Source organism: Reyranella sp., from assembly GCF_965279465.1.
Lineage (GTDB): Bacteria > Pseudomonadota > Alphaproteobacteria > Reyranellales > Reyranellaceae > Reyranella.
Genome location: NZ_OZ257242.1, coordinates 3,852,182 through 3,908,538, shown reverse-complemented (window position 1 = coordinate 3,908,538; position 56,357 = coordinate 3,852,182). Strand labels below are relative to the sequence as shown.

The following is a 56,357-nucleotide window of genomic DNA, read 5'->3' as shown; positions in this document are numbered from 1 at the left end:
GTCTCTCCCAACAGCGCGACGGAATGCCGGCCCTACACCGAGTCTTCCAGCGTGCACAAACTTACATGGCGTGATCGCCGCAAACACGCGCAGGCTTGATCTGACTCGCATTTCTTGGACCGCTTCCCGCAGGTCCGATCCGGCCATCTGGAGCGCTGGTACGGACCACCTCGGCCTGAAGCGCCCAATCCGGAACCGACTCTCTCCCCTTGCGCCGGCCGCCCCGACTCCTGATATAACCGCCTCGAGGGGCCGGTGTGGGCGGAGCAGTCGCCAACCCGGTCAGATCCGGAAGGAAGCAGCCGTAACGAATTCGCTTCGGGTCATGCCGGTCTCTCACCTGTCGCCAGGCGTGCGCCGCCGCCGGGGGCGCGGGCAGCCCGGGCGCGACGACCGCCGGGCCTGAAGGGGCCACGGCGCACAGCTACGGGTCGGGGGTGCCATGCCGGAAGCCAAGGAATCGCTTCCCTACCGGGTCCTCGCCCGCAAGTACCGCCCCGTCGATTTCACCACCCTGGTCGGCCAGGAAGCCATGGTGCGCACCCTGCGCAACGCCATCGCGACCGGCCGCATCGCCCACGCCTTCATGCTCACCGGCGTGCGCGGCGTCGGCAAGACGACCACCGCCCGCATCATCTCGCGCGCCCTCAACTGCATCGGACCGGACGGAACGGGCGGACCGACCGTCGATCCCTGCGGCGTCTGCGAGCATTGCGTGTCGATCCAGGAGGATCGCGACGTCGATGTGATCGAGATGGATGCCGCCTCGCGCACCGGCGTCGCCGACGCGCGCGAGCTGATCGAGGGCGTGCGCTACCGGCCGGTCTCGGCGCGCTACAAGGTCTATATCATCGACGAAGTGCACATGCTGTCGACGGCGGCCTTCAACGCGCTGCTGAAGACACTCGAAGAGCCGCCGCCGCACGTGAAGTTCGTGTTCGCCACCACCGAGATCCGCAAGGTGCCTGTCACGGTGCTGAGCCGCTGTCAGCGTTTCGACCTGAAGCGCGTGCCGCAGGACGTGCTGGTCGCGCATTTCGGCAGGATCGCCGAGCTGGAGAAAGTCGAGATCTCGCCCGAAGCGCTGGCGCTGGTCGCCCGTGCCGCCGACGGCTCGGTGCGCGACGGGCTGTCGATGCTCGACCAGGCGATCGCCCATGGCGGCGGCGTGGTCGATGCCGCGCAGGTGCGCGACATGCTGGGCCTGGCCGACCGCAGCCGCGTGCTGGACCTGTTCGAGAGGACCATGCGCGGCGACGCCGCGGCGGTCGTCGCAGGGCTGGGCGAGATGCACGATGCCGGCGCCGATCCGGTCGTGATCCTGCAGGACCTGCTCGAGCTCACCCACTGGGTGACACGCCTGAAGGTCGCCCCCGAGGCCGGTGCCGGCAACGCCGACAGCGAGCGGGCGCAGGGCCTCGCCATGGCCGGCAAGCTGTCGATGGCCTCGCTGACACGGGCCTGGTCGATGCTGATGAAAGGCCTGCAGGAGACGCTCAACGCGCCCTCGCCCGTGCGCGCCGCCGAGATGGCGCTGATCCGCCTCTGCTACGCCGCCGACCTGCCTTCGCCGTCCGATGCGCTGAAGGCGCTGCAGAACGGCGGCACGCCGGCAGCGGCGCCGTCCGCCGCTTCCGCGCCGCGTGGCGGTGGAGGCAGCGGTGGCGTGGTGGCCCGTCTCGCCCCGCAACCGGCGTCGGCCATAGCGGCCCAGCCGGCCGAGGCCGAGCCGCTGCCCAATCCCCGGAGCTTTACCGAGGTCGTTGCCCTGTTCGAGGCCCGGCGCGAGCCGCGGATGGTCAACGCCCTGATGCATCACGTGCACGAGGTGCGCTGCGAGCCGGGCCTGATCGAGTTCCGGCCCGAGCCGTCGGCACCGACCGACCTCGCCCCGCGGCTGAGCGAGCTGCTCGGCAAATGGACCGGCCGGCGCTGGATCGCCTCGGTGTCGAGCGCCGAGGGCAAGCCGACCCTGTCGCAGCAGAAGACGGCCAATGCCGACACGCTGCGCAGCAAGGCCGAAGCCGATCCGCTGGTGCAGGCCATATTGAAGACATTCCCCGGCGCCAGGCTGGAGGCGGTGCGGCGCAAGGGCGAGGACGCGTCCCTGGTTGCCGGTCTTCACGGCGTCCCCCCAGAGGAACCACCCCCGGCCGAGGAGTACCCGGCCGACGACGACATACCGGAAAGCGAGTACTGATGTTCGACAAGCTCAAGGACCTCGGCGGCCTGATGCAGCAGGCCCAGCAGATGCAGCAGAAGGTGAAGGAGCTGCAGGACCAGCTCGAACGGCTGGAGATCGTCGGCAGCTCGGGCGCCGGCCTGGTCAAGATCACCGTCAACGGCCGCAACGAGACCCGCCGGGTCGAGATCGACGCCTCGCTGTTCAAGCCCGAGGACAAGGGCGTGGTCGAGGACCTGATCGTGGCCGCCGCCAACGACGCGCGCGGCAAGGTCGAGGAGACCGTGCAGGAGCAGATGAAGTCGATCACCGGCGGCCTGCCGCTGCCCCCCGGCTTCAAGCTGTGATCTCCGGGAGCACGGCACTCCCGTGCCGCTCATGCTCTTCCGAACCGCGAGCATCCTGCTCGCTCATGATCATGAGCGAGCAGGATGCTCGCGGTCCGGAAGAGCATGAGCATGAAAAGAGCGGCATCGGAGTGCCGCTCTCCCGGCGATGAACGGACCCGAGATCGAGCGGCTGATCCAGTTGCTGGGCCGGCTGCCGGGGCTGGGACCGCGCTCGGCCCGCCGCGTGGCGCTGCATCTCCTGAAGAAGCGCGAGGTGCTGATGCAACCGCTCAGCACGGCGCTGGCCGACGCGGCGCGCGCGATCCGGCCGTGCTCGACCTGCGGCAACCTCGACACGATCGACCCCTGCTCGATCTGCGCCGACCCGCGTCGCGATGCCGGGCTGCTTTGCGTCGTCGAGGATATCGGCGACCTGTGGGCGATGGAGCGCGGCAGGATATTCTCCGGCCTCTATCACGTGCTGGGCGGCACCCTGTCGGCGCTCGACGGCATCGGGCCGGACGAGCTCAACATCGGCAGCCTGTTGCGCCGCGTGAAGAACGGCCCGGTGCGCGAGGTCATCGTCGCGACCAACGCCACCGTAGACGGCCAGACCACGGCGCACTACCTCGCCGACCGCCTGGCCGATTGCGGGGTGCCGGTGACGCGGCTGGCGCATGGCGTGCCGGTCGGCGGCGAGCTCGACTGGCTGGACGACGGCACGCTGGCCACCGCGCTCAAGGCGCGGCGCGCCCTCTGACGCGGAAGCCATGAGCGGCGACACGCTCGCGGCGCTGGCCGTGGCGCTGGGCGCCAGCTGGGCGAGCGGCCTCAATCCCTACGCCGCGGTGCTCGTCATGGGCGGCGCGCAGATGCTGGGGCTGGTGAGCTTGCCGCACGACCTGCAGGTGCTGGGCTCGCCCTGGGTGCTTGCTGCAGGAGCCGTGCTGTTCGCGCTCAATTTCCTCGCCGACAAGATCCCGCTGGTCGACAGCCTGAACGACGTGCTGCACACGTTCGTGCGCATCCCGGCCGGGGCGCTGCTGGCGTTCGGTGCGGCCGACCAGCTCGGACCGGAAGTCGCGACCATCGCCGGACTGATCGGCGGCACCCTGGCGGCGGGCAGCCACATCGCCAAGACCGGCACACGCGCGTTGATCAACAGCTCCCCCGAGCCGTTCAGCAACATCGCGGCCTCCTTCACCGAGGACAGCCTGGTGATCGGCGGGCTCATCCTGGCACTCGCTCATCCGATCACTTTTTTGTGCCTGCTGGCCCTCTTCGTGGGGACGCTGATCTGGCTACTACCAAAGCTCGTGCGTCTGGCGCTGATGCCGTTCCGCCGCCTGGCGCGCTGGCGGCAGGAGCCCTGAAGAAAACTTCCATTCGGTTGCGGTCGCGCTACACTCCTCGGGCATCATGTTCATCCGTCAGAACATCCAGACCCTGCGATTCTTCCGCACCACGCCGGCGATGCGCTGTCCGTATCTGCCGCACCGGCTGGAGACAAAGCTCGTCACCGAGCTGAGCGGTCCCGACGCGATCTCCCAGCACGACACGCTGACCGACGCGGGCTTCAGGCGCTCGCACCATTTCGTCTACAAGCCCCTGTGCGACGGCTGCCGGGCCTGTGTGCCGGTCCGTATCCGGGTGCGCGACTTCGATCCCAACCGCGTCCAGCGGCGGATCATGAAGCGCAACGAGCATGTCCATGCCACCGAAGTCCAGGCGCTGGCGACCGGCGAGCAATATTCGCTGTTTTCACGCTATGTGATGGCACGCCATCGCGACGGCGACATGGCCGACATGGATTTCGACGACTATCGCGCCATGGTCGAGGAGAGCCCGGTCGACACCGCGATCATCGAGTTCCGCGACGATTCCGCCGACGGGAATCTGGTCGGCGCCTGCCTCGTCGACTGGCTCTCGAGCGGCGTGTCGGCGGTCTACAGCTACTTCGATCCGCAGGATCCGCGGCGCGGGCTCGGCACCTACATGATCCTGTGGCTCGCCGAGGCGGCAGCCCGGCGCGGCCTGCCCTACGTCTATCTCGGCTACTGGATCGCCGATTCCAGCAAGATGGCCTACAAGCGCGCCTTCCGGCCGCTGGAGTTCTTCGGTGCCGAGGGGTGGACAGAACTGCCCACGACCTAGGCAATGCCCGTCCTGGGGCGACTTGCCGCTAGCGTGATTTCGCGGCACGGGCTATGACGGCCTGCCTTTGCGCGGGACGGGGCAAGCGACAACAACAACTCGCAATGGGGAGAGGGGATTGGGCCTTCTGCTGAAACTCAGCGCGTTCATCGACGCCGTGAACGAGAAGATCGGCGGCGTCTGTAACTGGCTGGTGCTGCTCGCCTGCATCGTCAGCGGTGGCAACGCCATGATACGTTATGCCTACGACTCGAGCTCCAACGCCTGGCTCGAACTGCAGTGGTACATGTTCGCCATCATCGTGATGTTCGGCGCCGCCTACACTCTGAAGCGCAACGAGCATGTCCGGGTCGACTTGTTCTACATGACGCTTAGCCGCCGCGGCCAGCTCTGGGTCGACATCCTGGGCACCATCGTCTTCCTGATCCCGACCTGCACCATCCTGGCCTGGCTCAGCTGGCCGTTCTTCATGCAGGCCTTCAACGTCAGCGAGCACTCCTCGAACGCCGGCGGCCTGCTGCGTTGGCCGATCAAGCTGGTGCTCCCTGTCGGCTTCGTGCTGGTCGCCCTGCAAGGACTGTCCGAACTCATCAAGCGCGTGGCCTTCCTGAACGACATTCCGGTCGAAAGCCTCGAAGCCCATTACGAGAGGCCGACCCAATGATCATACCTCTGGAGTGGATGCCACCGCTCATGTTCGCCGGGCTGGTGGTCTTCATGATCATCGGCTACCCGGTGGCCTTCTCGCTTGCCGCCGTCGGCTTCTTCTTCGGCTTCCTGTCGATCGACTTCGGCTACTTCACCATGCCGTTCATGCAGGCCATTCCCGGTCGCGTGTTCGGGTCCATCCTCAGCAACGAGCTGCTCCTCGCCATTCCGTTCTTCACCTTCATGGGCGCCATCCTGGAGAAATGCGGGCTGGCCGAGGACATGCTGGAATCGATGGGCCAGCTGTTCGGCCCGATCAAGGGCGGTCTGGGCTACTCGACCATCATCGTCGGTTTCATCCTGGGCGCCATCACCGGCACCGTCGCCGCGCAGGTCATCGCCATGGCGCTGATCACCCTGCCGGTGATGATGCGTTACAAGTACGACATGCGCTACGCTACGGGCGTGCTGGCGGCCTCGGGCACCATCACCCAGCTGGTGCCGCCGTCGCTGGTGCTGGTCGTGCTGGCCGACCAGCTCGGCCGCTCGGTCGGCGACATGTATCTCGGCGCCTGGGGCCCGTCCCTGCTTCAGATCGCACTGTTCGCAGCCTACACCTTCTACCTGACGCTGGTGAAACCTGCGGCACTTCCGCCGGTGGCGCGCACGCTTTTCGGCAAGGCCCTGCTGGTCAAGTGCGCCTGGGGCATCATCCCCGCCGCCGTCCTGATCTTCCTCGTGCTCGGCACCATCATGATGGGCCTGGCGACCCCGACCGAGGCAGGCGCCATGGGCACGATCGGCGCCATCGTGCTCGCCGTGGTGCGCAACGCGCCGCTCACCCGCTTCGACAAGGGTATGTTCGCCGCCGGCTGCGCCGCGGCCATCGCCGGCGCGCTGATCGGCATCGTCGCGTTCAAGTCGATCCCCTTCAAGATCGCCTTCACCATCATGTTCGCCGCGATCATCTGGCTGTGCTGGCGGGCGTGGCAGGTCAAGGACCTGCGCGAGCTGATCGTGCAGGCTTTCCAGGCGACGATGCGCATCACCGCGATGGTGGCCTTCATCCTGGTCGGTGCGACCTGCTTCTCGATCACCTTCCAGGGCGTCGACGGCAACCGCTGGGTCGAGCACCTGATGTCGAACCTGCCGGGCGGCGTCTGGGGCTTCCTGATCGTCGTCAACCTGTTCGTGTTCTTCCTGGCGTTCTTCCTGGATTTCTTCGAGATCGCCTTCATCATCGTTCCGATGCTGGCGCCGGTCGCGCAGAAAATTCTTGCACCCGTGGTCGGCGCCGACGCGGCGCTGATCTGGTTCGGCATCATGCTCTGCGTGAACATGCAGACCTCGTTCATGCATCCACCCTTCGGCTTCGCGCTGTTCTACCTGCGCAGCGTGGCACCGAAGGAAGTGAAGAGCAGCGACATCTACTGGGGCGCAATCCCCTGGGTGGTGCTGCAGCTCATCATGGTGGCGATCGTTATCGCCGTGCCGCAGTCGGTGACCTACTTCCTGGACAAGCCGTCCGACGTCGACCCCAGCAAGGTAAAGATCGAGATCCAGGCCCCGCCCAGCGAGGACGCCGCACCGCCGGTGTTCAAGTAAGTCTCATATTCCTCTCCCTCGCTATTGGGGGGGAGCGTATGAAAAGAAAAAGCCCCGCCGGGTCTCCCCGGCGGGGCTTTTGCGTGAAGGGCTATCGCGATTACCGGCCCTGGGCCGACATCGAGAAGTTGAAGTTGTCGAAGGTGTTCTCGGCAACGCGGAACCACAGGTTCTCGTCGCTGCGGAAAGCCTTCAGGCTATCGAAGATCTTCTTGAACTTCGGATCCTTGGCCGAGAGCTCATCGTAGAATTTGTAGGCCTCGTTGAAGCACGGCTCGAGCACGCTGCGCGGGAACGGCCGCAGCTCGGTGCCAGCCGCCACCAGGCGGCGCAGCGCCGCCGGGTTGCCGGCGTCGTACTTCGGCACCATCCACGACGTGACGAGGCCGGCCGCAGTCTCGACCATCGCCTGGTACTGCTTGGGCAGCTTCGCCCAGGCGTCGTTGTTGATATAGAGCGAGCCGCCCGAGCAACCCTCCCACCAGCCGGGGTAGTAGTAGTACTTGGCGACCTTGTTGAAGCCGAGCTTCTCGTCGTCGTAAGGGCCGACCCATTCGCAGGCGTCGATCGTGCCCTTCTCGAGCGCCGGATAGATGTCGCCGCCGGCGATCTGCTGCGGCACCACGCCGAGGCGCTCGAGAATCAGGCCCGCGAAGCCGCCGACGCGGAACTTCAGGCCCTTCATGTCGTCCATCGACTTGATTTCCTTGCGGAACCAGCCGCCCATCTGGGCGCCCGTACCGCCGAAGGTGAAGGACCGGAAGTTGTAGTCCTTGTAGAACTCGTTGATCAGCTCATGGCCGCCGCCGAAAGTCAGCCAGGCATAGAGCTGGCGCTGGTTGAACGAGAACGGCAGGCCGGTCTCGAACACGAAGTTCGGATGCTTTCCGAAGTAGTAGTAGGCGGCGGTCTGGCCGGCCTCGACCGTGCCGTTCTGCACGGCGTCCGCGACCTGCAGGCCCGGGACGATTTCGCCGGCCGCAAAGGCACGCACCTCGAACTTGCCGTCGCTCATCTCGCTAACGACCTTCGCGAAAAGCTCCGAGCCGCCGTACAGGGTATCGAGCGACTTCGGGAAGCTCGACGTCAGGCGCCACTTCACGGACGGCATGCTCTGGGCGATCGCCGGAGCCGCCACCGTTGAGGCAGCCGCAACGCCCGCCGCGCCGACACCCGCCGTTTTGATGAATTTCCTACGCTGCATAAAAACGTTCCTCCCAAATGGGGAATTACTGACTCCCCTTACACATCGTGAGACTGACATGCGAAATGAACTTTGAAAAGCATGCCGCCGACAAAAAGGCACAGAAAACCCCGCCGAAGCGGGGTTTTCGCGAGGTCGTGACCAGACCTAGAGCTTGTCGGATGCCGACATGCGAGCCATGAAAGTGTCGAAGGTGCCTTCGCAGACCCGGAACCACAGGATCTCCTCGTTCCGGAAAGGCCGCCAGTTTTCATAGATCTTCTTGAACTTGGGGCTCTTCGTCGAGAGTTCGGCGTAAAGCTCGGTCGAGGCATGGAACGCCGCCTCCATCACCGAGTTCGGGAACGGCATCAGCTTTGTGCCGCCGGTCACCAGCTCGCGCAGGGCCTTCGGGTTCTGCGCGTCATACTTGGAGAGCATCCAGGCCTGGGCGTAGGCCGACGCCGCCTCGATCACCGCCTGATAGGACTTGGGCAGCTCGTTCCACTTGTTGAGACCGATCATGGCCGTGGTTTGCGGCCCGCCCTCCCACCAGCCCGGGTAGTAGTAATACGGCGCGATCTTGTTGAAGCCGAGCTTCTGGTCGTCGTAGGGACCGACCCATTCCGCGGCATCGATCGTGCCCTTCTCCAGCGCCGGATAGATATCGCCGCCAGCGATCTGCTGGGCCACCGCGCCCAGCTTGTTGCACACCTGGCCCGCGATGCCGGCGATGCGGAACTTCAGGCCCTTCAAGTCATCGAGCCCTTTGATCTCCTTTCGGAACCAGCCGCCCATCTGCGCGCCGGTGTTGCCGCACGGCAGGTTGTAGACGTTGTAGTCCTTGTAAAGATCGTTCAGCAGTTGCCGTCCGCCGCCCCACCTGATCCACGCTTCCTGCTGGCGCGCGTTCGTGCCGAAAGGCAGAGCCGTGTCGATGGCAAGGGCCGGATCCTTGCCGACGTAATACGTGCCGGCGGAATGGCCCATCTCGACGGTGCCGTTCTGGACCGCGTCGAGGACCTGAAGCCCTGGCACGATCTCGCCGGCGGCGAAGACACGGACCTGGAACTTGTGATCGGTCATGTCGTCGATGTACTTCGCGAAGACCTCGCCCGCGCCGTACAGCGTGTCCAGCGACTTCGGAAAGCTGGATGCCAGGCGCCATTTCAGCTCCGGCATCGATTGGGCGATGGCCGGCGCGGCAATCGTGCTCACAGACACAACTCCGCCGGCGCCAAGCACGGCGGTACGCAGGAATTTGCGGCGTTGCATGATGTTCCTCCCAGGAACGTTTTTTGTTTGCCGAATGGAGATTCCACTCAGCGGAATTAAACTGCCATCAACCGGGAGGATTGGCAAAGTCCCAGCCAGCAAAAAACCCCGCCGAAGCGGGGTGTGCTGCGATATGTGCCGATCACTTCACGGTCTGGGCGGCAGTGAAGGCAAAGTGGACGCAGGTCGACTCGGCGACGTGGAACCAGGGGAACTGTCCGTCGCGAGCGTCCGCTCGCTCTGGATCATGAGCGAGCGGGACGCTCGGCTTCCGGAAGCATGAGGCGCCACGGGGTGGCGCGGTCTCAGCTTCAGATCTTGTTGGCTGCCGACTGGCGCGCCATGAAGTTGTCGAAAGTGTTCTCCGCGACGCGGCCCCACAGGACGCCGTCCTTGCGGAATGCAACCTGAGACTCGTAGATCTTTTTGAAGTTCTCATTCTTGGCCGTGATGTCGGCATAGACCGCATTGGCTGCATTGAACGAGGCCTCGAGGATCGGCTGCGAGAACGGCTGCAGCTTGGCGCCGCTGGCGATCAGGATGCGCAGCGCCTTCGGGTTGTCGGCATCGTACTTCGCCGCCGTCCAGTTGTTCACCTCCGCGCAGGCCATGCGCAGGATCGCCTGATAGTTCTTCGGCAACGCCTCCCACTTTTCGAGGCCGATCATGGTGTGGAGCTCAGCGTTCCCTTCCCACCAGCCGGGGTAGTAGTAGAACGGAGCGACCTTCACGAAGCCAAGCTTCTGGTCGTCATAAGGGCCGACCCATTCGGCGGCATCGACGGTGCCCTTCTCCAGCGCCGGATAGATGTCGCCGCCGGCGATCTGCTGCGGCACGACGCCGAGCTTGGCCATGACGTCACCGGCCAGGCCTGCGATGCGCATCTTGAGGCCCTTGAGGTCCTCGACGGTGTGGATCTCCTTGCGGAACCAGCCGCCCATCTGCGCCGTCGTGTTGCCGGTCGCGATGCCGTAGACCTTGTAGCTCTTGTAGAAGTCGTTGATCAGCTGCTCGCCGCCGCCTTGGGTGATCCACGCATTCATCTGGCGCGTGTTGAACATGAACGGCACGACCGTGCAAAGCGCGAAGGTGGGGTCCTTGCCGAAGAAGTAGTACGAGGCGGTGTGACCCATCTCGACGGTGCCGTTCTGCACCGCATCGAGGACCTGCAGGCCCGGGACGATCTCGCCGGCCGCGAAGGTGCGGATCTGGAACTTGTTGTCAGTCGCCTCGGCCACGATCTTGGCCAGCCGCTCCGCGCCGCCATAGAGCGTATCGAGCGACTTGGGGAAGCTCGAGGTCATGCGCCAGTTGAGCTCGGGGGCAGACTGGGCGATGGCAGGAGCCGCCACGACGCCGGCGGTCGCCACGGTGGCGGCGCCGACACCGGCGGTGCGGATGAATTTGCGACGTTGCATGAAAAAACTCCGGAAGATCTGAGGCGATTGCACGGCTTATGACACGCGATCTGAAGGGGCAGAAGCTTCAACGCATGAGCAAGAGGCCGAGCGCCAATGCGCCCACTGCAATGCGATACCAGGCGAACACGCCGAAACCGTGGCGGCTGACGAACCGCACGAAGGGCTTCACGACCACGAGGGCCGACAGGAAGGCCGTGCCGAAGCCGATCGCGATCAGTCCGCCGCCGTGCCAGTCCAGCGTCGACCAGTTCTTGAAGAGGTCGTAGACAGTGGCCCCGAGCATGGTCGGAATGGCGAGGAAGAAGGAGAACTCGGCCGATGTCGCGCGGTCCACGCGAATGACCCGTGCGCCCATGATGGTGGCGCCGGAACGCGAGACGCCGGGGATCATGGCGAGGCACTGGCAAAGGCCGATGAACAGCGCGGTCTTCCAGTCGATGTCATCGACCGACTTCACGCGCGGCCGCTGCGCGTAGCGCTCGATGATCAGGATGACGATGCCGCCGACGATGAGGGAAACCGCCACGACGATCGGCTTTTCGAGCAGCGCCTTGATGTACTTGTGCAGGGCGACGCCGATCACCGCCGCCGGCAGGAAGGCGATGATGATGGCCAGCGCAAAGCGCATCGACACCGGATCGCGACGGATCACGCCGCCGATCGTGGCGAGGATCTTCGCGTAGTAGATCGCGCAGACGGCGAGGATTGCGCCAAGCTGGATCACGATCTCGAAGACCTTGCCCGGCGGCCCCTCGAAATTCAGCAGCTCCTCGGCAAGGATGATGTGGCCGGTCGAGGAGACCGGGAGGAACTCGGTGAGTCCCTCGACGATACCGATGACGATGGTCTTCAGGAGCAGCGCGAGATCCATCGATCAGTCCTTGAATCGCTTGGCCCGGGGCCATCCCTTTTCGGGCATCCGCCCCGCCTGGGCGCGCTCGCCACGCCAGAACTTGAGCTCGCTCGCCGGGATCACGCGGTTGGCCCACGGCAGCCCGTCGCCGAGCCTGAAGGCCTGCGCGTCGGACAGGCGATCGCCCTTGGATTTCTGCAGTGTCACGCCGCGGCCGCGCGCCATCTCCGGCACCTGCTCCATCGGAAAGATCAGGAGCTTGCGGCCTTCGCTCAGGGCCGCGATCGAGTCGGCATCCTCCGTCACGACGGCGAAGGCCTGCGCCACTTCCTTGTCTGCGAGATTCAGGACCTGCTTGCCGTTCTTGGTCTGCGCCATGACCTCGTCCTCGGGGACGATGAAGCCGCGGCCCGCATCGGATGCTACCAGGAACCTGCGGCCGCCCTTGAACACGGCGAGCGCCACGATGTCGTGCTCGTTGGCGAGCTCGATCATCAGTCGCACCGGCTCGCCATGCCCCCGCGCGCTCGGCAACCGGTCGCATCCCACCGTGTAGAAGCGCCCGTTGGTGCCGAACAAGAGCACCTTGTCGGTCGACTGGGCGTGCAGCGTGAAACGCGCCTCGTCGCCTTCCTTGTACTTGAGCTCGGCCGCCTGCTTGTCGTCGAGATGACCCTTGGCGGCGCGGATCCAGCCCTTGGCCGAGAGAATCACCGTGACCGGTTCGCGCTCGACGAAATCCTCGATCGCATGCTCGATCTCGGCCGGCGCGTCGGCGAGCTCGGTGCGGCGTTTGCCGAGTTTGGTCTTCCCGCCGAACTTCGTCTTTGTCTCCTGGATCTGCTCGGCGATCTTGCCCCACTGGAGCTTTTCCTCCTTGAGCAGCGCCTTGAGGTCCTTTCGCTCGGCCGTGAGCTTCTTGTGCTCGCCTTTGATCTCGAACTCTTCCAGCCGACGCAACGCGCGCAGCCGCATGTTCAGGATCGCCTCGGCCTGGGTGTCGGTCAGTCCGAACGTCCTGATCATCACGGGTTTGGGCTCGTCTTCCTCGCGGATGATCTTGATCAGCTCGTCGATGTTCAGATAGGCGATCAGGAAGCCGTCGAGGATCTCGAGCCGCCGCTCGATCGCCTCGAGCCGGAACGTCGAGCGCCGGATCAGCACCTCGCGACGATGATCGAGGAACGACTGCAGCGCCTCGCGCAGATCCATCACCCGCGGTGTGTTGTTCCGGTCCAGCACGTTGAGGTTCAGCGGGAAGCGGATCTCGAGGTCGGTCAGCTTGAAGAGCTGCTCCATCAAGAGCTCGGCCGGCACCTGGCCGGTGCGCGGCTCGAGCACGATGCGCACGTCGTCGGCCGATTCGTCGCGCACGTCCTCGAGGATCGGCAGCTTCTTGGCGTTGATGATCTCCGCGATGCGTTCGATCAGCTTGCCCTTCTGCACCTGGTACGGGATCTCGGTGACGATGATCCGGTACTGGCCGCGCGGCAGCTCCTCCTTCTCCCAGCGCGCCCGCAGGCGGAAGGCGCCGCGGCCCGTCCTGTAGGACTCGACGATCGACTCACGGGGCTCGACCAGCAGGCCGCCGGTCGGGAAATCCGGCCCCTTCACCAAATCGACCAGCGTCTCGATGCGGGCGTTCGGCGTCCTGATCAGATGCAGCAACGCGTCGCACAGCTCGCCCGCATTGTGCGGCGGGATCGAGCACGCCATGCCGACGGCAATGCCTGCCGCGCCATTGGCCAGCAGGTTGGGAAAGCCGCCGGGCAGGACGACCGGCTCCTCGGTCGAGCCGTCGTAGTTGGGCCGGAAATCGACGGCGTTCTCGTCGATGCCGTCGAGCAGCGCCTCGGCGACGGCCGTGAGGCGCGCTTCGGTATAGCGCATGGCGGCGGGGTTATCGCCGTCGATATTGCCGAAATTGCCCTGCCCCTCGATCAGCGGGTAGCGAGCGGAGAACTCCTGGGCGAGGCGGACCAGGGCGTCGTAGATCGACTGGTCGCCGTGCGGGTGATACTGGCCGATCACGTCGCCGACCACGCGGGCGCTCTTCTTGAACGCGCTGTTGGGATCGAGGCGGAGCTGGCGCATCGCATACATCAGGCGGCGATGGACCGGCTTCAGGCCGTCCCGCACATCGGGCAGCGAGCGCGCCATGATGGTGGACAGCGCATAGGACAGGTAGCGCTCCTGGAGCGCCTGCCCGAATTGCACCGGCTTCACGGCCGCGAGCGGAACGACATTGGTGGTGCGTTTGGCCATCGACTGTGACGTGAGGGGGTGAACGGTCGCGATTCGCGCCGCGACCCTGAATGTTGTTATTGGCGGCTGAGCGCTTCCATAAATCTCGCTCGCGCGGCAGGCAAGGGCTTGTTGTGAGGCCAGAAGACGTGCCGTTCGAGGAAATAGCCCGTCAGATCGAGGCCCAGCCGCAGCTCCGCCTCGTCGGCCGGAAGGCCTCCGGTGGACAGGAAGGGCGGCAGGACGATCAACCTGTCGCGATAGGGTTCAGCGGCCGTGCGAGACACCGCCCGGCCACTCTTGGGGGAGACGAAGGCCAGGTCCTCCGTCGCGCCGGTCACCGCGCACTTGTCGAGGTCGAGCCCGAAGCCCAGCTCCTGCAGGACGCCCAGCTCCAGCCGGACATAGATCATCGGCCAGCCCGGATGGCCGATGGCGTTCAGCAGGGCGTGGAAGCCGTCGAAGATGGCGGCGTGCGGCTCGCGGTCGGGCAGTGCCGCGTCGATCAGAGCACAGGCTGCTGACAGACCGGCCAGCTCGACGGCGTCGTCCATCACCCGGGCGGCGTGAGCCTCGCGCAATTCGCCGGTGAAGTGGCCGAGCTGATCCAGCTGCCTGGCACGCCAGGCGACCTCGACGACGTTGCCCGGCTGCCAGGTCGGCCGCGACCTGCGTGAGATGCCGCCGGCGATGAAGCCGGCGTGGCGGCCGTGCTGGCGTGTCAGCAGCGTCGTCACCAGCCCGGTCTCGCCGTGCGGCCGGCTCGACAGCACGATGCCGCGATCACTCCACTCCATGCACGCGGATATGACGTGTTTCGACGAGTCGCGCCATGCTCCGATACGGTCCCTCCCCGCGCTTCGCGCAGGAAGGAAAGGAGTCATGACTTCGGATCGTAATCCAAACCGATGGCCCGGTAGTGCGAGGGGTCTTCGGCCCAGCGCTCGCTCACCTTCACGTGCAGGAAGAGATGCACCGGCCGCTCGAGCATCTGGCTGAGCTCGTGCCGCGCGCGGGCGCCGATCTGCTTGATGCGCGCGCCGCCCTTGCCGAGGAAGATCGCGCGCTGGCCGTCGCGCTGGACGTGGATGATCTGCTCGATGCGGACGCTGCCGTCCTTGCGCTCTTCCCACTTCTCGGTCTCGACCGCGGCCTCGTAGGGCAGCTCCTGGTGAAGCTGCAGGAAGACCTGCTCGCGCGTCACCTCGGCTGCCAGCAGGCGCAGCGGCAGGTCGGCGGCCTGGTCCTCGGGATAGAGGAACGGGCTGACCGGCAGGCGCTCGGCGCAGGCGGTGAGAACGTCGGCGATGCCGTCCTGCTTCAGCGCGCTCACCATGAAGGTATGCTCGAACGGCAGCAGCGCGTTGAGCTCGGCGGTCAGCGCCAGCAGCGCCTCGCGCGGCACCAGGTCGATCTTGTTCAGGATCAGGAAGCGCGGCGCCTTGCTCTCCTTCAGCCGCTCGACGATGGCGCGGGTTTCCTGGCCGATGCCACGCTCGGCGTCGACCATCAGCCCAACCACGTCGGCGTCCTCCGCGCCCTGCCAGGCGGCGGCGACCATGGCGCGCTCCAGCCGCCGCTTGGCGATGCGGAAAATTCCCGGCGTGTCGACCAGCACGACCTGCGCACGGCCGCCGTCCGGCAGGTCGGTCATGGCGATGCCGATCACCCGCATGCGGGTGGTCTGCACCTTGGGCGAGACGATGCTGACCTTCGAGCCGACCAACGCATTGACCAAGGTCGACTTGCCCGCATTGGGGGCGCCGACGATGGCGACGAAGCCGGCGCGCGTTGTGGGCGCGTTCATGGTGTGGGGGCGTTCATGATGATCCCAGCCGCTCGATCAGCGCGGCCGCCGCCAGGCGCTCGGCCTCGCGCTTGCTGCCGGCGCGGCCGCGGCCGGGCTCGTGGCCCTTGATCGAGACATCGACGACGAAGACCGGCGCGTGCGCCGGTCCCTCGCGATCGACCTCGCGATAGTCGGGCAGCGGCAGGCGGCGCGCCTGGGCCCATTCCTGCAGCGCAGTCTTGGCGTCCCGCGGGGCCGCGAGGGTATCGCTCAGCCGCTCGCCCCACAGCCGCTCGACGCAGGCCGCCGCCGTGGCGAAGCCGGCATCGAGGAAGATGGCGCCCAGCACGGCTTCGAGCGCATCGGCCAGGATGGTCGGCCGGACGGCGCCGCTCTGCGCCTCCGAGTCGCCCAGCCGCATATCCTGCCCGAGATCGATGGACTGGGCGATCTCGGCCAGGGTCTGCGCCTGCACCAGCGCGCTGTAGCGGCGCGCCAGGTCGCCCTCGCGCTCGCGCGGGAAGCGGCGCAGCAGCAGATCGGCCATGGCAAGCGACAGCACACGGTCGCCGAGGAATTCGAGCCGTTCGTTGCCGTGCGGGAAGGCGGCCTTGAGGTCGGGCTGGCGGTCCAGCGCGCTGCGATGGGTCAGCGCCTCGGTGAGGAGCTCGGGGCGCGCGAAGGTGTGGTCCAGCCTCAGTGCCCCGGCCTCAGTGGATTGCCATGAAGAAGCGGCCGATCCGGCTGCCGACCGCCTGCGGCCATTTCCACGGCTCGTACCAGTTCGCCGCCGAGGGATCGTGCGAGAAGAAGATGAACTCCGCGCGGCCGACCAGATTCTCCGCCGGCACGTACCAGCCGAGCTCGGCGCGTGGCCCGGTGGCGCCGTTCGCATGACGCACCGAGAGCGGGGTGCGACTGTCGGCAGAATCGTCACGATTGTCGCCCATCATGAAGAAGCTGTCGGCCGGGACGAGAAATTCCGGCGTGTTGTCCGACGGGCGATTGTCGGACGATTCGAGGATCTCGTGACTGCGGCGGTTGGGCAGGACCTCGTTGTAGAGCGTGCCGAGGTTGTAGCTACCGCCCTGCGTGTACTCGCCGATCCGCGTGCGCTCGACCGGCTTGCCGTTGATCTGGAGGATGCCGTCGATCACCTGGATGCGATCACCCGGCAGGCCGACGATGCGCTTGATGTAGTCGGTCCGGTTCATGCCCTGGCCCTGGTCGCCGGGATACTTGAATACCGCCACGTCGCCGCGCTCGGGCATGCGGCCGAAGATGCGGCCCGAGAAGAAGCCCAGCGAAAAAGGGAAGGAGTGCTTGCTGAAACCGTACGAATATTTCGACACGAACAGATAGTCGCCGACCAGCAAGGTCGGGATCATCGAGCCGGACGGGATATTGAAGGGTTCGATCACGAACGTGCGCACAGTGACTGCAATTAGCACGGCATAGACCACCGTCCGGACGGTTTCCGCCCAGCCGCCGGCCTTTTCCTGTCCCCGCTTGCGACGTTCAACCACGTCTGTCATCGCCGTACCAGTTTGCAAGAGCCGCGTGTGTAGCAGGGCAGACTACCAATGTCTTCCGCCGCTGCGATGCATGGAACACGTGCATTCTGCTCATTTCACGGCCAAGCCCATGCGACCAAAGCGCTCGAATCCCGACCAAACGACGAAGATGGCGGGTCCAACATCGCCAGTACAGCGCCAACGGTCCGGCGGCGGCGCGCGCTCGCTCACGGCGCGGGAACGCCGGAAATGATGACGATGGCCTGGGCCAGCGGATATTCGTCCGTCAGGGTGAGGTCGATCTGCGGCGCGAAGCCCGCCGGCGTGATCTCCTGCAGGCGGGCGAGCGCCCCCCCGGTCAGGGCCATGCTCGGCTTGCCGCTGCGCAGGTTGACCACGCCCATGTCGCGCCAGAACACACCGCGCCGAAGGCCGGTGCCGAGTGCCTTGGAACAGGCCTCCTTGGCCGCGAAGCGCTTGGCGTAGCTCGCCGCCCGCGTCGCCCGGCCTTCGGAGCGCTTCTGCTCGACCTCGGTAAAGACGCGCTGCACGAAACGGTCGCCGAAGCGCTCCAGCGATTTCTCGATGCGGCGGATATCGCAGAGATCGTTGCCGATGCCCAGGATCACGCGGCGGCCCCGCCGGCACGTGCGGCATCCATGAGCCGCCGCATCTCGCGGATCGCCGCGTCGAGACCGACGAAGATCGCCTCGCCGACCAGGAAGTGGCCGATGTTGAGCTCGCGGACCTCCGGGATCGCTGCGACCGGCCCGACGTCGGCGTAGCTCAGGCCATGGCCCATGTGACATTCCAGCCCGAGCCTGGCGCACAGGGCGGCACCCTTTTGCAGGCGGGCGAGCTCGGCCTGCTGAGCCTCCCCCTCCAGCTCGCAATAGCGGCCGGTGTGCAATTCGACGACCGGGGCGCCCAGGGTCACCGCCGCCTCGAGCTGGCGCGGGTCGGCCTCGATGAACAGCGATACACGGATGCCGGCATCGCGCAGCCGGGCGACCATGGGCTTCAGGTGGTTGTGCTGGCCCGCGGCATCGAGCCCGCCTTCGGTGGTCCGCTCCTCGCGCTTCTCCGGCACGATGCAGGCCGCGTGCGGGCGATGCTTCAGCGCGATGCCGACCATTTCCGCGGTCGCCGCCATCTCGAAGTTGAGCGGGATCTTCAGCTCGCGCATCAGCCCGTCGATGTCGGCATCGACGATGTGGCGGCGGTCCTCGCGCAGATGCGCGGTGATGCCGTCGGCCCCGGCCGCCGCCGCGATCGCGGCGGCGCGCAGCGGATCGGGCAGGCGCCCGCCGCGCGCATTGCGGACGGTGGCGACGTGATCGATGTTCACGCCGAGACGCAGGGGCTGGGACATTGCAGGGCCTTGTGACTTTGGAGAGCTAGTTGCGCGCGCGTTCGACGGCGTTGATCGCGGGCGTGGCGCGCAGCGCCGCGGTGATGTCGGCAAGGTGCTTCACGTCGGCGACCTCGACGTCGATCACCATGTCGAAGAAGTCCATCGAGCGGTTGACGATGCGCAGGTTGGAGATGTTGCCCTCGTGCCGGGCGATCACCGTGGAGAGGCTCGACAGGCTGCCCGGCTGGTTGGCGACCGTAATCTTGAGGCGGCCGGTATAGGCCGCGCTGCCGTCGCCCACCGCCTCCCAGCCGACGTCGATCCAGCGCTCGGGCGTGTCGGAGAAGCTCTCGAGCGTGGTGCAGTCGATGGTGTGGATGGTGACGCCCTTGCCGGTGGTGATGATGCCGACGATACGGTCGCCCGGCAGCGGATGGCAGCAGCGGGCGAAATGCACCGCCATGCCGGGGATCAGCCCGGTGATGGCGATCTGGCCGTTCTCCTTGCCGGCGGCCGGATCGCGCGGCTTGGCCTTGCCGCGCGGGCGCCCGATCGGCACGACATCGGCGCCGCCGCCCTGCTTGCGCTGCTGCTTGAGGCCTGGATAGACGGCCATCAGCACCTCGCGCGACCCGATCAGTCCGGCGCCGACATTGGCGACCAGGTCGTCGGTGCTGGCCTGCTTGAAGTTCGCCTTCACGCCGTCGAGGCCCTTCTCGGTGACCTCGTAGCCCTCCTCGTGGAACGTCTTCTCGAGCAGCGAGCGGCCGAGCTGCAGGTACTGCTCGCGCTGCCGCACGCGGATGAAGCGGCGGATCGCGGCCCGGGCCTTGCCGGTGACGGCGAAGCGCTCCCAGGTCGGCGACGGCGTCTGCGCCTTGGAGGTCACGATCTCGATCTGGTCGCCGTTGGCGAGCTGGGTGCGCAGCGGCAGCATGCGGCCGTTGATCTTGGCGCCGACGCAGGTGTCGCCGACCTGGCTGTGGACCGCGTAGGCAAAGTCGATGGGAGTCGCGCCGCGCGGCAGCGAGATCAGCTTGCCCTTGGGCGTGAAGCAGAACACCTGGTCCTGGAACATCTCGAGCTTGGTGTGCTCGAGGAAATCCTCGGCGTTCGACGATTTGTCGAGGATATCGATCAGGCTGCGCAGCCAAGCATATTGCGGCGCGTCGGTCGATGGCCCGCCCTGCTTGTAGACCCAGTGGGCCGCCACGCCGCGCTCGGCCTGCTCCTGCATCTCGGCGGTACGGATCTGGATCTCGATGCGCTGGCCGTGCGGTCCGATCACGCCGGTATGCAGCGAGCGGTAGCCGTTCGGCTTGGGCACCGAGATGTAGTCCTTGAAGCGCTGCGGCAGCACCTGGTAGCGGCCGTGCAGCAGCCCGAGGGCTTGATAGCATTGCGCGATATCGGCGACGATGATGCGGAACGCCATGATGTCGGCGAGCTGCTCGAACGAGACGTTCTTGCGCTGCATCTTGCGCCAGATCGAATAGGGCGTCTTCTCCCGGCCCGAGACCTGCGCGACGAGCCCGCCCTCCTTGAGGGTCGCCGCCAGCTCGACCTCGATCTGCGGCACGATCTGCTCGCCCTTCTCCTTCAGGTAGCCAAGCCGCGCCAGCACGGAAGCGCGGCCGTCGGGATTGAGCTCGCCGAACGCCAATTCCTCGAGCTCGCGCTTGACCTTCTCCATGCCGATGCGCGAGGCGAGCGGCGCATAGAGGTCCATCGTCTCGCGCGCGATACGCCTGCGCCTGGCCGGCTCCTTGATGTGATGCAGTGTGCGCATGTTGTGCAGCCGGTCGGCCAGCTTGACCAGCAGGACGCGGATGTCGGTCGACATGGCGAGCACCAGCTTGCGCAGGTTCTCGGCCTCCTTGGTGGTCTCCGACTGGACCTCGAGCCGCGACAGCTTGGTGACGCCATCGACCAGCTTGGCGACCTCGTCGCCGAACAACCGGGCCAGCTCGTCGCGCGTGGCGTCGGTGTCCTCCAGCGTGTCGTGCAGCAGGCCGGTCACGATGGACGAGGTGTCGAGCCGCATCTCGGCCAGGATGCCCGCGACCTCGACCGGATGGGAGAAATAGGGATCGCCCGAGGCGCGCAGCTGGGTGCCGTGCTTCTTCAGGCCATAGACATAGGCGCGATTCAGCACGTCCTCGTCCGCATCCGGATCGTAGGAATGCACGCGCTCGACGAGTTCAAACTGACGAATCATGGCAATCGTCGATTATATGGGGACGATTGCCCTCGCTCCACGCTCAATGCGCGAATGGCAGGCCCCAGCGGAACTAGGGCAGCGCGACGAGCCCTGTCAGCCGATGTCGTCTTCCTCGGCCATCGGCAGGGCCTTGGGCTGGGCCGCTTCAGCGCCGCCCTGCGCCAGAGCCGCCGCCAGCTCCTGCTCGAGCTCGGCCATCTCGTTGACCTCCTCGGGCTTGTCGATGTCGGCGTGCTTCTGCATGCCCGAGATCAGCTTGTCCTTGAGGACGGCCTGGTCGAGCTTGACCTCGGCGATCTCGCGCAGCGCCACGACCGGGTTCTTGTCGCGGTCGCGGTCGATCATGATCTGGCCGCCGCCCGAGATGTCGCGTGCGCGCTGGGCAGCGTACATGACCAGCTCGAAACGGTTGGGCACCTGCAGGATGCAGTCTTCGACGGTAACGCGGGCCATGGAGACCTCTGAATTTCGGAGAAGCGCGGGTTATACGCGGCTGGGGGCAAAAGACAAGACTTCCCGGCGAGCGCCGGGGCGCGGCAAACCGGGGTGCCGTTTAACTTTCTGGATCAACGGCTTGACCCGGATTCCCAAGGGGCTCGCGTAGCGCCACCTGATCGGCCGGAAGCGCCTCGATCAAGGCCCGCACGGAAAGGCCCGAGACCGGATGCCGCCACTCCGGCGCGAGATCGGCCAGGGGAAGCAGCACGAAGGCCCGGTCCGTCATCCGGGGATGCGGCAGGGTCGCCCGCTTCGCCCCACCGGCGGCAATTTGTCCATGGAAATCAAGCAGATCGAGGTCGATCGGGCGGGCGGCGTTGGGCACCGTCCGAGCCCGGCCAAAGCCCGCCTCCACCGCATGGAGTTCGGCCAGGAGAGCATCCGCCGGCAGATCCGATTCCACCTCCGCGACAGCATTGACGTACCACGGCTGATCCGAGGCCGGAATCGGCGCCGTCCGGTACCAGGGCGAGACGCGCACCGTCCGCACCCCCCGCCGGGCAAGCTCCGCCAACGCCGCTTCGAGCGTCTGGCGAGGCGATCCGAAGCGCTCGTGCGACAGGTTCGCCCCCAATCCGATATACGCTGAGGTATGCATTGACTGGTGGCTTCAAGACCTTGTAACGAATGAGATCGTCGCCTACGCTTAAGGTGCGGTGGGAAGGGTGTGCATTATTGGGCTCCTGCTGCTCAATAACTTTTTCACGCCCGCCAAAGATAAGCACCAAAGGAATGAGAAGCCATGAAAGGCAATTTCTATGAAAATGAGCGCGTTGCGCTCTTCATTGACGGCGCCAATCTCTATTCCGCCGCCCGATCGTTGGGCTTCGACATCGACTACCGCCGCCTGCTGAAGGTCTTCCGGGAGAAGGGCCGGCTGGTGCGCGCCTATTACTATACCGCACTGGTCGAGGATCAGGAGTATTCGCCGATCCGGCCGCTGATCGATTGGCTGGACTACAACGGCTACACGATGGTCACCAAGCCGACCAAGGAATTCACCGACACCATGGGCCGTCGCAAGATCAAGGGCAACATGGACATCGAGCTCGCCATCGACGTGCTCGAGATGGCCGAGCACCTCGACCACGTCATCCTGTTCTCCGGCGACGGCGACTTTCGTCGCCTGGTCGAGGCAGTGCAGCGCAAGGGCCTGCGCGTATCGGTGGTCAGCACCATCAAGTCGTCACCGCCGATGGTGGCCGACGAGCTGCGCCGCCAGGCCGACGACTTCATCGAACTCTCCGACATTGCCCCGCTGATCGCCCGCAATCCGTCGGAACGCGCGCCGCGCCCGGCCAACCCGCACGGCGATCAAGCCGACGAGGCGCCGCCAGAGCACCTGATGCGCTCGGCCTGAGCCGATTCCAATCGTCGCCGAGCGCGTCTTCTCATGTCTTCCGGACCGCGAGCTTCCGGCTCGCTCATGATCATGAGCGAGCCGGAAGCTCGCGGTCCGGAAGACATGATCGCCTCCCGTAACAGGCCCTGACGTTGGCAGTACAGCCGTTCGAGGAACCGCCGCTCGACTGCCCGCGCTGTCCCAGGCTTGTGGCCTTCCGCCATGAGCTGCAAGGCAAATACCCCGACTGGAGCAACGCGCCGGTCCGATCCTTCGGCACCCTTGACGCCGGCCTGCTGATCGTCGGCCTTGCACCCGGCATGAAGGGCGCCAACCGCACCGGCCGGCCCTTCACCGGCGACTATGCCGGCGAGCTGCTCTATTCGACGCTCCTCGAGTTCGGCTTCGCACAGGGCACCTTTCGCGCCGACCCGAACGACGGGCTGCGCCTGGTCGACTGCCGCATTTGCAACGCCGTGCGCTGCCTGCCGCCCGAGAACAAGCCCCTGCCCGTCGAGTTCACCGCCTGCCGCCCCTTCCTGCAGGCCGAGCTGGCCGTGATGCCGAAGGTCAAGGTGCTGCTGGCGCTGGGCAAAGGCGCGCACGACCAGATCCTGCGGGCCCTGACCGTACGGCCGGCCGGAAGCTATCCGTTCATCCATAACCGCCTGCACAAGCTGCCGACCGGCCTTCATCTCGCCGACAGCTATCACTGCTCGCGCTACAACACGAACACCGGCCGGCTGACGACGGCGATGTTCCACGACGTCTTCAAGTCCATCCGCACCGTGCTGGAGGAGCCTGCCCGCCTGCGAACATGATGAGGGCGACGGTGGCGACACTTACACGTGCGAACGATACCCTTGCGGTGTCGGCCCGCGATATCGCGCAGGCGGGCCGGACATGCGATCTCGATCTTTGGCGCCTTGCGTCGCATGGGAAGCGTTCCAGCAGGCGCTGCAGCAGTAATGCTATTTCTGCGCTTCGCGGCGCCCGCGCTTCGAGCAGCGCCTACCCTGCCAGCATCATGTCGATCTGGCCGGTGATCTCCGGCGAGGTCGGGCTGACCTTGCTCGGCCAAGAGCCGGACAGCTTGCCGGTCTTGTCGATCAGGTATTTGTGAAAGTTCCACTTGGGTGCGACCGCCTCGCCGCCTTCGCCGGAGATCCACTGGTAGAGACCGTGCGCATCGGCGCCGACCACCTTCTGCTTGGCGGTCATCGGGAAGGTCACGCCGTAGCTGGTCTCGCAGAACTTGGCGATCTCGGGCTCGGTCTTGGGCTCCTGCGCGCCGAAGTCGTTCGAGGGCACGCCGAGCACGACCAGGCCCTTGGGGCCGTAGGTCTCGTAGAGCTTCTGCAACTCCCTGTACTGCGGCGTGAACCCGCAGAACGAGGCGACGTTCACGACCAGAACCGGCTTGCCGGCATATTGCTTGAGGTCGATCGGCTTGTTGTCGATGCCGCTGAAGGTGAAATCGTGGGCGGAAGCCATCCTACATCTCCTCGTCGTAACGCTGCTCGAGCCAGGGATCGCCGTAGTTGTGGTAGCCGCGCAATTCCCAGAAGCCGGGCTTGTCGAGCACGGAGAACTCGACGCGCTTGATCCACTTGGCGCTCTTCCAGAAATACAGCCGGGGGATCACGACGCGCAACGGTCCGCCGTGCTCACGGCTGATCGGCTCGCCGTTCCAGCTCCAGGCCAGCAGCACGTCGTCGGCCGCGAAATCGGCCAACGGCACGTTGGTCGTGTATGTGTCGTAGGAATGGAAGATGACATGCTGCACGTCGGCCTTGGGCTTCACCCGCTCGATCAGCGTGCGTGCGCTCACGCCTTCCCACTTGTTGTCGTAGCGCGACCAGGCGGTCACGCAGTGGATGTCCGTGGTCAGCTTGGCCTTGGGCAGGTCTGTGAACTCGCCCCATTTGAACGTCGTCGGCGCCTCGACCGCGCCGTCGACGAACAGGCGCCACGCATGGGTCGGGATCTCGGGCTGGATGCCGAGGTCGAGCACCGGCCAGGTCTCGACCTGGCGCTGGCCGGGCGGCAGACGCTGGGAATGCGCCGCGGTCTTCCCGGTCAGCAGCCGGCCGTCCTCCGCCCACTTCTGCTTGCTGTCGATCAGCTTGCTCCTGATCTTGCCGAACAGCGTGACGTCGTCTTCAGACATGCGTTTTCCTGCAGTTGCAGCAGCATACAAGATGGCTGCGCGAGCAGCGACGTCAAGCGCCTCCAGGACGCCGTTCGACATGTTCAACTTCGCTGGGAGCGCGGCTCTCCAGAGCCGCTCTTCTCGCCGTGCCACATCCCATGAGCGGCTCTGGAGAGCCGCGCTCCCAGCATCAAATGCTGCGGCCGGCCTTCTCCCAGTAGGGCGCGCGGAGCTTGCGTTTGAAGATCTTGCCGGAGTCCTCGCGCGGCAGGGCCGCCGCGAGCTCGACCACCTTGGGCACCTTGTAGCGCGCCACATGCTGGCCGAGGAACGAGCGCACGCCCGCGGCGTCGAGAGCCGCTCCGGGCAGCGGCTCGACATGGGCGCAGATCTGCTCGCCGAACTCCTCGTCGGGGATGCCGAACACCGCGCAATCGCGCACGCCCGGCATCTGGATCAGCACCGATTCGATCTCGGCCGGATAGATGTTCACGCCGCCCGAGATGATCATGTCGCGCTTGCGGTCGCACAGAAACAGGTAGCCGTCGGCGTCCTGGTAGCCGACGTCGCCAACCGTCACGAGGTCCCCGAGCGCGATCTCGCGGCGCTTGGCGTCGTCGTTGTTGTAGGTGAAGTCGGTGTAGAGCGGGCCGCGCAGATAGATCTCGCCGATCTCGCCCTGTTTCACGTCACGCCCCTGCTCGTCGACGATGCGCATCGTGCCGCCCGCGACCAGGCGGCCGACCGTCCCGGGCTTCTTCAGCGCCTCGGCCGAATCGTGCCAGACCACGATACCGGTCTCGGTCGCGCCGTAGTATTCGTTGATGACAGGTCCCCACCAATCGATCATCTGGCGCTTCACTGCCGGCGCGCAGGGTGCGGCACCATGCGTGACCCAGCGCAGCGACGACAGGTCGTATTTCGCCTTCACCTCCGCCGGCAGGCGAAGCAGGCGCACGAACATGGTCGGCACGATGTGCATGTGCGTGACCTTGTGCGCGTCGATCAGCCGGAGCATGTCTTCGGCGTCGAAGCGCGGCTGCAGCACGATGTTGAGCCCGGTCCGCGCGCTGCTGAGGCCATAGGCCGCCGGCGCCGAGTGATACATCGGCCCATTCATCAGCACGACGATCGAGGGATCGGCGACGATCCCCCAGTACTTGCCGACCTCGCCCGCCGCGCTGGCCTGCTGCTCGGCCGTCGAGGGCGGCCGCCGGACGCCCTTGGGCCGGCCGGTCGTGCCCGACGTATAGATCATGCTGCCGCGCGAGAGCTTCGGCGGTTGGGCGTTGGCTGCACTGCGGGCGACGAAGGTGTCCCAGCTCTCGACGCCGGGCGGAGTGACCCGCTTCTCCGCCGGCACGCCATAGGCATCGCCGATCTCCCGCGGCGTCGGCACAGCCAGCACCGCCACGCCCGAGGGAATGCCATCGGCCACCTGGGGCAACAGATCGGCATGGACCACCAGCACCTTGGCGCGGCAATCAGCCAAAATGTAGCCCGCCTCCTCGGCGGTGAAGTGCCAGTTGATGGGCACGGCATAGGCGCCGAGCTGGCCGGCGGCCATGTTGCCTTCGAAGGTCGCGAAGTCGTTGCGCACCATCAGTGCAACGCTGTCATCCTCGCCGACGCCGAGCGCCGCGAACCCGCCCGCCGCGCGCGCCGCATTGGCCTGGATCTCGGGCCAGCTTCGGAACCGCTCGCCGGATGTGACGCCTGCCGTCATCGCTTCTTCCCCTTCGAGGGCAGCCCGATCTTGGCGCCGGCGCCCTTCATCATCGTCAGGCCGATAAAGTAGACCATCGCCTTGTAGTCCGGCCCGTGCGTCAGCATGCCCGATCGGTGGAGCATGACAATGCCGTGGATGCCCGCCCACATCGTCCAGCCGAACAGCTTGGGATCGACGTCAATGATGCCGGCCTCCGCGAGTTGCTCGGCGCTGCGCGTGATGTAGCGCGCCGCACGCTCGGCCTGCGGCCCGAGCTCGGGATGGCTCTCGTCGACCGGTGTGTCGAGCTCGAACATGATGCGATAGGCGTGCGGGTTCTCGAGGGCGAAGGCGAGATAGGCCTCGCTGGTCAGCCGGCCGCGCTCGGACGGGTCCTTTACGCCCTCCGCCGCCTTTTCGAGTGTGTCCGCGAACTTGGCGAAGGCCTGGGCGCGTACCGTGGCGAGGATGTCGGCCTTGTCCTTGAAATAGCGGTAGGGCGTCTTGGGGCTGCAGCCCAGCGCCTCGGCGAGCTGGCGCATGGTGACGCCCTCGTAGCCGTGCTTGGCGAAACGCTCGGTGGCGACCTTGCACAGTTCGTTGCGAAAGTCGGTGATGTCTTGTTCGGTAAGATAGCGGGGCATGTTCGATACACAGTGTGTATTGAAAGCATGCTCACGTCAATCGCGCCAGCACTCCGGGAAGCAGCGCCGCGAGGCGTTCGTAGTCGGCAATTTCGTTGTAGGCATAGGCGGAGAGACGGAGCCACATGCCGCCCGCCAAGGGGTGAACGGGGCTGTCGACATTGGCCGCCTGCAAGGCCCGCCGCACGCGGATCGCCTCCGACCGCGTCGACTCGATCCCCAGTGGCAGGCGCACGGATGCCATGCTTCCCATCATCTCCGGCAGGGCGCCGATCTCCGTGCGCAGCTCTGCCGCGAGCAGGGCAGCCGCTTCCGTGACCAGCGCCTTGTTGCGCGCCATCAACGCCACGCCGCCCAGCCGTTCGAAGAACGCGATCGCGGCGGGGAGCGCGAGGTAGGCAGAGGGATCGGTGGTTCCCGTCCAGTCGAATTCGGCGGTGAAGCCCTGGCCGTAGCCGTGCGAGATGGTGACGGGATGGAGCTCGGCGCGGCGGTCGCCGCGGGCGTAGAGAAAGCCGCAGCCCTTCGGCGCCGACAGCCACTTGTGGCACGTGCCGACGTACCAGTCGGGATCGAGCGCCGGCAGATCGAGCGGCACCTGCCCCGCACCGTGCGCGCCATCCACCAGGATCGGGACGCCGGCGGTACGGCACAGCCGGATGATGTCGGCGATCGGCAGCACGAGGCCGCTCGGCGAGGTGATGTGGTCGATGACCGCGATGCGGGTCCGCTTGGTGATCGCCCGCTCGATGTTGGTCAGGATCGTTGCCACGTCGGGCCGTGGGAATGGGATCTCAGCCACGACGACCGTCGCGCCCGCCTGCTCCGCCAGATGCAGGATGGTGTTGCGCACGGCGTTGTAGACGTGGCTGACGTGCAGGATTTCATCACCCGCCTGGAGGTGAAGCGATCGAAGCACGGCGTTGCATCCCGTCGTCGCGTTGGGGACGAATGCGACATCCTCGGCCGTCGCGCCGAGAAAGCCGGCCATCCGCCCCGCCGCCTCTCTCAGCGCGCCCGGCAGCTCGAGGAAGAAGAACCGCGTCGGCTGCGATTCCATCCGCCTGCGCCAGCGATCCTGCTCGGCCAGCACGACACGCGGCGTCGCGCCGTACGATCCGTGATTGAGTGTCAGGAAGTCCGGATCGAGGTCCCATTCGTGGCGGATCGCCGCGCCGAGCGCGTTGGTCACGACTACGCCGTCTCCGCGAACAGCTCGCGGCCGATCAGCATGCGGCGGATCTCGCTGGTGCCGGCGCCGATCTCGTAGAGCTTGGCGTCGCGCAGCAGCCGGCCGGTCGGGTAATCGTTGATGTAGCCGTTGCCGCCCAGCAGCTGGATGGCGTCGAGCGCCACCAGGGTCGCCTTCTCGGCGGCGTACAGGATCGCGCCGGCCGAATCCTTGCGTGTGGTCTGGCCGCGGTCGCAGGCTTTGGCGACGGCGTACACATAGGCCTTGCAGGCGTTCATCGTCGTGTACATGTCGGCGAGCTTGCCCTGCACGAGCTGGAACTCACCGATCGCCTGGCCGAACTGGCGGCGCTCGTGGACATAGGGCACCACGATGTCCATCGCCGACTGCATGATGCCGAGCGGGCCGGCCGCCAGCACCGCACGCTCGTAGTCGAGCCCGCTCATCAGCACGTTGACGCCCTTGCCGACGGCGCCCAGCAGGTTCTCTTCGGGGATCTCGCAATCCTCGAACACCAGTTCCCCGGTCGAGGAGCCGCGCATGCCCATCTTGTCGAGCTTCTGCGCCACCTTGAAACCCTTGCGGTCGGTCTCGACGATGAAGGTGCTGATGCCGCGCGAGCCGGCGGCGGGATCGGTCTTGGCATAGACCACGATGACCTGCGCGTCCGGGCTGTTGGTGATCCACATCTTGGTGCCGTTCAGCACATAGCGGTCGCCCTTCTTCTCGGCGCGGAGCTTCATCGAGACGACGTCGGAGCCCGCGCCCGATTCGCTCATCGCCAGGCTGCCGACATGCTCGCCGGACAAGAGCTTGGGGAGGAAGCGCCGCTTCTGCTCGTCGTTGCCGTTGCGGCGGATCTGGTTGACGCAGAGATTGGAGTGCGCGCCGTAGCTCAGCCCCACCGCCGCGGACGCGCGGCTCAGCTCCTCGACCGCGATGACATGCTCGAGATAGCCCAGTCCAGAGCCGCCGTACTCCTCCTCGACCGTGATGCCGTGCAGGCCGAGCTCGCCCATCTTGGGCCACAGCTCGCGCGGGAACCGGTCGGTCTTGTCGATCTCGGCCGCGATCGGCGCGACTTCCGTCGACGCGAAGCGCTGGATCTGGTCGCGCAGCGCGTCGGCGGTCTCGCCGAGGCCGAAATCGAAGGGCGGCATCGCATTGGGGATCATCGCTGGGGAGCTTTCTCTGTCTTCACATGGATGCTGATGAGCTTCCACTCGCCGTCCGACGGGATGAACGCCAGGTCGAACAGGACACGGGTGGGCTCGGTGGGAAAGTAACCTTTGACGATCAGCCGGCCATCGCCGTTGACCAAGGCTGCCGGCTCATAGACCGGCTTGTAGGCGGCAATGATGTCGAAGTCGATCTGCTGCTCGGCGAACGACTTGAACGTTTCCTGCAGGCGCTCGGGTGTGAATTGCTGGCGAAACGGCTTGGACAGCTTGGCATGGAAGACCGTGAAGTTGCCGGTGACATTGGCATCGTTGAAGCTCAGGAGCGACACCTTGACCAGCGCCTCGAGCGGGCGCTCGCCCGGCACTCGATTTTGGGCGAGCGACGGCGTGGCAAGCGCCAGCACGCCGACAAGCGCGGCGACCCGGACCGGCGGCCCCACGCTCCTCGAAACGAGCATCGCAACCCGTCGGGCGACAGCCGGCATCGTTCATCCTCCACGGCGTGACGATACCTCGCTGGAAAGCGCCTGCGAAGCACCCCCGATCATGCAGCGCGGCCGAGAACCGCGGCCGCCGCACGACGCATCTCCTCGCCGAGCCAGGACGCAAGTCGCGGCTCTCGCCGGCCGCTGCGGGCTTCGGCAATGCGGCCGAGCACAGGCGCGCGCAGCTCGCGCTTGGTGGTGGCGAAGGCGTTGGGCGGCAGGGCGGCATAGCGCTGCGCACGGGCGAGCGCACGGGTCGTCAGCTCGTCCGCCGGCACGCACTCGTCGAAGACGCGCAGCGCTTCGGCTTCGCGCGCATCGAGCGACTCTCCAAGCAGGACCAGGCGACGCGCGGTGGTCGGGGCCAGCTCGTTGCGCGCGATCTCGAGCGGCGCCACCGGATAGGTCACGCCGACCCGGACCTCCGCGAGGCTCGCCTCCATCGGCACGTCGGCGACCACCCGCCAGTCGGCGCACAGGGCGAGGATCATCCCGCCGGCGATGGCATGGCCGTTGATCGCGGCGACCAGCGGCTTGGGCCAGGCGTAGAGCGTGCCGAAGCAATCGTTCAGCGCGTCGACCAGGCGGCGCTGACCGAGGCGATCGAGCTGGGGCACGAGCTTGAGGTCGAGGCCGGCGGAGAAGGCGCGCCCCTCGCCCCGGATGATCGCCGCCTGTACGGCCGGCTCGGTGGCGAGGCCTTCGAACAGGCCGGTCATCTCCTCGAGGAGCAGCGCATCCATCGTGTTCATCGGCGGATGGGCCAGGGTCACGACGGCGATGCCGTCGGTGCGAACGGAAAGGGTGAGGCGGGACATGGAGGAGGGTTTACGCACGATGCGCCCATAGAGGAAATCGATTGTTTCTCTCAGAAATATTGTCATCGTCTATGATCATGAACCTCGTGTTCATCCGCTATTTCCTGCGCGTCGCCGAGACTGGAAACTTCACCGTCGCGGCCGAACGATGTCACGTCACGCAGCCGACCTTGTCTGCCGGCATTGGCCGGCTCGAGGAGGAGATCGGCGCCCGCCTGTTCGACCGCAGCCGCCGCGCCGCCCTGACAGCGGCCGGGCAGAAATTGCTGCCCCACGCCCGCGCCATGGTCGAGGCCTGGCAAGCCGCCCTCGCCGAGCAACGCTCAAGCCGGCAGCACCGGCTCCTGCGGGTGGCGATCGGCTCCACCCTGCCGATCCAGGCGGCGATGCAGTGGCTTGCGACGGCGCAGCGGCGGCTGCCGTTCGACATCGAAATCTCCGAAGGCACGGCGGCAATAGTGATGGAGCGCTGGCGGCGCGGCCGGTGCGACGTCGCTCTCTTCCCGGTGCGCGAACCGATCGCTGTCGCCACCGCCGTTCAGATTCTGAGAGAACCCTACGTCCTGGCCGCCGCAACCGGCCACCGTATCGCCACACGCGACCGCTGGGCCGCCTTCGATCTCGCCGAGACGCCGTTCATCCTGCGTGCCGATTGCGAGGCCCACGAAGAGGCACAACGCCTGCTCACGATCGCCGGCGTCCGCCCCCGCGCCGTACTGCGCTCCGCCAACGAAGAGCGCTGCGCTGCCGCCGTGCTGGCAGGCCTCGGCGTTGCGTTCATGCCGCGCTCTCTCCTGCGCCCGGGAATGGCCGCCGCGGAAATCCGCGAGGTCGCGCTCGAGCGCCGCGTCATCCTGGCGTGGCGCGACGATGCCGATCCCGATACCGCGGCGGCGCTACGAGATGCCGCCACCGCCGACGACCGGCTGGCCTTCGCGCGATAGGCACGTCCCCGGGGCTCTACAACAGGAAGATCGTCGCCAGACCGAGGAAGGCAAGGAAACCGATCACGTCGGTCACCGTCGTGAGGAACACGGTAGAGGATACGGCTGGATCGACACCGAACTTCTGCAAGCCGATCGGGATCAGGGTGCCAGCGAGCGAGGCTGCCACCAGATTGCAGACCATCGCCGCGCCGATCACCGCGCCGAGCCGCCAGTCCTGGTACCAGAGCACAACCGCGCCGCCCATGATGAGCGCGAAGATGATGCCGTTCAGGCCGCCGACAGCAAACTCCTTGCCGATGAAGCGCATCACATTGGCCGGCGTGAGCTCGCCCATGGCCAACGCGCGCACGGCCACTGTGACCGTCTGCGTGCCGGCATTGCCGCCCATGGAGGCAACGATCGGCATCAGCACCGCGAGCGCCACGATCTTCTCGATCGCTCCCTCGAACTGGCCGATCACCAGCGAGGCGATGACGGCCGTGAACAGGTTCACCGCCAGCCAAACACCGCGCAGGCGCACGGTGCGCACGGTGTTGGCATGCATGTCGTCGGTGCCGACGCCGCCCATCTTCAGAAGGTCTTCCTCGGCCTCCTCGTCGATCACGTCGACCACGTCGTCGACCATGATCACGCCGACCAGCCGGCCCCTGGCGTCGACCACCGGGCACGACACCAGGTTCTGATCGCGGAACAGATGGGCCACTTCGGCCTGGTCGGCGGTCACCGGCACCGAGGGAATGTCGGGATCTACGATGTCGAGAATCGGCACCGGCCGCTTGCTGCGCAGCATGCGGCCGAGCGGAACGGAGCCGCGCAGCCGCCCGCCGCGGTCGATGACGAACAGGTCGTAGACGTCGTCGGGCAAATCGTCCGCTTCACGGCAGTAGTCGATGACCTGGCCGACGCTCCAGCTCTGGGGCACCTTGACCAGCGAGCGCTGCATCAACCGGCCGGCGCTGTCCTCGGGATAGGCCAGCGCCTGCTCGATATCCGCGCGATCCGCGGCCGGCAGCTCGGCCAGCACCTCGAGCCGCTCCTCCTCCGACAGATCCTCGAGAAGGTTCGCTGCGTCGTCGGTCTCGAGCTCGCGCGCGGCTGCGGCGATGTCCTTGCTGTCGAGCTGGTCGAGCACGTCGTCGCGCACGTCCTCGTCCAGCTCGGTCAGCACCTCGGGATCGAGATCGCGCTTGATGAGGGCGATCAGGGCGTCGCGCTCGCTCTCGGATACCTGCTCGATCACGGAAGCCTGGCCAACCGCGCTCAGCTCCTTCAGCAGGCCCCTGACTTCGTCCGTCCTGTTCTCGGCAAGCGCGGCCTCGACGAACCGAACCAGCTCCGGCGTCACCTCATCGAGGGCATCGCCCTCGGCGCTCATCCCCGCGCCTCGGCGAGGCGCTGCGCTTCGACGACGCTGAGCGCCGTCATGTTGAGGATGCCGCGCGCCGTCACCGAAGGGGTCAGGACATGCGCCGGCCGCGCCGTGCCGAGCAGCATCGGCCCGACGTGCAGCCCGTCGGCCGCGGTCTTGAGCAGGTTGAAGGCGATGTTCGCGGCGTCGAGGTTGGGGCAGATAACGAGGTTTGCCACGTCCTTCAGCCGCGCATTCGGGAACACGGTCTGGCGAATCTCGAGATCGAGCGCGGCGTCGCCGTGCATCTCGCCGTCGACCTCGAGCGAGGGCGCCCGCTTGTGCAGCAGCTCGACCGCCTCGGCCATCTTGCGTGCCGAAGGGTGATCGGAGCTGCCGAACAGCGAGTGCGACAGCAGCGCCACCTTGGGCTGGATGCCGAAGCGCAGCACCGCGTCGGCCGCGAGCAGCGTGATCTCCGCCAGCGTGTCGGCGTCCGGATCCTGGTTGACGTAGGGATCGGCGATGAACAGAGAGCGGGTCGGCATGACCAGCAGGCTGAGCGCGGCCATGTGCTTCACGCCCTCGCCCAAGCCTATCACGTCGCGCACATGGTTGAAATGCGTGCGGAAGCGGCCATAGGCGCCGGCGATCATGGCGTCGGCATCGCCAAGATGGACCGCAAGCGCCGCGATCAGCGTCGGGCTGGAGCGCACCAGGTTGCGGGCGGTCGGCTGGGTGACGCCGCGGCGTTCCATCAGCCTATGATAGGCGCCCCAATACTGGTCGTAGCGCGAATCGCTCGAGGGATCGATCACCTCGGCGTCGATGCCCGGCCGGAAGCGCAATCCGAGCCGCTCGGCGCGGCGCCGCACGATGTCGGGCCGGCCGATCAGGATCGGCACCGCGATGCGCTCGTCGAGAATGATCTGAGTGGCGCGTAGCACGCGGTCGTCCTCGCCGGCGCTGAAGATCACCCGCTTGGGCGCGGCACGCGCCTGCTCGAGCACCGGCCGCATCACCAGGCCCGACTTGAAGACGAACTGGTTGAGCTGCTGGCGGTAGGCGTCGAAGTCCGCGATCGGCCGTGTAGCCACGCCCGAAGCCATCGCCGCCTGGGCCACGGCCGGGGCGAGCTCGACGATCAGCCGCGGATCGAACGGCTTGGGGATGATCTGGGTCGGGCCGAAGCCGCCCACCGCCTCGCCGAAGGCGCGGGCCACGACCTCGGACGGCTCCTTGCGGGCGAGCTCGGCCAAGGCGCGCACGCAGGCGATCTTCATCTCGTCGTTGACGGTCGTGGCCCCGACATCGAGCGCACCGCGGAAGATGTAGGGAAAGCAGAGGACATTGTTGACCTGGTTGGGATAGTCGCTGCGGCCGGTCGCCATGATCGCGTCGTCGCGCACCGCGGCGACGTCCTCCGGCGTGATCTCTGGATTGGGATTGGCCAGCGCGAAGATCAGCGGATTGGCCGCCATCTTTGCAACCATCTCGCCCTTCAGGACCCCTGCCGCCGAGAGGCCAAGGAAAATGTCCGCGCCGCCGATCACCTCGCCCAGCGTGCGGGCCTGGGTGTCCCGCGCATAGCGCTCCTTCCACGGGTCCATCAGCTCGTTGCGGCCCTTCCAGACCACACCGGCGATGTCGGTGACCCAGATGTTCTCGCGCGGCAGGCCGAGCTTCTCGAGCACGCCGAGGCACGACAGCGCCGCCGCGCCCGCGCCCGACACGACCAGCTTCACCTTGGCGATGTCCTTGCCGACCAGCGACAGGCCGTTGAGCATCGCCGCACCGACGATGATTGCGGTGCCGTGCTGGTCGTCGTGGAACACCGGGATCTTCATGCGCTCCCGGAGCTTCTGCTCGACGTAAAAGCACTCGGGCGCCTTGATGTCCTCGAGGTTGATGCCGCCAAAGGTCGGCTCGAGCGCCGCGATCACCTCGACCAGCCGTTCCTGGTCGAGCTCGGCCAGCTCGATATCGAACACGTCGATGCCGGCGAACTTCTTGAACAGGACGCCCTTGCCCTCCATCACCGGCTTGGCGGCGAGCGGCCCGATCGCGCCCAGCCCGAGCACGGCCGTGCCATTGGTCACGACGCCGACCAGGTTGGCGCGGGCGGTAAGCTCGGCGGCGGTCGCAGGATCGCGCACGATCTCGTAGCAGGCCGCTGCGACGCCGGGCGAATAGGCGAGCGAAAGGTCGCGCTGGGTCGCCAGCGGCTTGGTCGGGACGACCTCGATCTTTCCCGGCCGGGGGAGACGATGGTAGCGGAGCGCGCTTTCGGTCAGTTCATCCGCCAAGCCCGCCCCCATCTCCGTCAGACAAAAAGGGCCGCCCCGAAGGGCGGCATCTCACAACTTCCTTTTCGATCGATCCGGCGTTGGTGCGGCCAAGAAGACTCGAACTTCCACGCCTCGCGGCACTAGCACCTCAAGCTAGCGCGTCTACCAATTCCGCCATGGCCGCGCCGGATCGATGGCGCGGGGGATACCAAATAGGCTCCCCAGTGGCAAGGTGCGCCCGTAATGCCCTTGCGTATGAGGCGATAAATACCGATTTTGCCACAATGACCCGGCCCGAATGGCGCATCTCGGACTGTCTTGTTCCTTACGATGAGGCTCTGGAGACGATGGAAACGCGCGTGGCAGAGATCCGCGCGGGCCACGCCGGCGAGCTCGTCTGGCTGCTGGAGCATCCGCCGCTCTACACCGCCGGCACCAGCGCCAAGGCCGCTGACCTCCTGCAGCCGATGCGTTTTCCCGTCCATGCCGCGGGGCGCGGCGGGCAATACACCTATCACGGGCCGGGCCAGCGCGTGGTCTATGCTATGCTCGACCTGCGCCGGCGCCGCCAGGACGTGCGACGCTTCGTCTCCGACCTCGAGGAATGGACGATCCGCGCCCTCGCCCGCTTCAATGTGCATGCCGAACGCCGGGTCGGCCGGGTCGGCGTCTGGGTGGCGCGCGAGGGCAGCCGCGAGGACAAGATCGCCGCCATCGGCGTCCGCATCCGCCACTGGGTGTCTTTCCACGGGTTGTCGATCAACCTCGAGCCCGACCTGTCGCACTATGCCGGCATCGTCCCCTGCGGCATCGCCCAGCACGGTGTGACCTCGCTGGTCGATCTCGGCCTGCCGGTGACCATGACCGATCTCGACATGGCGCTGGCCGAGACCTTCGACGAGGTGTTCGGGCCGCTGGGCGAAGCAGCCAATCCCGCCGTCGTTTTGAGCGACGAGCCCTCACATCCCTCCCCCGCTCGCGGGGGAGGTGTCCGCGTCTTACGCTGAGGGGGCGCGACGCGAGATGGTGCGTGACGCCCCCTCCGTCGCGGATTGCCGCGCCACCTCCCCCGCAAGCGGGGGAGGAAAGCTCTTCTTTGCTCAAGCAGTGCTCACACCGTCGGCAGCCGGGTGAAACCTTCCGGGAGAATATCGAGATCGATGGGATCGACGTCGATCCCGTCGACCCGCGCGAGCGCGGGGCCGCGGCGGCAGGCTTCGATCATCTCGCCGACGGCGGCCTCATCGCCGACGATCAGCGCTTCGACGGCACCGTCGCGGCGGTTGCGCACCCAGCCGGCGAGGCCGAGGCGACGGCCCGTGGCCATAGCCCAGTCGCGATAACCGACGCCCTGCACCCGGCCGGTGATGGTGAGTCGGGCCTGCAACGCCATCGATTCAGGCGAACTCGATGATCTTCTGGTCGACCTTCAGGCTGTCGCCGGCCTTGGCGTGCATCACCTTCACCGTGCCGTCCTGCACGGCGCGCAGCACGTTCTCCATCTTCATTGCCTCGACGACGGCCAGTGCTTCGCCGGCTTTGACCTCCTGGCCCTCGCTCACCGCCACTGAGGCCAACAGGCCCGGCATCGGCGACAGCAGGAACTTCGACGTATCGGGCGCCGCCTTGACCGGCATAAGGGCGTAGAGCTCGGCCTGGCGCGGCGTCAGCACCAGCGCCTCGGCCTGCCCGCCTTCATGGATCAGGCGCCAGCCCGAGCCGACAGCGTCGACCTGCACGGCGACCACCTGGCCATCGACCTTGCCGTGGAACAGCGGATCGCCGGGCTGCCAATCGGCTTCGATCTCGATGCGCCGGCCGGCGACCTCGACCGCGAAGCCGGATCCCTTGCCCGTGATCGTGAGCGCCACGGGCGTGCGGTTCAGCATGACGGTCCGGCTGTCCTGTGTCGTGCCGCGCCGCTCGTCACGCACCCGCTCGGCAACCGCGGCGACCGCGGCCAGCGCGGCGGGATCGCGCGGCGGCAAGTCGGCCGCGGTGAACCCGCCCTTGAACTCCTCGGCAATGAAGTTGGTGGTCAGCCGGCCCTCGCGGAAACGCGGGTGGGCCATCAGCGCGGCGAGGAACGGCACGTTGTGCGACACGCCCCGCACGTAGAACTCGTCCAGCGCGCGGCGCATGCGGTCGATCGCGTGCAGCCGATCCTTCCCGTAGGTGCAGAGCTTGGCGATCATCGGATCGTAGAACATCGAGATCTCGCCGCCCTCGTACACGCCGGTGTCGACGCGCACGTCCGGTCCGGCCTTGGGTTCGCGATACTTCACGAGCCGGCCGGTCGAGGGCAGGAAATTGCGGAACGGATCCTCGGCATAGACGCGCGCCTCGACCGCCCAGCCTTCGAGCTTCACGTCCTTCTGCTTCAGCGGCAGCTTCTCGCCGGCCGCGACGCGGATCATCAGCTCGACGAGGTCGAGGCCGGTGATCAGCTCGGTCACCGGATGCTCGACCTGCAGGCGGGTGTTCATCTCGAGGAAGTAGAACTTGCGGTTCTTGTCGACGATGAACTCGACCGTGCCGGCGCTCTTGTATTGCACCGCCTTGGCGAGCGCGACCGCCTGCTCGCCCATCGCCTTGCGCGTCGCCTTGTCGAGGAACGGGCTCGGCGCCTCCTCGATCACCTTCTGGTGGCGGCGCTGGATCGAGCACTCGCGCTCCCAGAGATAGAGGCAGTTGCCGTGGCCGTCGGCGATCAGCTGGATCTCGATATGGCGCGGCTCCTCGACGTATTTCTCGATGAAGACGCGGTCGTCGGCGAAGGACGCCTTGGCCTCGTTGGTCGCCGACACGAAGCCCTCGCGGGCCTCGGTGTCGTTGTAGGCGATGCGCATCCCCTTGCCGCCGCCGCCGGCCGAGGCCTTGATCATCACCGGATAGCCGACGTCGTTGGCGATCTTCACCGCCTCGTCGGGATTGGGGATCGCGGCGAGATAGCCCGGCACCGTGCTCACGCCAGCCTCCTGCGCGAGCTTCTTGGACTCGATCTTGTCGCCCATGGCGTAGATCGCATGCGCGTCGGGGCCGATGAAGGTGATGCCGGCCGCGGCCAGCGCCTTCTGGAAATCCTGCTTCTCCGACAGAAAGCCGTAGCCCGGATGCACGGCCTGGGCGCCGGTCTGCTTGCAGGCCTCGACGATCTTGTCGATCAGCAGGTAGGACTGCGTCGCCGGCGGCGGGCCGATGAACACCGCCTCGTCGGCCTCGCGCACATGCAGCGCGTCGGCGTCGGCCTCGGAATAGACCGCCACCGTCTTGATGCCGAGCCGCTTGCAGCTGCGGATCACGCGGCAGGCGATCTCGCCCCGGTTGGCGATCAGGATCTTGTCGAACAGCTTGGTCATGATCCCTCTTTATTGCGGTCGAGCTCGTTGCGCTCGAACAGGCCCATCGACCAGGCCTTGTGGATGGCGATCAGCGGCAACCAGGCCGCCAAGACCCAGAGCCACCACGGATACCGGCTGGTGAACAGCGCATTGGCGGCGATCAGCACCAGCAAGGCGAACAGCGCCACGATCAGATGCAGACGCACGAACCGTGCCCGGCGCATCCGCTCTTCCGGCGACAGGCTCATGGCGCCCCATCACAACGGAACGTTGCCATGCTTGCGCCACGGATTGTCGAGCTTCTTGGTTTCAAGGGTTTTCAGCGCCCTGCAGATTCGCCGGCGCGTGCCGTGCGGCATGATCACGTCGTCAATGAAGCCGCGATTGGCGGCGACGAACGGATTGGCGAACTTCTGCCGGTATTCCTCGGTGCGGGCCGCGATCTTGGCGGCGTCGCCGATGTCGGAGCGGAAGATGATCTCGACCGCGCCCTTGGCTCCCATCACAGCGATCTCCGCGCCCGGCCAGGCATAGTTCACGTCGCCGCGCAGGTGCTTGGACGCCATCACGTCGTAGGCGCCGCCGTAGGCCTTGCGGGTGATGACGGTGACCTTGGGCACCGTCGCCTCGGCATAGGCGTAGAGCAGCTTGGCGCCGTGCTTGATGATCCCGCCGAATTCCTGCGTCGTGCCCGGCAGGAATCCTGGCACGTCGACGAAGGTGACGATCGGGATGTTGAAAGCGTCGCAGAAGCGCACGAAGCGTGCGCCCTTGCGGCTTGAATCGATGTCGAGGCAGCCGGCCAGCACCATCGGCTGGTTGGCGACGAAGCCCACCGTGCGGCCGTTCATGCGACCGAAGCCGACCACGATGTTGCCGGCCCATTCGGGCGACAGCTCGAAGAAATCGCCCTCGTCGACAACCTTCAGGATCAGCTCCTTGATGTCGTACGGCTTGTTGGGATTGTCCGGCACCAGCGTGTCGAGCGAGAAGTCGTCGCGGTCGATCGGATCGTGCGTCGGCCGGACTGCCGCCTTCTCCCGGTTGCTCGACGGCAGGAAGTCGACGAAACGGCGAAGCTGCAGGAGAGCCTCGACGTCGTTCTCGAACGCCAGATCGGCAACACCGGATTTCTGCGTGTGGGTGAGCGCGCCGCCCAGCTCTTCCTGGGTCACCGTCTCGTGCGTCACGGTCTTCACCACGTCGGGACCGGTGACGAACATGTAGGAGCTGTCCTTCACCATGAAGATGAAGTCGGTCATGGCCGGCGAATAGACCGCGCCGCCGGCGCAGGGCCCCATGACCATCGAAATCTGCGGGATCACACCCGAGGCCATCACGTTGAGCTGGAACACGTCGGCATAGCCCGCCAGCGAATCGACACCCTCCTGGATGCGTGCGCCACCCGAATCGTTGATACCGAGCACCGGCGCCCCGACCTTCATGGCGGTATCCATCACCTTGCAGATCTTGGCGGCATGCATCCCCGAGAGGGCACCGCCGAACACGGTGAAATCCTGGCTGAAGACATAGACCAGCTTGCCGTTGACCGTGCCGTGGCCGGTCACCACGCCGTCGCCCGGGATCTTCTGGTTTTCCATGCCGAAGTCGGTCGAGCGGTGCTCGACGAACATGTCGAGCTCCTCGAAAGAGCCCGGATCGAGCAGCACGTCGAGGCGCTCGCGCGCCGTCAGCTTGCCCTTGGCGTGCTGCGCGTCGATGCGGCGCTGCCCGCCGCCCACCCGCGCGGCCGCCCGGCGCCGCTCCAGCTCTTCCAACATCTTCTGCATTCAGTCACTCCGGCCTTCGAAGTCCGTTTTCGGGCATCAGGCTCAATAAATCCAGCCCCCGTCAGGCGCGGCACGCCCAATATGTCGTGCATCCGCCTGCAAGAACCACACCGAGCGCGCTGCCGGCGTGAGGTTCTTCGCTGCGCTCAGGACTACAAATTCGAGGATTGGGCATCAGCAATATGTCGTCCTGAGCGAAGCGAAGGACCTCACAGACCGATCAGACACGGGCCGATGTTATGAAGGGGGCATTAGATCCCTCCATTCGGGATTCATGGAGCGAACCAGCTCGTTCTTGCGTTCACGACGCCACCCCTTCAGCTGCTTTTCGCGCGCTATCGCGTCCGTCGGATTGTCGTACTCTTCGGCATAGACCAAGCGGGTGACGCGATACTTCTTCACAAATTCGCTTCCGCTACCGTTCCGATGTTCCCACACACGCTTTTCGAGATCGTTCGTAACGCCGATGTACATCGCGTTGCCCGATCCGCTGGCCAGAGCGTAGACCCAGCATTGGCGGTCAGTCATTCGGATTAGGCTACACCGAGTATGCGGTTGGCGTGAGGTCCTTCGCTGCGCTCAGGACGACGGATTCGAGTGGAGCATACACAGGAATCAGTCGTCCTGAGCGCAGCGAAGGACCTCGCAGATCTTCAGCGCAGGAACCGCTTCTCGTCGTCCTTCACCTTGGCCATGCCTTGCAGATCGAAAACGTCCTCGACCGTAGCGATCTCCGATTCCACGCCGTGAATTCCGCCGTCCTTGCGGATCCGGGCGAAGGTCCTGCGCATCGCGCCGACGGACGCGCGCACAGCATGATTGCCCCAGATCAGCAGGCCGATCTTCTTCAGCTCCCGGACCCGCGCCACCGTCATCTGTGGATAGGCGGTCGGCACCAGCGCGATCGGCGCCTTGCCGTCCCATGTTTTCACGAAGGCTTCGATCTCGTCGGGTGTCTTCTGCTTGGAATGGACCAGTATCATGTCGGCGCCGGCCGCCTCGTAAGCCCGCGCCCGCTTCAGCGCCTCTTCCTGGCCGAGGCCAGCGATCAGCGCCTCCGTGCGCGCCACGATCACGAAGTCCTTGTCCTTGCGCACGGTACGCGCAGCTTCGATCTTGCCCTGGAATTCCTCGATGCGGACCATGTCCTGCCGGCCGCCGGCGATCAGGCTGGTGACCTTGGGGAAGCTCTTGTCTTCCATGACGATCGCGGCGGCGCCCGCGCGCTCGTACTGCTCGACGGCGTAGAGCACGTTGATCGCGTTGCCGAAGCCGGTGTCGATGTCGGCGACCACCGGAATGCCCGAGCGCTCGGCCATGGCGCGCGTCATGTCGAGATGCTGCGTCATCGACACGACGCTCACATCCGGCACGCCGTACATCGCCGACAGCTCGAAGCCCGATGCCCAGATCGCGTCGAACCCCGCCTCGGCGGCCAGCATGGCCGAGAGCGGGCTGTGCGCCGCCATGGCCTCGACGAGGCCGTTCTTCGCCAGGATCTCCCGGAACCTGCTGCCCGCACCCATGATCATCCTTTCAGCCGTCCATCGCCGAGCAGCGCGAGGAACCGCGCGCCGGCCTCGATGTCGCGACGAATGTTCTCGTGCCGCTGCGTTGCGGTCGGGTCGCTGCCCCAGCGCTCGAGCTGATAGAGCTCGTCGAGCTGGGCCGCGGCGAACGCCTTGTCCGCCGGCAGATGTCCTTCCGAAATCGCGAGCGCGATCACGACCGAACCGGCGATGTGCGTGAGATTGTAGAGCGCCGACAACGCCAGGTCGTCGTGCGCGGCAACGGCTTTGCGCAGAGCGGCCAACGCCCTGTGGGGCTGCGTCACGAAGGTCGTTCCGGCCGCCACGGCAAGCTCGGACCCGTAGCGCTCCGCGGCCCAGTCGAGCAGCGGCTGCCACGTGTCGATCTGAAGCTGAACGAGACTGTCGGGCGCCGTCGCGCGATAGCACAGCATGTCGGAGGCTGCGTACTTCGCGGTGTCGTCGATCACGCGCGCGCGCTGGCCGGGAACGCGATCGATGCCGGTGGCGGCAAGGCGCGTCAGCGGCAGGTGGGAGACGTTGAGTTCTGCCTTTTCCGGCACGTCGCGCCATTCCGCGGCGATGGCCTGGGCAAGCGGTTCGGTGGGCGCGACCAGCACCGCCTTGGCCGGCGTACGCATCGGCTTGCCGTCCAGCAGCACGCGAAAGCCGCCATCGCCGGCATCGACCGCCGCATCCTTGTAAAAGCGCTTCATTGGCGAACGGCTTACACGCCGATGCCGGCCGGGGACAAGACCTCCGTCGTCCCGACCGGAGCCGAGCGCAGCGAGGCGGAGTGGAGGGACCTGTTCATGGTGCTGGCGATGACATGAACAGGTCCCTCGGCTGCGCTCGGGACGACGGGTCCGTCAGCCCTACTCCGTGTGCCGACGCTGCGCCGGGGTCTGGCCTTGTGCCCGCCGGTTCTGACGCTCGCGATCGCCCGTCGGGGTCGGAAGCTGCGCGCGCAGGCCGGGCCTCATGCCGTCGACCCGGGGCGCCATGACGGCGCAGGCGTTGGCGTTGGGCTGGCGGGCGCTCTGGTTCAGGGTCCCCGTCAGGCTGGGCACGACACCGCCCCCGATCAGAAGCTTGCCGAGTCCCGGCTCGGGCGCGCCGGCGGCCGGGCGGCCGGTGCCGCCCTTGATTCGCAGCGGAGAAGCGAGCTGAGCGCCTGGCCCGTCGCGCGCCTCGGGCACGACGATGAACTCCCAGCCCTCGTTGCGCAGCGAGACGTAACCGCCGCCGATCCAGGTCGCGCGCGGCGTGTCGAACACCAGCCGCCGCAGGTTGGCGACGCCGCCACTCACCTCGAAGCGCCCGGCGAGGCAATTGAAGCCCGCGCCGTTGTCGCTCGCATTCAGCAGGCGCAACGATTCGGCCGGCCAGCCCGCCAATCCGTCGGCCGGCCAGACGCCCTTGCCGACCCCGAACTCGATCACGCCGCTGGCGCTGTTGAGCGCGCCGCCCGCGCTGCGGCCGCCGCCGCGCAGCCGCAGGTCGAGGTCGCCCACGGCGTCCTTGAGGCCGAGATCGAGGCCCAGCAGGGCGCCGAGATCGGCCATCGACACCTTGCTCGCGGTGGCCGTGAGCGTCGTCTGCCCGGCTCGGCCCGTGGGATCGAAGACGAGGTCGAAACTCACCGAGCCACTGCCCACCGAGGCCGCGCCACGGAAGGCGAAGCGCTTTTCCGTGGAGGACAAGGTCACCGAACCGTTGGTGATCTTGGCCGACAGCCCGGTCATCTCGCCGACGCGCGCCGTCACCGAGACCGTCTCACGGCCGAGCCAGCTTGCCTGGAGCTGGGCGGTCGGCAGGAAGCGACGTGGTGGCGGCGGCGTGCCGGGGTTGGGTGCCGACGCAGGCGCCGCGCGCAACCCGCCAAGGTCGATCTTCGCGGCGTCGATGTTCACCGAGGCGACGGGCGTGCCGCTGCGGTCGGCGCGGAACAGCGCCTCGCCGCTCAGGTCGGAGGCACCGACCTTGAGCGACGGCACCTCGACCTTGAGGCCGTTACGCTGGGTGCCGACCTTCGCAGTCAGCGCATAGGGGCCGCCCGACGGCAGCGGCAGGCGGATATAGGGACCGAAGACTGCGACATCCGGGCCCTCGCTCGTGACCTGCAGGGCGGTGCCCTTGGTGCCGACGCTGCCCTTGATCGCGATCTTGCCGCCGCCGTAACCGCCCTGAACATCGATGTTGCCCGGCAAGCCCCGCATCCAGCCATCGAATGAACCCAGCGTCCCGGTCAGCTCGAGCGGCGTCGCCTGCGGCGCGCTGAGGCTCGCGTCCATCTGCAGCGGCTGGTTGGGCGCGGTCGACTTGAAGCTGCCGCGCGCCACATTGAGCACGACCGACGGCCTGCCGGCGCCTTCGGAGATCGTCAGCACCGAATCGCGGACCTCGATCGTGCCGATCCACGGGAAGGCCGGAGTGCTGCGCAGGCGAAGCGAGCGATTCTCGCCGGCGTGCGGCCCCGAACCATCGGGCGGCGGCAGCATCTCGAGGTTGGTGTCGCCCACCTCGTTACGCTCTATGGTGATGTCGGCGCCTTCGAGCAGCACCTTGCCGACTTTCGCCTCACCGAGGAGCAGCGAGAAGGGATCGAGATACATCGTGAGGCGGCGGACGCGGGCAAGCTCGGGGCGCGATGCCCACGGCGCGTTGGAGAGCGTCACGCCTTCGGCGACCAGCGCCGGCTCGCGCCCGAACTTCACAGACAGTGGAACACGCGCGGCGATCTCGCGGCCGGTTACCTTGCGGATCTGCTCGGTGAGGCGCGCCTGATAGCGCGAGAGGTCGCGCGTGCTGAGCCACAGGATGATTCCCGCCGCCACGACCGGCACCAGGATGACCGCCGCCCAAATAACCCGCCGCCAGGGAATGCGCATCTGCCCCGGTTCTCGTTCAATCGCCCGTCGTCGAGAAGCCGAATGCCTCGACGGTGCGGCGGAAGTGAGGCGGCAGCTCGGCCTGCACGCTCAGCGTGCCCCTGCCCGACGGGTGCGGCAGCGTAATGCGCCGCGCGTGGAGATGAAGCCGGCGCGAGTCGGCAACGGCCGACAGCAGCGCTTCCTCGCCGCCGTACTTGCGGTCGCCGAGGATCGGGCAGCCGATCTCGGCGCAATGGACGCGGAGCTGATGGGTGCGGCCGGTGCGCGGCCAAAGCGCCAGCAGCGCGGCACGGCTGGCGGCGCGGTCCATGATCCTGAAATGGGTGAGCGCCTTCTGCCCCTCCTCGTGATCGACCTGCATGGTCTCGCGATCGCGCGCGCCCGGCCGCTTGGCGAGCGGCAGCTCGATCGCGCCCTCGGGCCGCGGCGGCACGCCGACCACGACCGCCCAGTAGAGCTTCTCGGTCTCGCGGTCGCGGAACGACTCGGACAGCCGCTTCGCCGCCTGTCCGGTGCGCGCGATCAGCAGCAGGCCGGAGGTGTCCTTGTCGAGCCGATGGACCAGCCGCGGCCGCTCCTCGAAGCCGAAGCGCAGCGCGTCGAGCATGCCGTCGACATGGCGCTCGGTGCCCGAGCCGCCCTGCACCGCGAGGCCCGACGGCTTGTCGAGCGCAATCACCCAGTCGTCGCGATGGATCACCAGGCGCTGGATCTCCTGCGCGTCGCGATCGGACACCAGCGGCCGGGGCTTGGTGATGACGGCGGCCGTCGGCTTGGGCGGCGGCACGGTAACGCCGGGCGGCAGGCGCACGGTCTGTCCGGGCTCGACCCGGTCCTTGCCCTCGACCCGGCGGCCGTCGATGCGAACCTGGCCGGTACGCAGCAGCTTCTGCAGCGCGCCATGCGTCAGCTCGGGAAAATGGCGCTGGAACCAGCGATCCAGCCGCAAACCCGCTTCGTCGCCGGAAACCGCGCGCGTCTGGACGGGGCCGCGAACTTCGCTCATGGCGCCGAACCTAAGGGACAAGCTAAAAAGCGTCCATGGAATCGGTGTCGTTCGACACGCTGACGTTCGATCATCCGGCCGCGTCCCGGCCGGCGCGCGTATCGGGCACGCTGCATCTGCCGATGCAGGCGGCACCGCCTTTTTCGTGCATGGTGCTGCTGACCAGCAGCGCCGGCGTGCAGCGCCATCGCGAGCATTATTATGCACAGGCCCTCAACGAGGCGGGCATCGCGGCGCTGATCGTCGACAGCTTCACCGGCCGCGGCGTGCGCCGCACGGTGGCTGATCAAACCCTTGTATCGGGCGCGCAGATGGAGGGCGATGCCTTCGCGGCGCTCGCGCTGCTGCGTTCCGATCCGCGAATCGACCCGCAGCGGATCGGGGTGATGGGAGTCTCCAAGGGCGGCGTCGCCACGCTGAACGCCGCGATCGCCGTGCGCCAGCTCTGGCGGCGGGGCTTCGCCGAGGTCTTCGACCTGCATGTCGCGATCTGCCCCGGCGCCACCGCCCAGCATCGCGATCCGACCACCCACGGCCGGCCGATCTATTTCATGCTGGCCGGGCGCGACGACTACACGCCGGCACCGCTCGCGGTCGACTATGCCGAGCGCATGCGCGCGGCGGGCAACGGCCGCATCCGGGTCAAGATCTACAGCGGCGCTCATCACGGCTGGGAATCGATCGGGCCGGTGTTCGACATCAAGGACGCCGAGAACTGGTCCTGCTGCACGAATTTCATCGAGAACGACGGCAACCACTACGTGGTCGCCGCCGACCGCGCCATGCCCGAACCGGAGTACCAGGCGTGGGCGCGCCGTCATTGCGTCACCCGGGGGGCCCGGGCCGGCGGCGGCACGGCGGAATTGAAGGCTCGGGCGACCGCCGATCTGCTGGCCTTTCTCGGCAGCCATGGCTTCGGCGTGGCAAAACAGCCACAGGCTTCGGCGATTCCGTCCGGAAATATCGTCTCGGCGTGAGTCGCAGGTCCGCTGCGGCTAGAATCGCCTTGTGAATCGCCGCACTTTCCTGGGCGCCTCGATGGCGCTCGTCACTCCCCTCCTCGGGGCCTCCCCTGCTTTTGCCGACGAGCCGCTGTGGACCGGATCGCGGGTTGCCGAGGCGCGCACGGCGGCGCTCGTGGCGGCGATCCGCGCCGCCGGCGACCATGGGCTCAATCCCGACTGGTACGGCGCCAACGTGCTCGACAACGCCGTTGCCGCCGGCAACGAGAAGGTGCTGAGCGACGTCTTCGCCGCCTATGCCAGCGAGGTTTCGACCGGCCGGGTCAATGCCAACCGGGTCGACAAGGACATCGACATCCAGCAGCGCAAGGTCTCGCGTGCCGACCTGCTGAAGGCCGCTGCCGAGGCGCCCGACTTCGCCGCCTGGCTGGCGGGGCTGCCGCCGAAAGGCGACTACCCGGCGCTGCAGAAGCTGCTGGCGGAGCTGCGGGCCAGGCGGGCAACGGAAGCTTACACGCCGCTGCCGAGCGGCAGCGGGCTGAAGCCCAACATGATCGACCCAAGAGTGCCGATTCTGCGGACGCGCCTGGCCGAGCTCGGCTTCACGGTACCGCCGGCTGGTGCCGTCGCCGAGTTGTACGACGAACCGCTCGTCGCCCTGGTCAAGACGTATCAGGAAACGAAGGGCCTGACGGTGGACGGCGTGATCGGCCACAACACGACGCGCTCGCTCAACACCTCGATCGACGACCGCATCCAGCAGGTGATCGCCAACCTCGAGCGCCGGCGCTGGCTGGCCGAGGACCTCGGCCGGCGCTACGTGCTGGTCAATGCCGGCGACTACTCGATGGTGTTCGTCAACGGCGGGCAGAAGGTGTTCGAGAGCCTGGTGATCGTCGGCACGCCGAAGGATCCGACACCCGAGATCCAGTCGGTGATGCGCGGCTTCCGGACCAATCCGCACTGGACCGTGCCGCAGTCGATCTCGGGCGAGGAATATCTGCCGATGCTGCGGCGCGACCCCTACGCGCTCCAGAACAACGGCTTCAAGATCTTCTCGAGCTGGAGCGACAACGATTCGGAGATCGATCCGGGCACCGTCGACTGGAGCTCGATCAACCCCAAGGCCTTCCCCTTCCGCATCCGCCAGGAGCCGGGCGCCGGCAATGCGCTGGGCTACATCTTCTTCCCGTTCCAGAACAACTACGGGATCTACATGCACGACACGGCCACGCGCTGGCTGTTCACCGAGGGCAGCCGGAATTTCAGCCACGGCTGCATCCGCCTGCAGAACCCGCTCGACTTCGTGCAGAAGGTGTTCGCCGGAAAGCCGGGTTTCGACAAGGGCAAGGTGCAGCAGGTGATCAACGCCGGCGAGCAGCAGCACTACAGCTTCCCCGAGCCGGTGACGCTCTACGTGACCTACCGCACCGTCACCGTCGGCACCGACGGCACGCCGGTCTTCCGCGACGACGTCTACGGCCGCGACAAGCGCGTCGTGGCCGCGATGGCCAAGCCGCGGAGCTGACGTCGCTGGGAGCGCGGCTCTCCAGAGCCGCTCTTCCTTCGAATTGACAGATCCCATGAGCGGCTCTGGAGAGCCGCGCTCCCAGCGGAAGACGCTACCGCGCCTTCTTCTCGCGCAGCTTCTTCCAGTAGTCGAGGCGCTTGACGATCTCGCGTTCGAAGCCGCGTTCGACCGGCTGGTAATATTCCTCGCGCGCCATGCCGTCGGGGAAGTAGTTCTGGCCGGAGAAGCCGTCCTCGGCGTTATGATCGTACTGGTAGCCACTGCCGTAACCGATGGTCTTCATGAGCTTGGTCGGCGCGTTCAGGATGTGCATCGGCGGCGTCAGCGAGCCGTATTGCTTGGCCGAGCGCTTGGCGGCGCCGAAGGCGACGTAGCCTGCGTTCGATTTCGGCGCGGTGCCGAGATAGATCACGGCCTGGGCGATCGCGAGCTCGCCCTCGGGCGAGCCGAGCCGGTCGTAGGTATCCCACGCCGCCAGCGTCTGGGTCAGCGCGTTGGGATCGGCCATGCCGATGTCCTCGACGGCGAAGCGCACCAGCCGGCGGGCGATGTATTTCGGGTCCTCGCCGCCGTCGAGCATGCGCGCAAAATAGTAGAGCGCGGCATCGACGTCGGAGCCGCGCAGGGACTTGTGCAGCGCGCTGATCAGGTTGTAGTGCGCTTCCTGCGCCTTGTCGTAGAGCGGCGCGCGCTTCTGCAGCAGCGTCGCCAGCCGCTCCGGCGGCACCGGCCCCTTCTCCTTGAGCTGCGCCAGCTGCTCGGCCAGCATGATCAGGTACCGGCCGTCGCCGTCGGCCATGGCGAACAACGCCTGGCGGCCCTGCTCATCGACCGGCAGCGTCTTGCCGAGCGCGGCCTCGGCGCGCTCCAGCACGGTGCCGAGCGCGGCATCGTCGAGCCGGCGCAGCACCAGCACCTGGCAGCGCGACAGCAGCGCGGCGTTGAGCTCGAACGACGGGTTCTCGGTCGTGGCGCCGACCAGCGTCACCGTGCCGTCCTCGACGTACGGCAGGAAGCCGTCCTGCTGGGCGCGGTTGAAACGGTGGATCTCGTCGACGAATAGCAGCGTGCCCTTGCCGTCGTTGCGGCGCTTGCGGGCGGCCTCGAAGATCCTGCGCAGGTCGGCGACGCCCGAGAACACCGCCGACAGGGGCTCGAAATGCAGGTCGACCGCCTCGGCGAGCAGCCGCGCGATCGTCGTCTTGCCGCAGCCCGGCGGCCCCCACAGGATCAGCGAGGAGAGCTTGCGCACCGCCAGCATGCGGCCGAGCGGCCCGTCCGGCCCGAGCAGGTGGTCCTGGCCGAGGACGTCCTTGATTGTCCTGGGCCGCAGGCGCTCGGCCAGCGGCGTCGGGGCGAGAGCGGCGAACAGCTCGGCCATCCGCGCGGACCCGTCAGCGGAACTGGATGGTCGAGACCATGCCTTCGCGGCCGACGCTCATGTTCGACACGCCTTTGGCGATGCGCGCCTTGAGGTCCGCCACGCTCTTGACCTCCTGGCCGTTTATCGCGGTCACCATGTCGCCCGGCCGCAGGAAGCGCGCCGCATAGGAACCCTGCTGCACCTCGACCACCGCGACGCCGTTGCGCCATTCGCTGACGCCCATTTCATCGGCCACCGCCGGCGACATGTTGACCACCGTCGCGCCGGACAGCGGCTGGCGGCCGTCGAGCTGCGAGCGCTCGCGCGGCGGGTCCTCGGGCGGGGCGGCCAGCGGCACGTCGAGCATCACTTCCTTGCCGCCGCGGATCACCTTCACCGGCACGACGTCGCCGACCGCGAGCGTGGCGAGGCGAAAGCGCAGGCTCGCCTCGTCGTCGATCGGCTGCTCGCGCATCGCCACGATCACGTCGTTGCGCTTGAAGCCGGCCTTCTCGCCCGGCCCTTTGGCATATACATCCTTCACGATGAGACCCGCCGGCCGCGGCAGGTTCAGGCCGGCAGCGAGGTCGGCCGTCACCCGCTGCATCGAGATGCCGAGCCACGGCCGGACGATCCGCCCGCCCGCCTCGCCGGTGGCGACGATGCGCGAAACGATGTTCGAGGGCGTAGCGAAGCCGATGCCGACCGAGCCGCCGGTCTGCGAGTAGATCGCGGTGTTGATGCCGATCAGCCGCCCGTCGAGGCTGACCAGGGCGCCGCCCGAGTTGCCCGGGTTGATCGCGGCATCGGTCTGGATGAAGAAGCTCGAATCGTTGATCCCGCCGGCCGAGCGGGCCAGCGCCGAGATGATGCCGCTGGTCACGGTCTGGTTGAGGCCGAACGGATTGCCGATCGCCAGCACGACATCGCCGACCTCAATGGAGTCAGAATCGCGCATCTGCACGAAGGGGAATTTCTCGCCGCCGGTGTCGATGCGCAGCAGGGCGAGATCGTAGCGCTCGTCGGTCGTCACCAACGTGGCGTCGAACTCGCGCCGGTCGGCCAGCACGACCCGGATCTCGTCGGCGCCCTTGACCACGTGGGCGTTGGTGACGATCAACCCGTCCGCCTTGACCAGCACGCCCGAGCCCAGCGAATTCTGCACCCGCTGGCCATCCTGCGGCATGCCGGGGAAGGGAAACGGCAGGCGGCGCTGCACCCGCGCCGTGGTCGTGGTGTAGATGTTCACCACCGCCGGCGACACCTTCTTCACCAGCGGCGCGAAGGAATAGGAGAGCTCGGCGCGGCTGTTGGGCAGGGCCTGAGCCGTGACCTGCCGGGGCGCCGCCACGACCAGCGCGCCCGCCGTCAGCATCAATCCCACGATCGCCCGCCGCATCTTGCCTCCACCTCTGTCCGCCTGGTTCCGTCTGGCTGGCATATGCATTGCAGCGGCAACCGGCAAGCCATCAAATATGGGGAGCGCTCGCCGTGAAGATAACCCGTCGTACCGTCCTTGCCGCCGCCGCCTCGACCCTCGCCGTCCCGGCTGTCCCAAGGACCGGTTGGGCGAGCCCCGGCTGGCCGACCAAGGGCACCATCCGCCTGATCGCCACCTTCCCGCCGGGCGGCACCGCCGACACCATCTCGCGCATCCTGGCGCCCAAGCTGTCGGCCGCGCTGGGCACCCAGGTGGTGGTCGAGAACAAGCCGGGCGCAGGCGGCACGATCGGCTCGGATCTCGCGGCCAAGGCCCCGGCAGACGGCTACACGCTGGTGATCTCGCATGCCTCGCCGTTGGGCATCGCGCCCGGAATCTACCCGAAATTGCCCTACGACGTGGTCAAGGACTTCAGCCACATCAGCCTGATCGGCCACACGCCCAACGTCCTGATCGTGCCGGCCGCCTCGCCCTACAAGACACTGGCCGACTACATCGCGGCCGCCAGGGCCAGGCCGGACGACGTCGCCTTCGGCAGCTCAGGCATCGGCTCCAACACCCATCTGATGGGCGAGCTGCTCTCGGGCCTTGCGGGCGTGAAGCTGAAGCATGTGCCTTACAAGGGCTCGGCGCCGTCGCTGCAGGACATGCTGGCCGGCGCCATCCCCTCGATGTTCGACCCGATCACCACCAACGTGCCGCACATCAACGCGGGCAAGGTGCGGGTGCTGGCAATCAGCTCGGCAACGCGCATTGCGATGTATCCCGACATGCCGACCTTCGCCGAGCAGGGCTTCCCGCAAATGACGACCTCGACCTGGGTCGGAGTCTCGGGCCCCAAGGGCCTCGCGCCCGAGGTCGTGGCCAGGATCTACGACGAGCTGCAGAAGGCCTACAAGGCGCCCGACGTGACGGAGCGCTTCAAGGAGGTCGTGCTGCTGCCTGAGGACAAGGCGATGACCCCGGCCGAATACGCAAGGTTCGTCGGCGACTTCGCCGCGATCTGGACCAAGGTCAGCAAGACCGCCGGCATCTCGCTCGAACTCGGCTGAGCGCTTCTCCTCTTGCTGGGAGCGCGCCCAGAGGCGCGCTCCCAGCCATGAGTGGCCCGTTCAGCCGCAGCGCGAGTAGCCGCAGTTGAGGCAGATGTCGCAGCCTTCCTGGTGGGTCAGCGCCGCGGCGCCGCAGTTCGGGCACTGGCCCATCTTGCCGCCAGGCCCGCCCGACGATCCGTCGATCGGCTCGCGGGCGCCTGCAGCAAGCTTGACCCGCTGTTCGGCGGCTTCAGCGATGCGCGGCGACTCGGCCGGGCTCAGGAACCCGATCTCGACCAGGTGGCGCTCGATCACGCCGCCGATCGCGGCCAGCAGAGACGGCACGTAGCGTCCCTCCATCCACTGCCCGCCACGCGGGTCGAACACCGCCTTCAGCTCCTCGACCACGAACGACACGTCGCCGCCGCGGCGGAACACCGCCGAGATCATGCGCGTCAGCGCCACAGTCCAGGCGTAGTGCTCCATGTTCTTGGAGTTGATGAAGATCTCGAACGGCCGGCAGCGGCCGTCCTGCACCACGTCGTTGATCGTGATGTAGATCGCATGGTCGCTGCCCGGCCATTTGATCTTGTAGGTCTTGCCCGGCAGGTCCTCCGGCCGGTCGAGCGGTTGGGCGATGTAGACGACGCTGTCCTTCGCCTCGAACGGCACAATCGCCTGGGCAGGCCGCGCCGGCTCGGCCGGCTTCACCTCCAGCACCGCGCCGGTCACGTCGTTCGGGCGGTAGGTCGTGCAGCCCTTGCAGCCCTCGGCATAGGCCTGCTCGTAGACATGCTTGAAGGCCTCGAAGGAGATGTCCTTGGGCAGGTTGATTGTCTTGGAAATCGAGCTGTCGACGTAATCCTGCGCCGCCGCCTGCATCGCGAGATGGTCGGCGGGCGTCAGCGTCTGGGCATCGACGAACACGTCGGCCGGCGGCTCGGCCGAGCCCTTGAGGCTACGCCACAGGCGGAAGGCGTGATCCTCGACGCTCTCCTCGCGCCTCGAGCCGTCGGGTTGCAGCACATGTCGGACGAAATTGAACGCAAAGACGGGCTCGATGCCCGACGAGACGTTGTTGGCCAGCAGGGAAATCGTGCCCGTCGGCGCAACGGAATTCAGCAGCGCATTGCGTATGCCGTAGCGGCCGATGGCCTCGCGAACGTCGTCCGGCAGCGCCTTGATCGTCTCGCCCGACAGATAGCGCGCCCGGTCGTAGAGCGGGAAACTCCCCTTCTCCGCCGCGATGTCGCTCGAGGCGAGATAGGAGAAGCGCTGCACCGCGCCCAGCCACTCCCGCGTCAACCGCACGGCCTCGGCCGAACCGTACCGTACGCCACAGAGGATCAGCGCATCGGCCAGTCCCGTGACACCGAGACCGATGCGGCGCTTGGCCTTGGCCTCCTCGTCCTGCTGCGGCAGCGGGAAGCGCGACACGTCGACCACGTTGTCGAGCATGCGCACGGCGAGCGGCACCAGCCGCTCCAGCGCCTCCATGTCGAGCCTGGCCTGCGGGGTGAACGGATCCTTCACCAGCGCGCCGAGATTGATCGACCCGAGCAGGCACGCCCCGTATGGAGGAAGTGGCTGTTCACCACACGGGTTCGTTGCCTGGATCGTCTCGCAATAGCGCAGGTTGTTCCGCCGGTTTACGCGGTCGATGAAGATCACGCCCGGCTCGGCGCAGTCGTAGGTCGCGCGCATGATGCGCTCCCACAGCGTCCTGGCCTTCACCGTCTTGAAGACCTTGCCACCGAACACGAGGTTCCAGTCAAGGTCGTCCTTCACCGCCGCCATGAAGGCGTCAGTGACCAGCACGGAGACGTTGAACATGCGCAGCCGCGCCGGGTCGCGCTTGGCGTCGACGAAGGCCTCGATGTCGGGATGGTCGCAGCGCAGGGTCGCCATCATCGCGCCGCGCCGGCTGCCCGCGCTCATGATGGTGCGGCACATCGCGTCCCAGACGTCCATGAACGACAGCGGCCCGGACGCGTCGGCGCCGACGCCCATCACCGGCGCTCCCATCGGCCGCAGGGTCGAGAAGTCGTGCCCGATGCCGCCGCCCTGCTGCATGGTGAGCGCGGCTTCCTTCACGTTCTGGAAGATGCCCGCCATGTCGTCCGGGATGGTGCCCATGACGAAGCAGTTGAACAGCGTGACGCTGCGGCCGGTGCCAGCGCCGGCGATGACCCGTCCGGCCGGCAGGAACTTGAAATCCTGCAGCGCTTCGTGGAAGCGGCTGGCCCAGGTCTCGGGATCGCGCTCAGGCACGGCGAGCGCCCGCGCGACCCGCCACCACGTGCCGTCGAGGTCGGCATCGCCACCCCCTGAAGGGTCGCGAAACCGGTATTTCATATCCCAGATACGTTGGGAAATCGGCGCCCAGTCCATCAGCAGAAGGTAAGCGAGCGCCGGGATATCAACAAGAGAGAGTTCTTTTTTTGTTCACAGCCGGGAAAGACGTATCGTGGCGCCTTCGATGCTGTCCTGCAGGGTTTCCATGAATGCCTCGCGACGCAGCCCCGGTGCGATCGGCGGCAGCACCTCGAGCGTGATCGTGCCGGGCCGCTTGATCCACTTCCGGCGCCCCCAGAACAGGCCCGAGTTGAGCGCCATGGGCACCACCGGCACGCCGAGCTGGCGATACAGCGCGGCCGTGCCGACCTGATACGGCCGCCGATCGCCCGGCGCCACCCTCGTCCCCTCGGGGAAGATCACGATCGAGCGGCCGTCGGCGATTGCCGCCTTGGCCTGCTTGACCAGGCCGCGCAGGGCGGCGGCACCGTCGCCGCGGGCGACGGCGATATTGCCGGCCCGGGCCATCGCCCAGCCGACGATAGGAATGAACAGCAGCTCGCGCTTCAGGACGATCGCGATGTCGGCGAACAGCAGCGTGAAGGCCATCGTCTCCCAGGTCGACTGGTGCTTGCAGGCGATGATGACCGGCCCGGCCGGCAGGTTCTCCAGTCCCGTCACCCGGTGCGTGAGGCCGCAGGTGACGCGCAGCCACCACAGCACGAAGACGATCCAGGCCCGGGCCCACCCGACCACCACACGGCGCGGCGCGAGCAGGAGCGGCGCTCCTGCCAAGGCAAACAGCACCGAACCCAGGTACCAGCCGACATTGAAGGCGAGCGAACGCAGCCAGAGACCGAGGCTTCCCATGCTTGTCGGACCAGTATTGGTGGCTTAATGTTGGACATCAAGCTCATCTGGTGGGGCCGCTCCGGTTAGTCATGGTTGTCACCTGTCCCAATTGTGGATCGCGCTACGCCGTCGATCCTCTGGCGATCGGTCCGGCCGGGCGCACGGTCCAGTGCGCGCGCTGCGACCATCGCTGGTTCCACAAGGTGGAGGGCGCTGCGCCTCTGCCCGATGCGGCGACCCGCCCAGCGAGCGTCGGCACCGTGGCCGCGCTGCCTGCCGTGATTCCGCCCAAGCCCGAGTTCGCCTGGCGCCGCGCGGTCGCCATCGCCGCCGTCGTCGTGGTGCTGGCGGCCGCCACGCTGTTTGCCTTCCGCCGCGAGATTTCAACCATGATGTCGTACGAGGCGCGGGCCTCGACGCCGATCCAGGTGACTGCCGCGTCCGTGCCGCCACCTCCATCGGCGACGGCAACTCAATCGCCGGCCCCTGCCGCACCACCATCGCCGCCGTCGGTCATCCTCACCACGGCCAACAATGGCGGCCCCGCCGCGCGTTCGGCCCGGCCGCCTCAGGTCGAGGTCGCCCGACCGAACATCGAGGTCGATCTTGCGTTCAGCAAGATCGACGTGGTCGACGGCCGCTATGTCGTGCGCGGACAGCTCGTGAATAACGGCAAGGCGGCGGGCTCGACGACGCTGCTGCGCCTCACCTTCAAGAAGAACGAGGAGGTGCTGGGCGAGCGCTCCTTCCCGATGGTCGAGGGACCGCTGCCACCGGGCGGCCGCACGAGCTTCAGCCAGGCCCTCGACGATCCGCCGTCGGGCACGACCGATATCGTGCCGGCCGTCGAATGAGCGCGCCGATGCCCGACCGTCCCACCGTCTCGATCCGCTTCTCCGCTGCCGAGATCGCCACCCGGGTCGAGGAGATGGCGGTCGAACTGG

53 protein-coding genes, 1 tRNA gene and 1 other RNA gene (1 of these 55 cut by a window edge) are annotated in these 56,357 nt (G+C 66.9%); 17 read left to right on the top strand and 38 right to left on the bottom strand.

Translation table 11 applies throughout. The annotated features are described in order from the left end of the window. Window positions 1-246: 246 nt before the first annotated feature. From ffs to ACQY8M_RS19105, 8 genes are all read left to right on the top strand, one after another. Window positions 247-341: signal recognition particle sRNA small type (ffs, locus tag ACQY8M_RS19140), an RNA gene on the top strand. A 101-nt stretch (window positions 342-442) separates the two neighbouring features. Next, a complete protein-coding gene (locus ACQY8M_RS19135; protein WP_428675104.1) occupies window positions 443-2,200 on the top strand; it encodes a DNA polymerase III subunit gamma/tau in 1,758 nt (585 codons plus the stop codon). Continuing rightward, window positions 2,200-2,529, top strand: a complete 330-nt coding sequence (locus ACQY8M_RS19130) for a YbaB/EbfC family nucleoid-associated protein (RefSeq protein WP_428675102.1) — start codon at window positions 2,200-2,202, stop codon at window positions 2,527-2,529. The genes ACQY8M_RS19135 and ACQY8M_RS19130 overlap by 1 nt, the downstream gene beginning before the upstream one ends. A gap of 148 nt (window positions 2,530-2,677) precedes the next feature. Next, on the top strand, window positions 2,678-3,271 hold the full coding sequence (gene recR, locus ACQY8M_RS19125; protein ID WP_428675100.1) for a recombination mediator RecR: 594 nt from the start codon (window positions 2,678-2,680) through the stop codon (window positions 3,269-3,271). Between the two features lie 10 nt (window positions 3,272-3,281). Continuing rightward, on the top strand, window positions 3,282-3,884 hold the full coding sequence (locus ACQY8M_RS19120; RefSeq protein WP_428675098.1) for a DUF4126 domain-containing protein: 603 nt from the start codon (window positions 3,282-3,284) through the stop codon (window positions 3,882-3,884). A gap of 46 nt (window positions 3,885-3,930) precedes the next feature. Next, a complete protein-coding gene (locus ACQY8M_RS19115; RefSeq protein WP_428675096.1) occupies window positions 3,931-4,665 on the top strand; it encodes an arginyltransferase in 735 nt (244 codons plus the stop codon). Between the two features lie 118 nt (window positions 4,666-4,783). Next, window positions 4,784-5,329, top strand: coding sequence for a TRAP transporter small permease subunit (locus tag ACQY8M_RS19110; protein WP_428675094.1), 546 nt, complete (start codon window positions 4,784-4,786; stop codon window positions 5,327-5,329). Next, the gene (locus tag ACQY8M_RS19105) at window positions 5,329-6,918 is read left to right on the top strand and encodes a TRAP transporter large permease (protein ID WP_428675401.1); all 1,590 of its coding nucleotides are present in this window, start codon (window positions 5,329-5,331) and stop codon (window positions 6,916-6,918) included. The genes ACQY8M_RS19110 and ACQY8M_RS19105 overlap by 1 nt, the downstream gene beginning before the upstream one ends. Before the next feature lie 100 nt (window positions 6,919-7,018). Here the strand turns inward: ACQY8M_RS19105 and ACQY8M_RS19100 are convergent, their stop codons facing one another. From ACQY8M_RS19100 to folK, 14 genes are all read right to left on the bottom strand, one after another. Next, a complete protein-coding gene (locus ACQY8M_RS19100; protein WP_428675092.1) occupies window positions 7,019-8,122 on the bottom strand; it encodes a TRAP transporter substrate-binding protein in 1,104 nt (367 codons plus the stop codon). 147 nt (window positions 8,123-8,269) lie between these two features. After that, window positions 8,270-9,376, bottom strand: coding sequence for a TRAP transporter substrate-binding protein (locus ACQY8M_RS19095; protein WP_428675090.1), 1,107 nt, complete (start codon window positions 9,374-9,376; stop codon window positions 8,270-8,272). A gap of 311 nt (window positions 9,377-9,687) precedes the next feature. Beyond that, window positions 9,688-10,794: a TRAP transporter substrate-binding protein gene (locus tag ACQY8M_RS19090; protein WP_428675088.1), complete on the bottom strand. Its 1,107-nt coding sequence runs from the start codon at window positions 10,792-10,794 to the stop codon at window positions 9,688-9,690. 67 nt (window positions 10,795-10,861) lie between these two features. Further along, the gene (locus ACQY8M_RS19085) at window positions 10,862-11,668 is read right to left on the bottom strand and encodes an undecaprenyl-diphosphate phosphatase (protein ID WP_428675086.1); all 807 of its coding nucleotides are present in this window, start codon (window positions 11,666-11,668) and stop codon (window positions 10,862-10,864) included. Window positions 11,669-11,671: 3 nt separating this feature from the next. After that, window positions 11,672-13,915, bottom strand: coding sequence for a DNA topoisomerase IV subunit A (gene parC / locus ACQY8M_RS19080; protein WP_428675084.1), 2,244 nt, complete (start codon window positions 13,913-13,915; stop codon window positions 11,672-11,674). 56 nt (window positions 13,916-13,971) lie between these two features. Continuing rightward, window positions 13,972-14,691, bottom strand: coding sequence for a DNA repair protein RecO (recO, locus tag ACQY8M_RS19075; protein ID WP_428675082.1), 720 nt, complete (start codon window positions 14,689-14,691; stop codon window positions 13,972-13,974). Between the two features lie 83 nt (window positions 14,692-14,774). Next, window positions 14,775-15,701: a GTPase Era gene (era, locus tag ACQY8M_RS19070; RefSeq protein WP_428675080.1), complete on the bottom strand. Its 927-nt coding sequence runs from the start codon at window positions 15,699-15,701 to the stop codon at window positions 14,775-14,777. Window positions 15,702-15,714: 13 nt separating this feature from the next. Further along, window positions 15,715-16,335, bottom strand: coding sequence for a ribonuclease III (gene rnc / locus ACQY8M_RS19065; protein WP_428675399.1), 621 nt, complete (start codon window positions 16,333-16,335; stop codon window positions 15,715-15,717). 58 nt (window positions 16,336-16,393) lie between these two features. After that, on the bottom strand, window positions 16,394-17,218 hold the full coding sequence (gene lepB / locus ACQY8M_RS19060; protein WP_428675078.1) for a signal peptidase I: 825 nt from the start codon (window positions 17,216-17,218) through the stop codon (window positions 16,394-16,396). Window positions 17,219-17,424: 206 nt separating this feature from the next. Next, window positions 17,425-17,826, bottom strand: a complete 402-nt coding sequence (gene acpS, locus ACQY8M_RS19055) for a holo-ACP synthase (RefSeq protein ID WP_428675076.1) — start codon at window positions 17,824-17,826, stop codon at window positions 17,425-17,427. After that, the gene (locus ACQY8M_RS19050; RefSeq protein WP_428675074.1) at window positions 17,823-18,569 is read right to left on the bottom strand and encodes a pyridoxine 5'-phosphate synthase; all 747 of its coding nucleotides are present in this window, start codon (window positions 18,567-18,569) and stop codon (window positions 17,823-17,825) included. Before ACQY8M_RS19050 ends, acpS begins: the two co-directional genes overlap by 4 nt. A 25-nt stretch (window positions 18,570-18,594) precedes the next feature. Beyond that, entirely contained in the window at window positions 18,595-20,769 is a 2,175-nt protein-coding gene (locus ACQY8M_RS19045) for a RelA/SpoT family protein (protein WP_428675072.1), read from the bottom strand. A gap of 96 nt (window positions 20,770-20,865) precedes the next feature. Then, window positions 20,866-21,225, bottom strand: coding sequence for a DNA-directed RNA polymerase subunit omega (gene rpoZ / locus ACQY8M_RS19040; protein ID WP_428675070.1), 360 nt, complete (start codon window positions 21,223-21,225; stop codon window positions 20,866-20,868). 100 nt (window positions 21,226-21,325) lie between these two features. Continuing rightward, entirely contained in the window at window positions 21,326-21,868 is a 543-nt protein-coding gene (gene folK / locus ACQY8M_RS19035; RefSeq protein ID WP_428675068.1) for a 2-amino-4-hydroxy-6-hydroxymethyldihydropteridine diphosphokinase, read from the bottom strand. 144 nt (window positions 21,869-22,012) lie between these two features. Between folK and ACQY8M_RS19030 the strand changes: the two genes are divergently transcribed. After that, on the top strand, window positions 22,013-22,630 hold the full coding sequence (locus tag ACQY8M_RS19030) for an NYN domain-containing protein (RefSeq protein WP_428675066.1): 618 nt from the start codon (window positions 22,013-22,015) through the stop codon (window positions 22,628-22,630). 134 nt (window positions 22,631-22,764) lie between these two features. After that, complete coding sequence (locus ACQY8M_RS19025; protein WP_428675064.1) at window positions 22,765-23,433, top strand: uracil-DNA glycosylase; 669 nt, start codon at window positions 22,765-22,767, stop codon at window positions 23,431-23,433. 190 nt (window positions 23,434-23,623) lie between these two features. Here ACQY8M_RS19025 and ACQY8M_RS19020 read toward each other — a convergent pair whose 3' ends face one another. From ACQY8M_RS19020 to ACQY8M_RS18985, 8 genes are all read right to left on the bottom strand, one after another. After that, window positions 23,624-24,106, bottom strand: coding sequence for a glutathione peroxidase (locus ACQY8M_RS19020; RefSeq protein ID WP_428675062.1), 483 nt, complete (start codon window positions 24,104-24,106; stop codon window positions 23,624-23,626). 1 nt (window position 24,107) lies between these two features. Beyond that, window positions 24,108-24,782, bottom strand: a complete 675-nt coding sequence (locus ACQY8M_RS19015; protein WP_428675060.1) for a sulfite oxidase-like oxidoreductase — start codon at window positions 24,780-24,782, stop codon at window positions 24,108-24,110. Window positions 24,783-24,954: 172 nt separating this feature from the next. Further along, complete coding sequence (locus tag ACQY8M_RS19010; protein WP_428675058.1) at window positions 24,955-26,490, bottom strand: acyl-CoA synthetase; 1,536 nt, start codon at window positions 26,488-26,490, stop codon at window positions 24,955-24,957. Beyond that, on the bottom strand, window positions 26,487-27,116 hold the full coding sequence (locus ACQY8M_RS19005) for a TetR/AcrR family transcriptional regulator (protein ID WP_428675056.1): 630 nt from the start codon (window positions 27,114-27,116) through the stop codon (window positions 26,487-26,489). Before ACQY8M_RS19005 ends, ACQY8M_RS19010 begins: the two co-directional genes overlap by 4 nt. Before the next feature lie 31 nt (window positions 27,117-27,147). After that, window positions 27,148-28,308, bottom strand: a complete 1,161-nt coding sequence (locus ACQY8M_RS19000; RefSeq protein ID WP_428675054.1) for an aminotransferase class V-fold PLP-dependent enzyme — start codon at window positions 28,306-28,308, stop codon at window positions 27,148-27,150. A 2-nt stretch (window positions 28,309-28,310) separates the two neighbouring features. Then, on the bottom strand, window positions 28,311-29,483 hold the full coding sequence (locus ACQY8M_RS18995; protein WP_428675052.1) for an isovaleryl-CoA dehydrogenase: 1,173 nt from the start codon (window positions 29,481-29,483) through the stop codon (window positions 28,311-28,313). After that, window positions 29,480-29,974 (bottom strand): hypothetical protein, encoded by a 495-nt coding sequence (locus tag ACQY8M_RS18990; RefSeq protein ID WP_428675050.1) that lies wholly within the window; start codon window positions 29,972-29,974, stop codon window positions 29,480-29,482. The genes ACQY8M_RS18995 and ACQY8M_RS18990 overlap by 4 nt, the downstream gene beginning before the upstream one ends. Before the next feature lie 59 nt (window positions 29,975-30,033). Beyond that, complete coding sequence (locus ACQY8M_RS18985) at window positions 30,034-30,792, bottom strand: enoyl-CoA hydratase/isomerase family protein (RefSeq protein WP_428675048.1); 759 nt, start codon at window positions 30,790-30,792, stop codon at window positions 30,034-30,036. 77 nt (window positions 30,793-30,869) lie between these two features. Between ACQY8M_RS18985 and ACQY8M_RS18980 the strand changes: the two genes are divergently transcribed. Next, window positions 30,870-31,736, top strand: coding sequence for a LysR family transcriptional regulator (locus tag ACQY8M_RS18980; protein WP_428675046.1), 867 nt, complete (start codon window positions 30,870-30,872; stop codon window positions 31,734-31,736). A 16-nt stretch (window positions 31,737-31,752) separates the two neighbouring features. Here ACQY8M_RS18980 and mgtE read toward each other — a convergent pair whose 3' ends face one another. The 3 genes from mgtE to ACQY8M_RS18965 form a co-directional block, all read right to left on the bottom strand. Beyond that, complete coding sequence (gene mgtE / locus ACQY8M_RS18975; protein WP_428675044.1) at window positions 31,753-33,114, bottom strand: magnesium transporter; 1,362 nt, start codon at window positions 33,112-33,114, stop codon at window positions 31,753-31,755. Next, window positions 33,111-35,405, bottom strand: coding sequence for an NADP-dependent malic enzyme (locus ACQY8M_RS18970; RefSeq protein WP_428675042.1), 2,295 nt, complete (start codon window positions 35,403-35,405; stop codon window positions 33,111-33,113). Before ACQY8M_RS18970 ends, mgtE begins: the two co-directional genes overlap by 4 nt. Before the next feature lie 69 nt (window positions 35,406-35,474). Continuing rightward, window positions 35,475-35,559, bottom strand: a tRNA-Leu gene (locus tag ACQY8M_RS18965). Window positions 35,560-35,659: 100 nt separating this feature from the next. On the opposite strand from ACQY8M_RS18965, the gene lipB reads away from it, so the two are divergent. Continuing rightward, window positions 35,660-36,382: a lipoyl(octanoyl) transferase LipB gene (lipB, locus tag ACQY8M_RS18960; RefSeq protein ID WP_428675040.1), complete on the top strand. Its 723-nt coding sequence runs from the start codon at window positions 35,660-35,662 to the stop codon at window positions 36,380-36,382. A gap of 104 nt (window positions 36,383-36,486) precedes the next feature. Here the strand turns inward: lipB and ACQY8M_RS18955 are convergent, their stop codons facing one another. The 9 genes from ACQY8M_RS18955 to ACQY8M_RS18915 all read right to left on the bottom strand — a co-directional run bounded on the left by ACQY8M_RS18955 (window position 36,487) and on the right by ACQY8M_RS18915 (window position 45,935). Next, a complete protein-coding gene (locus tag ACQY8M_RS18955; RefSeq protein WP_428675038.1) occupies window positions 36,487-36,768 on the bottom strand; it encodes an acylphosphatase in 282 nt (93 codons plus the stop codon). Between the two features lie 4 nt (window positions 36,769-36,772). After that, window positions 36,773-38,725, bottom strand: coding sequence for an acetyl-CoA carboxylase biotin carboxylase subunit (locus tag ACQY8M_RS18950; protein ID WP_428675397.1), 1,953 nt, complete (start codon window positions 38,723-38,725; stop codon window positions 36,773-36,775). Between the two features lie 5 nt (window positions 38,726-38,730). After that, complete coding sequence (locus ACQY8M_RS18945; protein ID WP_428675036.1) at window positions 38,731-38,964, bottom strand: hypothetical protein; 234 nt, start codon at window positions 38,962-38,964, stop codon at window positions 38,731-38,733. A 9-nt stretch (window positions 38,965-38,973) separates the two neighbouring features. After that, window positions 38,974-40,506: an acyl-CoA carboxylase subunit beta gene (locus tag ACQY8M_RS18940; RefSeq protein WP_428675034.1), complete on the bottom strand. Its 1,533-nt coding sequence runs from the start codon at window positions 40,504-40,506 to the stop codon at window positions 38,974-38,976. 237 nt (window positions 40,507-40,743) lie between these two features. Then, a complete protein-coding gene (locus ACQY8M_RS18935; protein WP_428675032.1) occupies window positions 40,744-41,034 on the bottom strand; it encodes a GIY-YIG nuclease family protein in 291 nt (96 codons plus the stop codon). Between the two features lie 125 nt (window positions 41,035-41,159). Beyond that, window positions 41,160-42,032, bottom strand: coding sequence for a phosphonopyruvate hydrolase (locus ACQY8M_RS18930; protein ID WP_428675030.1), 873 nt, complete (start codon window positions 42,030-42,032; stop codon window positions 41,160-41,162). A gap of 2 nt (window positions 42,033-42,034) precedes the next feature. Continuing rightward, complete coding sequence (locus ACQY8M_RS18925; protein ID WP_428675028.1) at window positions 42,035-42,751, bottom strand: ATP12 family chaperone protein; 717 nt, start codon at window positions 42,749-42,751, stop codon at window positions 42,035-42,037. Between the two features lie 159 nt (window positions 42,752-42,910). Continuing rightward, entirely contained in the window at window positions 42,911-44,926 is a 2,016-nt protein-coding gene (locus tag ACQY8M_RS18920; RefSeq protein WP_428675026.1) for an AsmA family protein, read from the bottom strand. Window positions 44,927-44,942: 16 nt separating this feature from the next. After that, a complete protein-coding gene (locus tag ACQY8M_RS18915) occupies window positions 44,943-45,935 on the bottom strand; it encodes an RluA family pseudouridine synthase (RefSeq protein WP_428675024.1) in 993 nt (330 codons plus the stop codon). Window positions 45,936-45,970: 35 nt separating this feature from the next. On the opposite strand from ACQY8M_RS18915, the gene ACQY8M_RS18910 reads away from it, so the two are divergent. Continuing rightward, window positions 45,971-46,912 (top strand): dienelactone hydrolase family protein, encoded by a 942-nt coding sequence (locus tag ACQY8M_RS18910; RefSeq protein ID WP_428675022.1) that lies wholly within the window; start codon window positions 45,971-45,973, stop codon window positions 46,910-46,912. Window positions 46,913-46,943: 31 nt separating this feature from the next. Continuing rightward, window positions 46,944-48,425, top strand: coding sequence for a L,D-transpeptidase family protein (locus ACQY8M_RS18905; protein WP_428675020.1), 1,482 nt, complete (start codon window positions 46,944-46,946; stop codon window positions 48,423-48,425). 94 nt (window positions 48,426-48,519) lie between these two features. Here ACQY8M_RS18905 and ACQY8M_RS18900 read toward each other — a convergent pair whose 3' ends face one another. Together ACQY8M_RS18900 and ACQY8M_RS18895 are read right to left on the bottom strand one after the other, a co-directional pair. Continuing rightward, a complete protein-coding gene (locus ACQY8M_RS18900; protein ID WP_428675018.1) occupies window positions 48,520-49,809 on the bottom strand; it encodes a replication-associated recombination protein A in 1,290 nt (429 codons plus the stop codon). A gap of 13 nt (window positions 49,810-49,822) precedes the next feature. Continuing rightward, on the bottom strand, window positions 49,823-51,190 hold the full coding sequence (locus ACQY8M_RS18895) for a Do family serine endopeptidase (RefSeq protein ID WP_428675016.1): 1,368 nt from the start codon (window positions 51,188-51,190) through the stop codon (window positions 49,823-49,825). Window positions 51,191-51,282: 92 nt separating this feature from the next. Here ACQY8M_RS18895 and ACQY8M_RS18890 point away from each other — a divergent pair, with 92 nt between their 5' ends. Further along, entirely contained in the window at window positions 51,283-52,284 is a 1,002-nt protein-coding gene (locus ACQY8M_RS18890) for a Bug family tripartite tricarboxylate transporter substrate binding protein (RefSeq protein WP_428675014.1), read from the top strand. A 60-nt stretch (window positions 52,285-52,344) separates the two neighbouring features. Here ACQY8M_RS18890 and ACQY8M_RS18885 read toward each other — a convergent pair whose 3' ends face one another. Next, entirely contained in the window at window positions 52,345-54,621 is a 2,277-nt protein-coding gene (locus tag ACQY8M_RS18885) for an adenosylcobalamin-dependent ribonucleoside-diphosphate reductase (protein ID WP_428675012.1), read from the bottom strand. A gap of 90 nt (window positions 54,622-54,711) precedes the next feature. Continuing rightward, window positions 54,712-55,431 carry a lysophospholipid acyltransferase family protein gene (locus ACQY8M_RS18880; protein WP_428675010.1) on the bottom strand — a complete coding sequence of 240 codons (720 nt, stop codon included), beginning with the start codon at window positions 55,429-55,431 and terminating at the stop codon, window positions 54,712-54,714. 71 nt (window positions 55,432-55,502) lie between these two features. Here ACQY8M_RS18880 and ACQY8M_RS18875 point away from each other — a divergent pair, with 71 nt between their 5' ends. Both ACQY8M_RS18875 and hpt read left to right on the top strand, forming a co-directional pair. Further along, window positions 55,503-56,267: a zinc-ribbon domain-containing protein gene (locus ACQY8M_RS18875; protein ID WP_428675008.1), complete on the top strand. Its 765-nt coding sequence runs from the start codon at window positions 55,503-55,505 to the stop codon at window positions 56,265-56,267. Between the two features lie 8 nt (window positions 56,268-56,275). Further along, window positions 56,276-56,357 carry the 5' portion of a hypoxanthine phosphoribosyltransferase gene (gene hpt / locus ACQY8M_RS18870; protein WP_428675006.1) on the top strand. It continues 461 nt past the right edge of the window, so only the first 82 of its 543 coding nucleotides appear in the window; its start codon is at window positions 56,276-56,278; the stop codon falls past the right edge of the window.

Bases quoted from the DNA above. Each gene is read 5' to 3' on its own strand.
- ACQY8M_RS18925 (WP_428675028.1), bottom strand. From the start codon at position 42,751: ATGAAGCGCTTTTACAAGGATGCGGCGGTCGATGCCGGCGATGGCGGC.
- ACQY8M_RS18995 (WP_428675052.1), bottom strand. From the start codon at position 29,483: ATGATCCCCAATGCGATGCCGCCCTTCGATTTCGGCCTCGGCGAGACC.
- ACQY8M_RS19085 (WP_428675086.1), bottom strand. From the start codon at position 11,668: ATGGATCTCGCGCTGCTCCTGAAGACCATCGTCATCGGTATCGTCGAG.
- ACQY8M_RS19090 (WP_428675088.1), bottom strand. From the start codon at position 10,794: ATGCAACGTCGCAAATTCATCCGCACCGCCGGTGTCGGCGCCGCCACC.
- ACQY8M_RS19030 (WP_428675066.1), top strand. From the start codon at position 22,013: ATGAAAGGCAATTTCTATGAAAATGAGCGCGTTGCGCTCTTCATTGAC.
- recR (WP_428675100.1), top strand. From the start codon at position 2,678: ATGAACGGACCCGAGATCGAGCGGCTGATCCAGTTGCTGGGCCGGCTG.
- ACQY8M_RS19005 (WP_428675056.1), bottom strand. From the start codon at position 27,116: ATGCCCCGCTATCTTACCGAACAAGACATCACCGACTTTCGCAACGAA.
- era (WP_428675080.1), bottom strand. From the start codon at position 15,701: ATGAACGCGCCCACAACGCGCGCCGGCTTCGTCGCCATCGTCGGCGCC.
- ACQY8M_RS18880 (WP_428675010.1), bottom strand. From the start codon at position 55,431: ATGGGAAGCCTCGGTCTCTGGCTGCGTTCGCTCGCCTTCAATGTCGGC.
- ACQY8M_RS19100 (WP_428675092.1), bottom strand. From the start codon at position 8,122: ATGCAGCGTAGGAAATTCATCAAAACGGCGGGTGTCGGCGCGGCGGGC.
- ACQY8M_RS19120 (WP_428675098.1), top strand. From the start codon at position 3,282: ATGAGCGGCGACACGCTCGCGGCGCTGGCCGTGGCGCTGGGCGCCAGC.
- ACQY8M_RS18915 (WP_428675024.1), bottom strand. From the start codon at position 45,935: ATGAGCGAAGTTCGCGGCCCCGTCCAGACGCGCGCGGTTTCCGGCGAC.
- ACQY8M_RS18885 (WP_428675012.1), bottom strand. From the start codon at position 54,621: ATGAAATACCGGTTTCGCGACCCTTCAGGGGGTGGCGATGCCGACCTC.
- ACQY8M_RS19010 (WP_428675058.1), bottom strand. From the start codon at position 26,490: ATGACGGCAGGCGTCACATCCGGCGAGCGGTTCCGAAGCTGGCCCGAG.
- ACQY8M_RS18980 (WP_428675046.1), top strand. From the start codon at position 30,870: ATGAACCTCGTGTTCATCCGCTATTTCCTGCGCGTCGCCGAGACTGGA.
- ACQY8M_RS18940 (WP_428675034.1), bottom strand. From the start codon at position 40,506: ATGCAGAAGATGTTGGAAGAGCTGGAGCGGCGCCGGGCGGCCGCGCGG.
- ACQY8M_RS19130 (WP_428675102.1), top strand. From the start codon at position 2,200: ATGTTCGACAAGCTCAAGGACCTCGGCGGCCTGATGCAGCAGGCCCAG.
- ACQY8M_RS18920 (WP_428675026.1), bottom strand. From the start codon at position 44,926: ATGCGCATTCCCTGGCGGCGGGTTATTTGGGCGGCGGTCATCCTGGTG.
- ACQY8M_RS19095 (WP_428675090.1), bottom strand. From the start codon at position 9,376: ATGCAACGCCGCAAATTCCTGCGTACCGCCGTGCTTGGCGCCGGCGGA.
- rpoZ (WP_428675070.1), bottom strand. From the start codon at position 21,225: ATGGCCCGCGTTACCGTCGAAGACTGCATCCTGCAGGTGCCCAACCGT.
- ACQY8M_RS18970 (WP_428675042.1), bottom strand. From the start codon at position 35,405: ATGGGGGCGGGCTTGGCGGATGAACTGACCGAAAGCGCGCTCCGCTAC.
- ACQY8M_RS18910 (WP_428675022.1), top strand. From the start codon at position 45,971: ATGGAATCGGTGTCGTTCGACACGCTGACGTTCGATCATCCGGCCGCG.
- ACQY8M_RS18945 (WP_428675036.1), bottom strand. From the start codon at position 38,964: ATGAGCCTGTCGCCGGAAGAGCGGATGCGCCGGGCACGGTTCGTGCGT.
- ACQY8M_RS18900 (WP_428675018.1), bottom strand. From the start codon at position 49,809: ATGGCCGAGCTGTTCGCCGCTCTCGCCCCGACGCCGCTGGCCGAGCGC.
- lepB (WP_428675078.1), bottom strand. From the start codon at position 17,218: ATGACAGACGTGGTTGAACGTCGCAAGCGGGGACAGGAAAAGGCCGGC.
- folK (WP_428675068.1), bottom strand. From the start codon at position 21,868: ATGCATACCTCAGCGTATATCGGATTGGGGGCGAACCTGTCGCACGAG.
- ACQY8M_RS19115 (WP_428675096.1), top strand. From the start codon at position 3,931: ATGTTCATCCGTCAGAACATCCAGACCCTGCGATTCTTCCGCACCACG.
- ACQY8M_RS19015 (WP_428675060.1), bottom strand. From the start codon at position 24,782: ATGTCTGAAGACGACGTCACGCTGTTCGGCAAGATCAGGAGCAAGCTG.
- ACQY8M_RS19045 (WP_428675072.1), bottom strand. From the start codon at position 20,769: ATGATTCGTCAGTTTGAACTCGTCGAGCGCGTGCATTCCTACGATCCG.
- ACQY8M_RS19020 (WP_428675062.1), bottom strand. From the start codon at position 24,106: ATGGCTTCCGCCCACGATTTCACCTTCAGCGGCATCGACAACAAGCCG.
- ACQY8M_RS18985 (WP_428675048.1), bottom strand. From the start codon at position 30,792: ATGTCCCGCCTCACCCTTTCCGTTCGCACCGACGGCATCGCCGTCGTG.
- ACQY8M_RS18990 (WP_428675050.1), bottom strand. From the start codon at position 29,974: ATGCCGGCTGTCGCCCGACGGGTTGCGATGCTCGTTTCGAGGAGCGTG.
- ACQY8M_RS18930 (WP_428675030.1), bottom strand. From the start codon at position 42,032: ATGGGTGCGGGCAGCAGGTTCCGGGAGATCCTGGCGAAGAACGGCCTC.
- mgtE (WP_428675044.1), bottom strand. From the start codon at position 33,114: ATGAGCGCCGAGGGCGATGCCCTCGATGAGGTGACGCCGGAGCTGGTT.
- ACQY8M_RS18935 (WP_428675032.1), bottom strand. From the start codon at position 41,034: ATGACTGACCGCCAATGCTGGGTCTACGCTCTGGCCAGCGGATCGGGC.
- recO (WP_428675082.1), bottom strand. From the start codon at position 14,691: ATGGAGTGGAGTGATCGCGGCATCGTGCTGTCGAGCCGGCCGCACGGC.
- ACQY8M_RS18955 (WP_428675038.1), bottom strand. From the start codon at position 36,768: ATGGCGTTGCAGGCCCGACTCACCATCACCGGCCGGGTGCAGGGCGTC.
- parC (WP_428675084.1), bottom strand. From the start codon at position 13,915: ATGGCCAAACGCACCACCAATGTCGTTCCGCTCGCGGCCGTGAAGCCG.
- ACQY8M_RS19135 (WP_428675104.1), top strand. From the start codon at position 443: ATGCCGGAAGCCAAGGAATCGCTTCCCTACCGGGTCCTCGCCCGCAAG.
- ACQY8M_RS18895 (WP_428675016.1), bottom strand. From the start codon at position 51,190: ATGCGGCGGGCGATCGTGGGATTGATGCTGACGGCGGGCGCGCTGGTC.
- lipB (WP_428675040.1), top strand. From the start codon at position 35,660: ATGACCCGGCCCGAATGGCGCATCTCGGACTGTCTTGTTCCTTACGAT.
- ACQY8M_RS19050 (WP_428675074.1), bottom strand. From the start codon at position 18,569: ATGTCCCAGCCCCTGCGTCTCGGCGTGAACATCGATCACGTCGCCACC.
- ACQY8M_RS18875 (WP_428675008.1), top strand. From the start codon at position 55,503: ATGGTTGTCACCTGTCCCAATTGTGGATCGCGCTACGCCGTCGATCCT.